Annotated in this window: 42 protein-coding genes (1 of these 42 running past the window's edge); 24 read left to right on the forward strand and 18 right to left on the reverse strand. The window is 40.2% G+C overall.

The annotated features are described in order from the left end of the window. Nucleotides 1–305: 305 nt before the first annotated feature. The 4 genes from M2470_RS15555 to M2470_RS15570 all read left to right on the forward strand — a co-directional run bounded on the left by M2470_RS15555 (nucleotide 306) and on the right by M2470_RS15570 (nucleotide 4,385). Complete coding sequence (locus M2470_RS15555; RefSeq protein WP_280745924.1) at nucleotides 306–941, forward strand: flavodoxin family protein; 636 nt, start codon at nucleotides 306–308, stop codon at nucleotides 939–941. Nucleotide 942: 1 nt separating this feature from the next. Then, nucleotides 943–2,115, forward strand: a complete 1,173-nt coding sequence (locus M2470_RS15560; RefSeq protein ID WP_280745925.1) for a glycerate kinase — start codon at nucleotides 943–945, stop codon at nucleotides 2,113–2,115. Nucleotides 2,116–2,402: 287 nt separating this feature from the next. Then, nucleotides 2,403–2,912 carry an RNA polymerase sigma factor gene (locus tag M2470_RS15565; RefSeq protein ID WP_280745926.1) on the forward strand — a complete coding sequence of 170 codons (510 nt, stop codon included), beginning with the start codon at nucleotides 2,403–2,405 and terminating at the stop codon, nucleotides 2,910–2,912. Between the two features lie 186 nt (nucleotides 2,913–3,098). Continuing rightward, nucleotides 3,099–4,385 carry a Gfo/Idh/MocA family oxidoreductase gene (locus M2470_RS15570; protein WP_280745927.1) on the forward strand — a complete coding sequence of 429 codons (1,287 nt, stop codon included), beginning with the start codon at nucleotides 3,099–3,101 and terminating at the stop codon, nucleotides 4,383–4,385. 60 nt (nucleotides 4,386–4,445) lie between these two features. Here M2470_RS15570 and M2470_RS15575 read toward each other — a convergent pair whose 3' ends face one another. Both M2470_RS15575 and M2470_RS15580 read right to left on the reverse strand, forming a co-directional pair. After that, nucleotides 4,446–4,901 carry a polymer-forming cytoskeletal protein gene (locus M2470_RS15575; RefSeq protein ID WP_280745928.1) on the reverse strand — a complete coding sequence of 152 codons (456 nt, stop codon included), beginning with the start codon at nucleotides 4,899–4,901 and terminating at the stop codon, nucleotides 4,446–4,448. 242 nt (nucleotides 4,902–5,143) lie between these two features. Further along, nucleotides 5,144–6,256 (reverse strand): DUF1887 family CARF protein, encoded by a 1,113-nt coding sequence (locus M2470_RS15580; protein WP_280745929.1) that lies wholly within the window; start codon nucleotides 6,254–6,256, stop codon nucleotides 5,144–5,146. A 245-nt stretch (nucleotides 6,257–6,501) separates the two neighbouring features. Between M2470_RS15580 and M2470_RS15585 the strand changes: the two genes are divergently transcribed. After that, the gene (locus M2470_RS15585) at nucleotides 6,502–7,149 is read left to right on the forward strand and encodes an HU family DNA-binding protein (RefSeq protein ID WP_280745930.1); all 648 of its coding nucleotides are present in this window, start codon (nucleotides 6,502–6,504) and stop codon (nucleotides 7,147–7,149) included. Between the two features lie 48 nt (nucleotides 7,150–7,197). Here M2470_RS15585 and M2470_RS15590 read toward each other — a convergent pair whose 3' ends face one another. The 7 genes from M2470_RS15590 to M2470_RS15620 all read right to left on the reverse strand — a co-directional run bounded on the left by M2470_RS15590 (nucleotide 7,198) and on the right by M2470_RS15620 (nucleotide 16,049). After that, nucleotides 7,198–9,441: a glycoside hydrolase family 2 TIM barrel-domain containing protein gene (locus tag M2470_RS15590; protein WP_280745931.1), complete on the reverse strand. Its 2,244-nt coding sequence runs from the start codon at nucleotides 9,439–9,441 to the stop codon at nucleotides 7,198–7,200. Between the two features lie 108 nt (nucleotides 9,442–9,549). Next, a complete protein-coding gene (locus M2470_RS15595; RefSeq protein WP_280745932.1) occupies nucleotides 9,550–10,983 on the reverse strand; it encodes a sugar porter family MFS transporter in 1,434 nt (477 codons plus the stop codon). Between the two features lie 16 nt (nucleotides 10,984–10,999). Then, nucleotides 11,000–11,791 (reverse strand): glucose-6-phosphate isomerase family protein, encoded by a 792-nt coding sequence (locus tag M2470_RS15600; protein ID WP_280745933.1) that lies wholly within the window; start codon nucleotides 11,789–11,791, stop codon nucleotides 11,000–11,002. Further along, nucleotides 11,781–13,541 carry a class I mannose-6-phosphate isomerase gene (locus tag M2470_RS15605; RefSeq protein WP_280745934.1) on the reverse strand — a complete coding sequence of 587 codons (1,761 nt, stop codon included), beginning with the start codon at nucleotides 13,539–13,541 and terminating at the stop codon, nucleotides 11,781–11,783. The genes M2470_RS15600 and M2470_RS15605 overlap by 11 nt, the downstream gene beginning before the upstream one ends. 15 nt (nucleotides 13,542–13,556) lie before the next feature. Continuing rightward, nucleotides 13,557–14,495, reverse strand: coding sequence for an ROK family protein (locus tag M2470_RS15610; RefSeq protein WP_280745935.1), 939 nt, complete (start codon nucleotides 14,493–14,495; stop codon nucleotides 13,557–13,559). A gap of 4 nt (nucleotides 14,496–14,499) precedes the next feature. Next, a complete protein-coding gene (locus M2470_RS15615) occupies nucleotides 14,500–15,057 on the reverse strand; it encodes a glucose-6-phosphate isomerase family protein (protein WP_280745936.1) in 558 nt (185 codons plus the stop codon). Between the two features lie 107 nt (nucleotides 15,058–15,164). Further along, nucleotides 15,165–16,049: an AraC family transcriptional regulator gene (locus tag M2470_RS15620; RefSeq protein WP_280745937.1), complete on the reverse strand. Its 885-nt coding sequence runs from the start codon at nucleotides 16,047–16,049 to the stop codon at nucleotides 15,165–15,167. 381 nt (nucleotides 16,050–16,430) lie between these two features. Here M2470_RS15620 and M2470_RS15625 point away from each other — a divergent pair, with 381 nt between their 5' ends. The 14 genes from M2470_RS15625 (at nucleotide 16,431) to M2470_RS15690 (ending at nucleotide 41,059) form a co-directional block, all read left to right on the forward strand. Continuing rightward, the gene (locus tag M2470_RS15625; RefSeq protein ID WP_280745938.1) at nucleotides 16,431–17,231 is read left to right on the forward strand and encodes a DUF3575 domain-containing protein; all 801 of its coding nucleotides are present in this window, start codon (nucleotides 16,431–16,433) and stop codon (nucleotides 17,229–17,231) included. A gap of 2 nt (nucleotides 17,232–17,233) precedes the next feature. Further along, nucleotides 17,234–18,109, forward strand: coding sequence for a DUF5119 domain-containing protein (locus M2470_RS15630; protein WP_280745939.1), 876 nt, complete (start codon nucleotides 17,234–17,236; stop codon nucleotides 18,107–18,109). Between the two features lie 56 nt (nucleotides 18,110–18,165). Next, entirely contained in the window at nucleotides 18,166–19,092 is a 927-nt protein-coding gene (locus tag M2470_RS15635) for a fimbrillin family protein (RefSeq protein ID WP_280745940.1), read from the forward strand. An 85-nt stretch (nucleotides 19,093–19,177) separates the two neighbouring features. After that, a complete protein-coding gene (locus M2470_RS15640; protein WP_280745941.1) occupies nucleotides 19,178–20,659 on the forward strand; it encodes a fimbrillin family protein in 1,482 nt (493 codons plus the stop codon). An 11-nt stretch (nucleotides 20,660–20,670) separates the two neighbouring features. Next, nucleotides 20,671–21,483, forward strand: coding sequence for a fimbrillin family protein (locus tag M2470_RS15645; protein WP_280745942.1), 813 nt, complete (start codon nucleotides 20,671–20,673; stop codon nucleotides 21,481–21,483). An 850-nt stretch (nucleotides 21,484–22,333) separates the two neighbouring features. Continuing rightward, nucleotides 22,334–29,131: a type I polyketide synthase gene (locus M2470_RS15650; protein ID WP_280745943.1), complete on the forward strand. Its 6,798-nt coding sequence runs from the start codon at nucleotides 22,334–22,336 to the stop codon at nucleotides 29,129–29,131. Nucleotides 29,132–29,134: 3 nt separating this feature from the next. Next, nucleotides 29,135–33,556 (forward strand): beta-ketoacyl synthase N-terminal-like domain-containing protein, encoded by a 4,422-nt coding sequence (locus tag M2470_RS15655; protein ID WP_280745944.1) that lies wholly within the window; start codon nucleotides 29,135–29,137, stop codon nucleotides 33,554–33,556. Next, on the forward strand, nucleotides 33,538–33,846 hold the full coding sequence (locus M2470_RS15660) for an acyl carrier protein (RefSeq protein ID WP_280745945.1): 309 nt from the start codon (nucleotides 33,538–33,540) through the stop codon (nucleotides 33,844–33,846). Before M2470_RS15655 ends, M2470_RS15660 begins: the two co-directional genes overlap by 19 nt. A 25-nt stretch (nucleotides 33,847–33,871) precedes the next feature. Then, on the forward strand, nucleotides 33,872–34,582 hold the full coding sequence (locus M2470_RS15665) for an alpha/beta hydrolase (protein WP_280764397.1): 711 nt from the start codon (nucleotides 33,872–33,874) through the stop codon (nucleotides 34,580–34,582). 24 nt (nucleotides 34,583–34,606) lie between these two features. Then, the gene (locus M2470_RS15670; protein ID WP_280745947.1) at nucleotides 34,607–35,860 is read left to right on the forward strand and encodes an ABC transporter permease; all 1,254 of its coding nucleotides are present in this window, start codon (nucleotides 34,607–34,609) and stop codon (nucleotides 35,858–35,860) included. A gap of 1 nt (nucleotide 35,861) precedes the next feature. Continuing rightward, a complete protein-coding gene (locus M2470_RS15675) occupies nucleotides 35,862–37,115 on the forward strand; it encodes an ABC transporter permease (RefSeq protein WP_280745948.1) in 1,254 nt (417 codons plus the stop codon). A gap of 76 nt (nucleotides 37,116–37,191) precedes the next feature. Then, entirely contained in the window at nucleotides 37,192–38,232 is a 1,041-nt protein-coding gene (locus tag M2470_RS15680) for an efflux RND transporter periplasmic adaptor subunit (RefSeq protein ID WP_280745949.1), read from the forward strand. Between the two features lie 4 nt (nucleotides 38,233–38,236). Next, nucleotides 38,237–39,712 (forward strand): TolC family protein, encoded by a 1,476-nt coding sequence (locus M2470_RS15685; protein ID WP_280745950.1) that lies wholly within the window; start codon nucleotides 38,237–38,239, stop codon nucleotides 39,710–39,712. A gap of 3 nt (nucleotides 39,713–39,715) precedes the next feature. Beyond that, nucleotides 39,716–41,059: an MATE family efflux transporter gene (locus M2470_RS15690; RefSeq protein WP_280745951.1), complete on the forward strand. Its 1,344-nt coding sequence runs from the start codon at nucleotides 39,716–39,718 to the stop codon at nucleotides 41,057–41,059. Here M2470_RS15690 and M2470_RS15695 read toward each other — a convergent pair. Continuing rightward, nucleotides 41,033–42,169, reverse strand: coding sequence for an acyltransferase (locus tag M2470_RS15695; protein ID WP_280745952.1), 1,137 nt, complete (start codon nucleotides 42,167–42,169; stop codon nucleotides 41,033–41,035). The genes M2470_RS15690 and M2470_RS15695 overlap by 27 nt on opposite strands. A gap of 282 nt (nucleotides 42,170–42,451) precedes the next feature. Between M2470_RS15695 and M2470_RS15700 the strand changes: the two genes are divergently transcribed. The 4 genes from M2470_RS15700 (at nucleotide 42,452) to M2470_RS15715 (ending at nucleotide 48,414) form a co-directional block, all read left to right on the forward strand. Beyond that, the gene (locus tag M2470_RS15700; RefSeq protein ID WP_280745953.1) at nucleotides 42,452–44,398 is read left to right on the forward strand and encodes an ABC-F family ATP-binding cassette domain-containing protein; all 1,947 of its coding nucleotides are present in this window, start codon (nucleotides 42,452–42,454) and stop codon (nucleotides 44,396–44,398) included. Nucleotides 44,399–44,471: 73 nt separating this feature from the next. Beyond that, nucleotides 44,472–46,460 carry a glucosamine-6-phosphate deaminase gene (locus M2470_RS15705; RefSeq protein ID WP_280745954.1) on the forward strand — a complete coding sequence of 663 codons (1,989 nt, stop codon included), beginning with the start codon at nucleotides 44,472–44,474 and terminating at the stop codon, nucleotides 46,458–46,460. Nucleotides 46,461–46,617: 157 nt separating this feature from the next. After that, a complete protein-coding gene (locus M2470_RS15710; RefSeq protein WP_280745982.1) occupies nucleotides 46,618–47,202 on the forward strand; it encodes a sugar O-acetyltransferase in 585 nt (194 codons plus the stop codon). A 30-nt stretch (nucleotides 47,203–47,232) separates the two neighbouring features. Further along, nucleotides 47,233–48,414 (forward strand): DUF5009 domain-containing protein, encoded by a 1,182-nt coding sequence (locus M2470_RS15715; RefSeq protein WP_280745955.1) that lies wholly within the window; start codon nucleotides 47,233–47,235, stop codon nucleotides 48,412–48,414. Nucleotides 48,415–48,522: 108 nt separating this feature from the next. Here M2470_RS15715 and M2470_RS15720 read toward each other — a convergent pair whose 3' ends face one another. The 5 genes from M2470_RS15720 to M2470_RS15740 all read right to left on the reverse strand — a co-directional run bounded on the left by M2470_RS15720 (nucleotide 48,523) and on the right by M2470_RS15740 (nucleotide 51,238). Then, nucleotides 48,523–48,930: a DUF5024 domain-containing protein gene (locus tag M2470_RS15720; RefSeq protein ID WP_280745956.1), complete on the reverse strand. Its 408-nt coding sequence runs from the start codon at nucleotides 48,928–48,930 to the stop codon at nucleotides 48,523–48,525. Nucleotides 48,931–48,950: 20 nt separating this feature from the next. Further along, nucleotides 48,951–49,535, reverse strand: coding sequence for a hypothetical protein (locus M2470_RS15725; RefSeq protein WP_280745957.1), 585 nt, complete (start codon nucleotides 49,533–49,535; stop codon nucleotides 48,951–48,953). Next, nucleotides 49,535–50,032: a sigma-70 family RNA polymerase sigma factor gene (locus M2470_RS15730; protein ID WP_280745958.1), complete on the reverse strand. Its 498-nt coding sequence runs from the start codon at nucleotides 50,030–50,032 to the stop codon at nucleotides 49,535–49,537. The genes M2470_RS15725 and M2470_RS15730 overlap by 1 nt, the downstream gene beginning before the upstream one ends. A gap of 133 nt (nucleotides 50,033–50,165) precedes the next feature. After that, nucleotides 50,166–50,744, reverse strand: a complete 579-nt coding sequence (locus M2470_RS15735; protein WP_280745959.1) for a hypothetical protein — start codon at nucleotides 50,742–50,744, stop codon at nucleotides 50,166–50,168. Nucleotides 50,745–50,752: 8 nt separating this feature from the next. Next, nucleotides 50,753–51,238, reverse strand: a complete 486-nt coding sequence (locus tag M2470_RS15740; protein ID WP_280745960.1) for a sigma-70 family RNA polymerase sigma factor — start codon at nucleotides 51,236–51,238, stop codon at nucleotides 50,753–50,755. A gap of 409 nt (nucleotides 51,239–51,647) precedes the next feature. On the opposite strand from M2470_RS15740, the gene M2470_RS15745 reads away from it, so the two are divergent. Further along, entirely contained in the window at nucleotides 51,648–52,967 is a 1,320-nt protein-coding gene (locus M2470_RS15745) for an MATE family efflux transporter (protein WP_280745961.1), read from the forward strand. On the opposite strand, the gene M2470_RS15750 is transcribed toward M2470_RS15745, so the two are convergent. The 3 genes in view from M2470_RS15750 to M2470_RS15760 are tightly spaced (at most 20 nt apart) and all read right to left on the reverse strand, a layout consistent with a single transcriptional unit that may run on beyond the window. Beyond that, nucleotides 52,954–55,329 (reverse strand): FtsX-like permease family protein, encoded by a 2,376-nt coding sequence (locus M2470_RS15750; protein ID WP_280745962.1) that lies wholly within the window; start codon nucleotides 55,327–55,329, stop codon nucleotides 52,954–52,956. The genes M2470_RS15745 and M2470_RS15750 overlap by 14 nt on opposite strands. A gap of 7 nt (nucleotides 55,330–55,336) precedes the next feature. Continuing rightward, nucleotides 55,337–56,587: an HlyD family efflux transporter periplasmic adaptor subunit gene (locus M2470_RS15755; RefSeq protein ID WP_280745963.1), complete on the reverse strand. Its 1,251-nt coding sequence runs from the start codon at nucleotides 56,585–56,587 to the stop codon at nucleotides 55,337–55,339. 20 nt (nucleotides 56,588–56,607) lie between these two features. Then, nucleotides 56,608–57,671 carry the 3' portion of a TolC family protein gene (locus M2470_RS15760; RefSeq protein ID WP_280745964.1) on the reverse strand. It continues 271 nt past the right edge of the window, so only the last 1,064 of its 1,335 coding nucleotides appear in the window; its start codon lies off the right edge, out of view; the stop codon is at nucleotides 56,608–56,610.

Consider the following 57,671-nt stretch of genomic DNA (forward strand, 5'->3'; position numbering starts at 1 on the left):
AAAGATACTAATTCTTGCAGATATAAACAAGAAATAATCAAACTAATATATTGTCAATCAAATAAATGAAATGCTTTTAAGGATAGACTAAATAGCCTGATAATGTCAACTTTTGCGGATAGGTTTGTATATAAAAACTATCTACCTGCGCAGAGAGGGTACAGGTAGATAAAAAGAGCAGGGATAGTGCTATAATTGTCTTGACATTCGCAATCATAGGCTACAAAGATAAAACATATATTTTGCAAGTAATGAAAAATAATTACTTTTACTTATTATTCTATATTTCAGAAAAACAATAAATTATGAAAGTAATAGCGATAAATGGTAGTCCGCATGCAAAAGGCAATACGTATCTGGCCTTGGCGGAAGTGGGAGTTTCATTGAAAGAAGAGGGTATTGATTATGAAATAATCCATGTGGGACATAAGCAAATACATGGTTGTATAGGTTGTGGTAAATGTCAGGAAAAGCGAAATGGTACTTGTGTAGCATTCAATGATGTGGTGAATGAGGTACTTCCTAAGTTAAAAGAGGCCGATGCTATTGTGCTTGGCTCACCGGTTTATTATGCAGGGATAGCCGGAACTATGAAATGCTTCCTCGACAGGGCCTTTTATGTAGCAGGTGCTAATGGTGGTTGGTTTCGTCATAAAGTAGGAGCTGCCGTTGTAGCGGTTCGTCGTTCGGGAGGGACCATGACATTCAATAGTTTGAATCATTATTTCGGTTTGTCGGATATGCTGGTACCTACGTCTGTCTACTGGAATATTATTCACGGACTTATCCCTGGCGAAGCTTCACAAGACCAGGAAGGGATAGAAGTAATGAACACAATAGGCAAGAATATAGCCTGGATGCTGAAAATGAAAGAAGAAACAAAAGATAAACTTACAGAGCCTGCTTCATTCGCAAAAACATTTACCAATTTTATCCGGTAATATGAAAAAAATAGTTGTAGCATCTGACTCATTTAAGGGTTCTGTCTCCTCGTTAGAGGTAGCAGACAGTGTAGAAAAGGCTATTCATAAGGTATTTCCTGAATGTGAAGTTCTGAAGATTCCTGTAGCAGATGGGGGAGAGGGGACAACAGAATCCTTGGTTTATGCTATGAATGGGAAGATGATTTCCTGCGAAGTCCATGATCCATTGATGAATAAAATACAGGTACAATATGGCATTTTAGGAGATATGCAAACGGCTGTTATAGAAATGGCATCGGCTAGCGGATTACCTTTAGTGCCGAAGGAAAAGCGGAATCCAATGAAGACTACAACGTATGGCATCGGAGAATTAATAAAAGATGCATTAACTCGCGGTTGTCGCCATTTCCTGATTGGTATTGGAGGAAGTGCAACGAATGATGCAGGTACAGGTATGTTGCAGGCACTAGGCTTTCGTTTTCTGGATAAAGAAGGAAGAGAGTTGGGGCAAGGAGGTGAAATCCTTCAGGCAATTCATACAATAGATTGTTCGCAAGCAATGCCTCAATTGAAAGATGCTTCTTTTACGATAGCCTGTGACGTAAACAATCCTTTTTCAGGAGAAAATGGAGCAGCTTATATTTATGCACGTCAAAAAGGTGCTGACGATGAAATGATCCGTATACTGGATGAGGGATTAAGTCATTTTGCTGATGTTATAAAGAAGGAAATGCAGCAAGACATTAACGCTATCCCGGGAGCCGGAGCGGCTGGCGGATTGGGAGGAGGTTTCCTGGCTTTCCTTCCTGCAATACTGAAACCGGGTATTCAAATGGTATTGGAAGCTTTACATTTTGCCGAACGAATCAAAGGAGCAGACCTGGTTATTACCGGAGAAGGAAAGCTTGATGCACAAACGGCGATGGGAAAAACTCCATCCGGAGTGCTTCAGGTTGCTCAGGCGCAAGGTATACCGGTGATAGCTATCGGTGGATCGGTAGAAGAAGCTGAATCATTGAATAAGCAAGGTTTTTTGGCTGTTTTTTCCATACTTTCCGGAATAGCAACTCTTCAGCAAGCCATGGATAAGGCATTTTCCATGCGCAATATTGAACGTATTATAGAACAGTTTTTACGCATTATCCTTTATTATAATGAAAGCGACATTAAAAAAGATAGGGGAGGGTACTGATAATATATTTGAAGTACTAATGGAAAACACCACAAATTTCTATCCATGTATTTTTTTAGTTGTGAAAAGTGATAAACCGCTTGTGAAACTCTTATTTTAACAAGTTGTATAACTTGTGAAAACTGTTCAAAACATACCAAATTTAAGGGTAATTATTAAAGATAGTGTTTTTCGCATTAACTATAATTAAATAGTTTTTAAGGATTGTATTTAAGGGCTACCTTTGTTTTGTCATCAGTAAGGAAGATGAATGTAGAAATAAAATAAACCCTATAAATAACAATATTATGAATGCGTTGCAATTTCAAAAACAATTATTGAGTTTACAAGACAACATGATGAATTTTGCTCTGATGTTAACAGCTAACAGAGAAGATGCTCAGGATTTACTCCAAGACACAACTCTTAAAGTATTAGGTAATCAGGATAAGTTTGTCGATAATGTTAACTTCAAAGGCTGGGTCTTAACAGTTATGCGTAACATCTTTATCAATGATTACCATAAGGCTGTACGGGCGCAAACTGTAATAGACCAGAATACTGATGTTTATAATGTAGATGTCTATAATGAATCAGGCTTTAGTAATCCGGAAGGTTCTTATGAAATACAAGAGATTACAAATGCCATAGGTCATCTGAATGAAGACTTGAAAGTACCGTTTTCTATGTATCTGAGTGGATATAAATACAATGAGATTGCGGATAAGTTAAACATTCCTTTGGGAACAGTAAAAAGTCGTATTTTCTTTGCCCGCCAAGAGCTTCAGAAAGAATTAAAAGATTTTTACCAGAACTAAGATTGTGTTCATATATATATAATGAAAGCTGCTTTCAAAAGCAGCTTTTTTTATGCCGTATTCTTTGCTTTTTACAAATAAAACACACATATATTTAATATTTTACTTTGTGAAGTTGTTTTTTTTAATAGCTTTGTGCTTTATCCTTCTGTTGTATTGTCTATAAATTATTATAATACTAATACTATGAATCGACGGAATTTTTTGAAGAATGGCACGTTAGCAACTGCCGCGTTTACTATCTTACCTCGCACTGTTTTGGGAGGAGTGGGGCATTTGGCTCCAAGTGATCAAATTTCTTTAGGTATTATTGGGTGTGGAGCACAAGGGCGTTGGACTTTGGCGCCCGAATTTGCACGCCGGGCAAACTTAGTTGCGGCAGCTGATTGTGACTCCATTCGTCTGCAAGCCATGCAGGAAATTGTGGAAGGGGAAACTACTAAAGCAAAAGGGCAGGCTTATAAAGGGTTTAAGCAATATGCTGATTACAAAGAACTGTTGGCTCGTAAAGACATAGACGGTGTGATCATTGCTACCCCCGATCATTGGCATGCAGTACAAACAATTGAAGCTTGTCGTGCAGGTAAGGATGTGTATGTTGAGAAGCCAATGTCGCATAGTATTGCCGAAGGGCGGGCCATGGCAGATGCCGTCGCCAAATATAACCGGGTTTTACAGGTAGGAAATATGCAGCGTTCCTGGCGGAATTTCCGGCATGCCTGTGAGTTAGTCCGGAATGGATATATCGGAAAGATAAAAGAAATACAAGTTTCTGTTGGGCCTCCTCCCATACCGTATGATTTATCAGCTCAGCCGGTACCCAAGCATGTTAATTGGGAAAAATGGATTGGACCGGGACCAATGAAACCTTATAATGAGGAATTACTTCCTCCGATAGAGAAAAAAGTATTCCCAAACTGGCGTAATTATAAAGAGTTTGGAGGTGGAATGATAACAGACTGGGGGGCTCATATGTTTGATATTGCTCAATGGGCGATGGGAATGGATGACTCGGGACCGGTAGAATTTATACCTGCCGACGGAAAAGATTATAAAGCACTTACTATGTATTATGCCGATGGTACGGTAATGACCCATGAGCAATTCAGAAAAGACGAAGGCAATGGAGTTCGTTTCATTGGGGATAATGGCGTGATAGACATCAGCAGGAGCTTTTTAGATACAATTCCTGCTAAGTTGCAAAACCATGAAATAAAGGACAATGAGATTAAGCTTTATAGGAGTAATGATCATTATAACGACTTCCTTAATTCCATGAAAACACGCAAACAACCTCTAAGCACAGTAGAAGTAGGACATCGTACGACTTCCTTGTGCATGATTGTAAATCTATGTTACGAGTTGAAGCGGAAACTGACTTGGAATCCTGAAAAAGAAGAGTTTGCAAATGACAATGAAGCAAACAAATTACGTAGTAACCCAATAAGGGCTCCTTACAATTTGAATGTTTAATGTAGGATAGTGAAAATAAGTAAGGGAAAAGTTGATTAATCTTCTTTTCCCTTATTTATTTTATTCTTCGTCGTTTAATTCGTTCCCGATAGTATAGCTTTCAATTACGGGAGCTTTGTTTTCAACAGGAAGGTCCAAATGCTGCATGGTATTTGTTTCACTATCTTCCAATGTCATGTTACAAGTACCAGAGAATTTAGCGCTTGGTTCAACAACTAATGCCTGAGTAGTAATTATACCTTTTATAACAGCAGTTGGTTTCAGAACCAAAACTTCGCTGGTAGTAATGCTGCCAACAACTGTTCCCAGTATTTCAGCATTTACTGAAATGATGTCTCCTTCTACCTGAGCAGTCGGGCCAATCACAATTTTACCACCACAACTAATAGTTCCTTCAATTCTACCGTCTAAACGGAAGTCACCATCAGTTGTTACATCTCCTTTTACTGTTGTGCCAAAAGCCAACGCATTGTGTAGAACACCACTTGGAGCCTCATCATTATATTTTGTTCCCATACAAAAAGATTAATTATAGGTTATTAGATATTCGACAAATATAAGAATATTTTCAAATAATATAGAGTTTTCTCACTTTTTACTTTCAAAAAGACTAACTAATTTAATCTTTTTTGAGGAAAACCCTTGTCAGTAATACAGATAAAACGATCTTTTAATAATCGAATTTAAATTGTTTTTAATCGTTCAGGATAAACTCATTTTAATAATACTTTAAATCATATGATCGATTACAATTGTACTTATATATGTATCCTGCCAGCCAATTTATCCAACCATTCGGGGAGAGTATCTATATAGTGTATTCGCTCGGAAGAATGGGATGGAGCAAATAATTCTATTTGCAAATCTCTACATTTTTCATGCAAAGAAGCATCCACCGGATAATAACTGGCCAGTATAGCCTGCGAAATATCCCCTCCATAGGTTTCTCTTACGGCATCAACTTTATATACATCATTTTGAGTAACCTGCCCGGATTTACATTCTATGAAAATTAGTTTTTGTTCATTGTTTAATAAAACATCCACCTCGTTTTTCGTTTGCGGGCGTTCACTATCGGAATGAAAGACAACACTTTGCCATACTTCCGGTATAATTGTTTGCCGTTTACTCCATTCACGTGCTTTGGCTGCTACCAAGGTTTCCCACCAACGCCCTTCAAAATATAGCATACAGCCATTTGGAAAAGGTATGTCAAGTAGTATTTTATCTTTCAATGTGATGAGTAACTCCCCATTGTCTTGTGCGAAACTCAACTGATCTGAAAACGTATGTTTTTCCGGCAATCTGTTCAATAGGCGATGACAATGTGAATCAAAATATTTCTGTATACGGCTATGTTCCTGTTTGTGTTCTTCAATAAAACGTTTAATATCTTTAGCCGATTTAATTTCTACATCACTAAGATGATCGTCATAAGCGGAAATTTTACTACCGTTTAATAGTAAAATTTCTTCATTTTCCAGGATACTATGAACCGGAAATCTTTCAAAAGTATCCAGATTTACTACTTCTCCTCTTTGCGTAATATAAAAGGGAAATGCATTATGCTTTTTGGCAACAGAAAAGGCTGAAAACGCCATTATTTTTGTTCCCTCAGATAAATTATAAGCAAATTCGCCACTAAAATTCTGATGTATTTTATGACAAACATTCTTTATCCTTTCCGCATCATACGCTCCGATTAAATAAAACTTATGACGAATGGAAGCGGGCAGCAATGAAAACATAGGCTGTGCCAAATTCCGGGTTTCATTTGTATAAAGAAGATGTATAAAATCAGGTCCAAACTCCTTTACTCCATGGTAAGCAGAAGTTACATCCTTTCCTATTAATATAATATGATGTTTCATAATGAGGCTAAAGATACAATTTTATCTTTCAGTTAAATATTTACTATAGCATAAAATATTGTTGTCCCTTTTGTAAAAAAATCGTACTTTTGTACCGATTTATTAGTCAGTTCACTAAGGTGGACGATGCGGCTCACGGAGGTGAGCCAGGTAGGTCACAAGGGTGAACCGGGTGGTTCATATGGGTGATCTGCTGAAAAATAGGGGGTAAAATTGATAAATAGTTATAAACCAACCAATACACTATGGGATTATATTATGATTTTTATGAGAGTCCTTCAGCGAAGGATACTTCCGAACGTACGCGGCTGCACGCACGTGTGGTTACATCAGGTACAACAACTACCGACGAGCTTGTAGAGACGATACACAGCAATTCTACGCTTACTACTGCCGATGCCAAAGCGGCGCTTATATCCTTTGTCGAAGTGATGGGTAAGGAGTTATCGAGAGGGCGGCGCGTCCATCTCGAGGGGCTTGGTTATTTTCAGCTTACGCTTTCTTCGCCACCTGTTCAGTCTGCCAAAGAGGTACGTGCAGAGTCTGTTCGTGTAAAGTCGGTAGCTTTCCGCGCGGAGACTAGTTTTAAGAAGCGTTTTACAGCGGTTGAACTGGAACGTGCGAAAACAAAGCGCCACTCCAACCGCTATTCGGAAACAGAAATAGACGGCCTATTGACCGCCTATTTTCATGATCACCATCACATTACCCGGCGAGAGTTTGCCCGTCTTTGCGGCTTTACCGAATCAACGGCCAAACGCCGTCTGCAAGCGCTATTAGCTGCCGGCAAATTACGAAACGCCGGCTACAGGAATTTCTCCCTGTATGAGCCGGTGGAAGGTTCAGTTTTTGATCCAGACATAAGTAGCAGTGGAGCGTCCCGGCAAGACTGAACGGATCGCTTCTTCTTTATCTTGTATCTCGAAGTCTACAAATTGTGCTTATGGTAGGGTGTCCGGATTTATTTCATAATAATCAAAAGGTTTCCTTTCTTTTGCTACATTAATATATCTTCGGCTGATGACTGGAGTATTCTTGCCTTCCGGGGAGTACTCGGCAATTAATAGATATCCTCCTTCTTGTTGAGGTAATTCAATCAGACAGGGATGCAGTTTCTTGTTGTAAGCTTCTATTGTAAATGCTATATCGGACTGAACTACTGCTTTTCCATTTTTATCCAGCAGTTTTAAAGCCAACTTTCCCTTCGATTGTTCTTTGTTGTCATTTATTCCTATTAGATTGAATGCCAATGTGCTGCCTGGAGTGTAGGGTGAGAGGTGTTTGGTGTAGCGTTGATCTACTACATCGACAAATACAGCTTCCGGAGCAAAACAATGTTTGAACCATTTGAAAGCGGGAGAAACCTCCAGATCTTTGATGTCGTTAATGAACCAGTCACCGGTAAAGCCATAATTGTTGGTCAGATGGCAGAAGGCGAGTACACCGGCAATACCCCTTTCTGCACGTAGCCACTCTGTTTCTAATTGCAACCAATAAGCCTGTAATTCACGGCAGGCATCCGGTGATGAAGCTTTCTCGCCCAAGTAGTAATTGTAATTATTTACAGTTAGTTTGGATGGTTTGCCGTTCCTCCACAGCCATATCCAGCCGTATTCATTAACCAACTGAGGGACACCTGCATCCTGGATTGGGCGGAAACCACCTTCCCATGCATTCAGATCACCTAGATTGTAAGGATTGTTTTTGAAATAATCATTCAACTCATCCGAGTGCATCAGTGTTAAAGCGCGATACGGATGTGGTTCATCCATTTCATCATTGCCCATGTCATCAGAGGTCATATAACCGGTATCCCAGATACGGGTGGGATCTAATTGCTTGAGTTCCGGTATCAGTGTATTTCCGATAAAGCTATCCCAGTTCTCATTAATAGCATCCCATATCACGATACTTGGGTGGTTACCGTCGCTCCACACCCATTCGGTATATTCTTTTCGCACCTGATCGTCCCAACCATGATTTTGCCAATAAAACCATTCATTCTGCAATACGATACCATACTCGTCGCACAGGTCATACCAGAAGTCGGGAACGATACCTACACAAATGCGCATCGCGTTCCAGTCTATTGATTTAGGTAAGTCAACCATCAACTTCTTTACCCATTCTCTGTCCCATACCAAATTACGGCAATCCGGGTCTTCAAAGAAACGCTGTAAGGTAATGTTAGATCCCCGCAGATAATATTTATCACCATTAAGCGTAAAGAACTTTCCTCTTTTTGAGAAATCCCTCATACCAAATCTGGCGGAATATGTATCTATTAACCTGTCTTTTTCGTATACTTCTACTTCCCCTTCGTAAAGGAAAGGAGATTCGGGGGTCCAGGGTATAGGTTCGTTTAGTTCGATATCCGTTTCAAAATACGTCCGGTTATCTCTTTTAGCTTCACCCTGTATTGTTTTTGTTGCTACAATCCGACCACTTGTTTTTTCTTTAATGGTATATTTTATCCGACAGGGATCATACATTACATCAGCATATAACATCTGTGGAGGGTAAGCGCTTAACAAACGGATTTTTACCGTTACCTTCTTTTCTGCCAATGAAGGAAGGAACAGTACCTTGTCAACCTTTAGTTTTCCGGTAGCAGTTATAAATACATCATCCCATATCCCCGGCAGATAATGTATTTTTTCTTTGTCAGTACTTCCGGCGGCTTCACTTGGTAGCCAGGCGCGATCGCCTACCTGAATCAGTATTTCGTTATCTTCACCCCAACGGACCGCATCGGTAATATTTAGCTCTATTGGTGTGTAACATTCCATATGTCTTCCAATTAGCATACCATTAACGTAAACAACAGTTACGTATTGGCTTTTCTTTATTGTCAGATATAGCTGCTGCCCTTCCAGTGCTTTGTCAAAACGTACTTTCTTTTTATACCAGCTGTACATTGGAGTATAGTCGCGGTTGAGGAAGTTGAATTGTTCAACCAGCTCTGTATCTTCCGGCCGTTGAAAGAACTTGTTGTATTGCTCAATACGCGGTGTTGCCAGATGAACTAATCCGGGGACAGGTATCTTACGTGTATACTTTTTCGGAGGGAAAGCGGTTTTCGTCTGTTCAAATTCCCATTCACCGTTCAAAGAGATGGTTTTCCTGCCTTCTGCAAAGAGGGTAAGCGGCAAGACACATAGAAACAATAATATTATCTTTTTCATGATAGAAGATTTCTTTTTAGAATGATTCGATTTTATCCTATGCAATATTACATTAATATATAGCTTATCCTTTACAGGATTTCAACTAAGAGTTATGTTATTTTATTATTAATCTTTTAATTCTTTGGGCTTTCCGCCATTTTTCCAGTGTTTTTCGATCTTTTCAAGCGAAACACCTTTTGTTTCCGGCACAAAATAATATCCCCAAACCAAACCAACTAAGGCAATCAGGCCGTAAAAGAAGAAGGCTCCTGCTGGGTTTCCAGTTGTTTCGCCCGCAACCGTTAATTCGGTTCCTGGTATGGCTAAAACTTTTACAATCTTGAAAAAAGTAAAAGAGACAATTGTATTGAAAAACCAGACAGATAGTGATCCTAACGATGATCCTATCCCCCTTACATATTGCGGGAAAACTTCTGAAATGATCAGCCAACCTAACGGACCAATACTTATAGCATAAAAAGCAACATAGATGAATACCAAACCAATAGCCAGCCATTTGCCTGTTTCACCTAATTGGTTGACGAAGATAAAAGAAGTACTTAGTGCCGCTAATGAAAGGACGATGCCTGTCATACCTGTAAAGAATAGCTTTCTTCTTCCCAAGCGGTCAACAAAATAAACGGATATAATAGTGGCTAACACATTAACCATTCCGACACCAACCGAAGCCCATATTGCTGAAACGGCACCATTGAATCCGGCCATCAGGAAAATTTTTGGGCTGTAATAAATTACGGTATTAATACCGACAAACTGCTGAAAGAACATAATGCCGATAGCTATAATCAAGGGTGTTCGTAGCCAGGGTTTAAACAACTCTTTCCAGCTGGAGGTGTTTTTTTTGTCTTTTTTCAACTCCTCTTCCATTTGTTCTGTGATGATTTCGACAGACTCCTGAGGTTCGATACGCATCAGGATTTTCCGACTTTCTTCAGTTTTACCCTTACTCATCAGCCAACGTGGGCTTTCAGGCATGAAGCTCATGCCTATAAGTAATATTAACGCAGGAATAACCCCTATATAAAACATCGGACGCCAACACGTAATATCCTGTTCATTTGCAAAGAGTAAGTCGGAAAAGTACGAAACCAATATACCGATGGTGATCATCAGCTGGAACATAGACACTAACCTTCCCCGTATTTGTGTCGGAGATATTTCAGCTATATAAAGCGGAACGGCAAAAGAAGAAATACCGATAGCTATACCCAAGAACAGGCGCGAAAGGATGAGGTGATATACATCAGGAGCAAATCCAGACCACAAAGCGCCGACAGCAAAGATGACCGCTGAGGCCAGTATAACGATTTTCCTACCTAAGAGGTCTGTTACTTTACCACAGAATAAGGCGCCTAGTATCGCCCCTATCAAACCGGAAGAAGTAACTATTTCTACCATATTATTGTCTATCCCAAAATCTTGCTGAAAGAAAGGGATAGCTCCTGATATGACACCGGTATCAAAGCCGAAAAGCAATCCACCTGTCGCTGCAATAACGGCAATGACATAGACTAAATTTTTATTGTATGTGTTATTCATGGATATTGATGGTTTATTATGGTTCAAAATGTTTCCAAACGTTTTCCTTTAGCTGCGGACGAGCCACATAAAGGAATCGTTCGGGATTCTCTTCAAAGGCCTTATAAATAGGCTGTCCTTTTGTTATTCCCAATGCCGAATAATCGCCAGGGCGTTTGCGAATTAACGTTGAAGGTTTATAAGCCGGGTTGGCTTTCCAGATCAGCTCTTTTGTTTCATCATATATCGGGAACCAAGCAATGCCGTTGTGCTGGCGTACTCCGTCGTAAATAAAACCATAATCCCTGTCGCACCAAGCGCCGAAGGTTAACGGATTTTCCAGGTCTGCACTGATTGTTGCGTGTACCCAATAAGGAGGAACAATAACTATATCGCCCGGCTTTGCCAGAACAGCATAACATTTTCCCGGATAGTCTTCGGCTGTTTCCTGCATATATATGATCGCCTTTCCCGTCCATATCTCGTAAATTTCAGGGGTTGACCATCCGCTATATGCCGATATTTTGTGTATATGCCCTTGGCTGCGTACCGGTTCTTGCCCTAGTGTTCCTGCGGCATACGTAACAACTCCGAATAGTAGATGCAGGGATTCGAGCAACTCTTTATCTTTCTTTTTTCCAACATCCATGGCGATTGAATAAACTACTTCAGGTCCTGTACAGGAAGGGTTCATAAGGCTTTTTCTGATATCGTCGAGACGGCGGTTTTCCGGTTCAGGACCAAATACATCTTCCCCATAGATGAAACCGATACCCGAAGAATGTGGCCTAATGTCGATTCCATTATCAAATATTTTTTCAGGCTTCATGGCGGACATAGGCTTTTATGGTTGCACATGTTTTTCCTTCTGATTCACCATATGGACGAATCGTATATTGCTCTACTGCTGCAGGTATAATGAATGTTTCTGCATAGTGGACAATAAAGGGCTCGAAAGCTTCCGTCGGACTTTCTATGATTACCTCTCTTCCTTCTACCAGATTGAGAACATTGACACTATTGTTTGTATGATGAAGTACCGGACGCGAGAACCAATGACGCCGTGTTTCGATAAATTCCTGCTCATGCAATCCGGTTTTCTCTTCCAATATGCCTTCTCCTTCCCGGATTAAGGTAAAGTTATTCACTAACTCCTGCTTCACCCATGATTCTGTACGGCTCCATTGGATTACGTTTTCTCCATGCGCTATATTGATAGGACGGGGTTTTCCATCTAGGCCAAGTCGTCCCCAGTCCCAAAGTTTGAACGTGAAAATGAAAGGAGTTGCGCTGATTTCCAATACCAAACTGTTTTTTCCCGAACAATGTATCGTACCTCCCGGGATTAGCAGATGATCATGTTTTTTTACAGGATACACTCCAACATGCTTTTCCGCATCAAAGAATCCGCTATCCTGAGCTTCTTTTAATTCTGTAATCATCTTTTCCGGACAAACATCTTCTTTTAAACCGAGATAGACCACAGCATCTTCGCCTGCATCAATCAGATAGTAACTTTCATCTTGCGTATAATGCATGCCAAACTTTTCTTGTATGTATTCGGTTAACGGATGTACTTGCAGGCTAAGATTTCCTCCCCCCATTGTATCAAGAAGGTCAAAACGGATCGGAAACTCATCGCCAAACCGCCCATACACAGGCGTTCCTAGCAGTTGTTTTGGATAGGCGAAGACCAGATTGATAGAAGGTATTTCAATCGTCGTTTTGCCGAATCCAAGTAATAAGCTATTTTCTTCCGGTACGCAATCAAAACACCAGGCATAATTGTCAGCAGAGTGATCGAGATTACATACTTCTTTCATCCATTGTCCTCCCCAAGGTCCCGGATCAAAGAATGGAACAACGCGAAACGGTTGTTTCGAGACTTTTTGTAAACCTTTCCATATGTTTGTAGCCGAGAGCATTTTGGGAGAACCGGGAATATTGGTATCCAGGACATAATCCCATCGCTTCATCAGTTTTTTCTTGAGGCGGTCGCATACACGCCAGTCAACAAAAAACGCACGTTTATATTGCAAAGACGGACGTTCCTGCTTGTTCTCTACTCCTATATTGCTTATTTCGTTCCTACGAAAACGTTGTTGTATTTCCCAGCGAGCCATATCTGCATAGATCAGAACGTCTGCATCTTGGTATACATAACTAGCTCCTGTTCCGTAAACAATAGTTGTTCCATCTTGTGAAGCAATTTGCTGGCGGATATCTGCTGTTTTTCCTTCATGAAAGAAGCGCTCTATCGTGTGGCGGGTCATATAACCGAATATCTCATCGTCGGTAATGTCTTCATGAAAAAAGGCATTAATCTCCTGTTCAGACAGCATGGCGCCGGAAGAAAGAATAATTCTTTCCTTTCCAAAGGCATGTTGTAAAGCTGCTATTATTTCATGATCAAGTACACCCTGATAACATTCAATCACTACCTTTTTGGCGGATTTATCTATCCGGCTTAACAGTGATTTGATTTCATCCGTGATGGAGTGCCAGCCAGACCAGCATCCTGCTTCATTATCCGATACCTGTATAATCGGAGTTTTGTCGTAATTAGACAATTGTATCATAAACTAATTCTTCTTTTATTGATGTGTAAGACGATATTCCAGTCCTAGTAATGCGGCATTTTCCGAAAGCTCAGCCGGCACGATCGGGACTTTCTCTGAAGGACACCAAGCTAGCCGGTAGACCTTTTCCTTTATGTAAGGGATTATAACTTCGGCACTGTTCATAACACCTCCGCCTAAAATTAATACTTCAGGATCATAAGCATGGATATATGTTATGATAGCTGCACTCCAAACATCCATACATTCGTTCCTGAGCAACAATGCATCATCATCTCCGTCTGTAGCCATTTGAAAAATTTCTTTAAAAGTGATTTGTCCGGCCATTTCTTTGAATGAGTCTGACAGATCCGGATGTTGTCGGATAATTACAGGCAAGAAAAAGGAAGAGGCAAGTGCTTCCGCACAACCTTTGTTTCCACATGAGCAACTTCGTCCTTTATAATCAAGTACGAAATGCCCCCCCAAGGAGCCTGCCTGAAAATGTTGGCCGTAAAGTACTTTTCCGTCAATGACTACACCGGTACCTATTCCGGTCCCGATGGTCATCATTACTACATTATTCTTCCCTCTCGCTGCCCCCTGGTACCATTCTCCTATAACAGCCAAACGGGCATCATTGTCCATATGAAAGGGAATATCCCAGTTTTCCTTTGCCCATTTCTCCAAGTCAAACGAGCAAGCGTCATCGTATTTCTCATTTGTTGAGATAACTCTATTGTTTGTCGGGTCAACTAATCCGGGAAAAGCCAGTCCGATTCCACTTATTTGCTCCAATCCTATATTTTTCCTCGACAAGATTACCTCTACTGCTTTTTTAATGCGGGGAAGGTTAGATTTTAAACCCATTGAACGTTCTGATTCCAGACGAATACAGTCTATAATTCCCCCATTATATAACAGTCCGATTTTTACGACGGTTCCTCCCAAGTCTATTGCTATCGTATATTTCATAAGTTTACACCAATTGTGGGATACCTTCTACTTCCATTAGTCGTGCGGAAAAACCGTTTTGGGCAATTTCTTCGTAATTATGTCCGGCATCCGACGGCCAACAGGCTCCAAATGAAAGGACTGTGTTGCCTGTATTGGCTACTCTGTGTGCCACTCCTCCTGGAATGTAATGGAGGCTGCCGAGAAACATCTTTTCTCCCCACGTATTACGCTGGCGATCCATTAGAATCAAAACCCCTTCCCCTTCAATACCCCAGTAATACTCAGCCCGGTCGTCTTGTGCATGGAAATGCCCTTTTGTCATGAAGTATTCCAGTCCTATCTTTCCGGGATAAATGTGTGTGATACCAAAATTCAGGGCTCCCATTGTTCCTTCCTTCTCCGGGAGATAACAATAGACTTCGTAGAGTAATGTTTCCGGTGCTATTGTTTCGTACGATTGTTTATCCTGGAAAATATCTTTCAGGTCTGCTAATGTCCGATTGCTTTTTTCCACCTCATCCCCTATAAGGAGTTCACGGACAAACAGAAGAGGAGGATTTACAATTTCAAGTGTTTTCATATATGTTCTTTTTACAATACAAACGATACATTCTTTAGTATTGCAAAAATAACAGGATCGGTTATGCAAATAGTTTGTTATTTTTCCGAATAACTATGGTATTCTATCTATAAAGCTTGTTTCTTACTAACTCCATATTTCTTTTGGAACTCTGATGGTAACATATTGGTAGACTTTTTGAATTGGTTGATAAAGTTGGATAAATTGTTGAATCCGGATTCCATACTTATCGTTGAAATTTTCATTTTACCTTCAATCAGTAGTTTTTTTGCATGTCCAATCCTCATGTCATTCAGGTATTCAATAAAGGTTTTTTTTGTACGTTCTTTGAAGTAGCGACAGAATGCTGTAGGGGTAAGGCCAACAAGGCTTGCTACTTCTTCCAGTTTTATTGTTGTGGTAAAATTGGTTACCATGTATTTATATACTTTATTAAACCGTTCAAAGTCATCAGAGTTGATTGATTCGGTAAAGCCCACACTGCTTAGAATTTCATACTCGTTTGTTGTTGCCATCATTTCTAGTAATGTAATAAGTTCAATTACTTTTTGTGCCCCAGTGCTATTGGCAGATTGTTCAATGAATTGGGCTATTCTTTTTTTTGATTCGCCGATAAACTTTAATCCTCTGCGTGAACGTTCGATCAGTTCACGGATATTTGCCATCTCAGGCAAACGTATCAGGTTAGGCTCCAATATCTCCCGCTTGAAGAATAGACAAATACAAGTAGCGCGTAATCCGGATTCCTTATTAAAGTAAATGTCATCATTACGCCATTCGTGAGGAAGACGTGGCCCTATCATACAAACATCACCTTCAATATAGCCCTCCAGATGGTCGCCAACGAATCTTGTTCCGGCTCCACGCATGATATACATGATCTCAATGGCTGGATGGTAATGCCATGGCACAATGAAATGAGGCAAATCCTCTATATAGTAGTGGATGTGGCTATCTATAGGAAATGGTAATTCTTGAAATAGGGGTTTCATGGTTGATAGATCTATGTAATTATGTTATATTGATAAAAAAGACTTAATGAAGTCGATTTTTTGATACAAAAATATAAATTATATCCAAATATACTCTATGTTCTCTTAATAAACATTGCTAGGGATAAAAAGTCTGCGTGCATTTTTTTGACATATTAATATGTGCGAACATGCGAACAGAACTTATCAATAATAACTTTTTATTTGCTTTTTCTTTTGATAGAATTATATGGAAAAATTCTTGGAATAATAAAAAAAGGTTAAAAAATTATCTTATATTGCAGAAAATGGACAATTGATTTTGATATATGATGCGAAAAATTATATATTTGCACAGTTGCATATTTTTTATAATAAATAACCTTAAAACAGCATTGTTTGATGTTGGAAAGTAAACTTAGAATACTGATAATAGTATTTATAAGTTTTGGATCTATAAATATATATGCTTATTTTGATAATGAAGAAAACTCGAAAGAATCAAAGGTGTTGATTGTAAGTGATATACCGCGTGAGCATGAACGGAGTCGTGTTTGTGTAAATAATTATCTGAATAAATCAAAAAGATCCAAACAAGAAAAACTATTAAGTGGAATATATAATTCTGCCGAAGATACTAGTGCGGACTATTATTTTATCCCCAAGGTTTTGGTAAAAACGAATTTGGTCTATCTGGCCGGATTGTTACCGGATTTTTCTCATTATACACCTATACCTAATCTGGAGGCTGAATGGTTTATTACTTCCTGCTGGTCGGTGACGGGGACAGGTGCTTATGCTAAATGGGGAACCGGGAAAGGACGTGAGTTTGGAATCTCTTCCTGGTCGATAGAGCCGCGCTTTTGGTTTGAAGGCTTCGATTTTATTGATGGTTTCTATACCGGTATCTATGGTATGGCAGGCGATTTTGATAAAAAAGGCTATGGCAATGATCCGATATACAATAACAGAACCGGTGATTTCTGGGGAGGAGGTTTGTCACTTGGCGGACTAGTATTGTTTCACGAGAATTGGGGATTGGAAGTTGGTTTGAGAGTAGGAGTCCGTCGTACGGAAACGGACTTGTATTGCGATCAGGAGCCCAATTATTATAAAGATCAAAGGTATACGAAGACGAATTTAAACCTGCAAGGTCTGAAAGTAGCCTTGGTGTACCGTTTTGGAATCAAAATAAATAAGTAGCTATGAGGAATATATCTATAATATACATATTTATATTACTTATAGGTTGCCTCACTACCTCCTGTACGCGGCGAAGTCTGTTGGATGAACAACATTCGCATAGCGGTGATGCCTTATTAAAGATTAAGTTGAACTGGAAAGGCTCTTCCAAGCCACAATCTATGGACTTTTACTTTTATAATCAAAAAGGAGGTGATCCTATCTATCGTGAAGGAACAGTTAATGGCTACGAAGGCTATTTACCTGCAGCCACTTATGATGTGGTGATCTGTAATCCGGATGTGGTAGGAGTAGACATCAAAGACTATCAAGGCTATGAGGTAGATCTTGTAGAAGCAAATACAGATGCAGAGGATGAATCGTGCATAGAACATGTTGATAACATATACGGCGCCGGGCTGAAAGGAGTGGTGCTTCCAGCGGATTCGACAGTAGAAAAAACAGCCTATCCCGAGAATCTGGTTAAGAAGCTAACTGTCATATTAAGAGCAGAAACACGGAAAAAAGTAGAACACATGCAAGTGAATCTTTCAGGTGCCGTACTGCGCAAACGTATTGTAGACCTGGTAATGAGTGACGAAACATCGAACATAAAAAGCGATGCCATATATGATGACAGGGAAGATTCCTTCAAAACCGGAATCTCCACTTTAGGATTCAGAGGAAAATGTCCTTTTAATGTCCATCTGATGTATGATGATAACGAAACGGTAAGCTGCTTACCGTTAGACCTTACTGAAGTACTGGTATTATTCCCCGAAGAAGAAAAAACTCTGGAATACACCTTATTCTTACCAGACAGTGATGAAGAAATAAAGATGACCATTCGTGTACACCAATGGACTCCGGGAGGAGGTGGAGAGATCATTGTCCAATAATACTATAAAAAAATTCTATTTTAAGTATAACTAATACTAATTAAATTATTAAGAACATGAAAAAGTATTTATTAAGCCTTTCAACAGTAGCACTGTTAGCAGCCATGAGCAGCTGCTCAAACGAAGAAGTAATCGGTAAAGGAGAACCGAAAGTAATTGATGATGCGTTAATTTCATTTTCCAAACCAGTTGTGACTATTTCACAAAATGAAGAATCAAAGAGTGCAATTGAAGATGCAACTCTTCCGACAGGGGGGACATTGGGGATATATGCTTATAAAGGAACAGCACCTTATTTTACAGCTGTATATACACCGGGAGACTATACGGCTCTTATGGAGAGTGGTTATATGTGGCCAGGAAGTGAAACGGTTAATTTTTATGCGTATTTTTATAAAGGTACGGGGGTTTCAGTGACTAATTATGAAACGATACCTTATACATTGAATAGTACATGGAATGATCAGGTAGATTTGCTATATGCGCAAAAATCCCAAGCTAAAACGGAGTCAACACCGGGTACAGTAGACCCTGTGCCCTTGGTTTTCAATCATGCTATGGCTTGGATACGTTTTAATATCAAATCATCAACAAATGCAGGAGTTGAGTTGAATTCAGTTAGTTTTTTGACAAAAACAAAAGCTGCTTTTTCATTGCTGGCTGGTGCTTTTGGAACTGCTTCAGATGAGGCGACATTAACATTGAATGACGCAGTTCCTGTAACACCGGATGCCACAGGAGGTGTATCGACAGCATGTGTAAATTCATTACTGATACCGACTACGTGGACAGACAAAGACATAACTGTAACAATTAATGGTGCTGTATTTGCGCCAGTTAAGATAAGTGAAACGTTTGCACCAGGTCTTGTATATACATATACAATTGATTATAGCGGAAAAGAAATTCAATTCTCAGCTGATCCTGAGATTACGGAATGGAACAAAACAGCTGTAGGCGCAGTGGATGTTCCTGTAGAATAATAGTAAGAAGTAAATAATTTTATAAAGGATTGTATCAAAGGTCTAACAACAGATTTTTGATACAATCCACTTAAAATAGGAACTAATGAAGAAGTTTGTATTCATATTATTACTAATACCCTTATTGTTTGCTTGTGAGAAAGAAGAAATTCTGTATCCAAAGGATAAGGAAATGGAAACAACTCCGTTACTTCTGGGACCTGTAACTTATTCCAATCCGGAAATTTCCGAAATGCTAAGTTCTATAGGCCTTTATGCGTATGATGTGAATGCTTCTGATATAGTCTACGATCATACAGAGTTTACTTACTTAAATGAGTTGCTAAGACCTGCCAATCCCAATGATATAGAATATTGGAAATTTACAGAAACATTAGACGTATATGCTTATGCTCCTTATAATAGCTTAGTTATTCAGCAGACAACCAATTTTAATACAGCTGTTTTAGATATTTCTATTTTAGCCGAGCAAAGCTCAGGAACGAACTATAAAAACTGTGATTTGCTGTACGGTTCACAAGCCGGAGTTACTTATGCGAACTGGAATGGTGGAAGTAAGAATATTACTTTTTCTCATCGCCTGTCAAAGATAGATGTAAATCTGAAAGGAGATGGTATCCTATCCAATACCGAAATAAACAATGTTTCCGTAAAAATTGTAAACACATATACAAACGCCAATTGGGATCTTAAAACAGATGTTTTAGCTGTAAGCAATAATACAACAAAAGATATTACTCCCAATTTGACAACAACCAAGTCGGGATTTGTTAAAAGCATGCAGGCTATCATTTTGCCTCAAACAATGACAGCTTCTACAGCCATATTGAAGATAACCCGTAATAGTCAAGACTATTTCTACAAACTGGAAGATAATTTTACATTTGAAGAAGGCAAAGCCTATGCTTTTGATATTACACTAACAAGTGATAATGAGATTATTTTTAATGTCAGTGAAACAGCATGGGTAAATAATAACCGGGCAGATACGAACGAAAAAATAAAATATAAGGTAGGTGATTATTTCCCAATACCGGATGACCGAAGTTCTGCTGTAGGTGTTGTCTTTCAGGTTGCCAATGGAGGAACTACTGGTAAAGTTGTTTCATTGGATCACAATTATTGGTCAACGAAAGTGCGATGGTGGGAGCCTGGTAGTGATGCGTGGGGTGAAGCTTTTGATAATTCGACGAATGGCTTGGTTAATCAAAATGCAGCAAAAAGTTGGGCTGGAAATAAGTTTAAGGAAAAACTTCCAGCTATGTGGTGGTGCTACAAATATGGTGAGGACATTGGGGAGCCGGATATCTGGTACTTACCTGCTATCTATGAGTTAGAAACTCTACGAAATAATTATTATAATAATGTCAACAATATTAAGAATAGAGTTAGTATGTATACAGATGATTATTATTACTCGTCAACAAAAGAAAAATATCCTTTAAGAACAAAGGTATTTTATCTTAAATTTGATAATGTAAATGCAGTAGAATCAGTGACGTATATTGCGATTGATCGCACAGATTATTACTATATCCGTGCTATCCGCTCATTCGATAATAGATAACTTTTGAGTTTATGAATAAATATATATCACTCATTCTATTTTCTATCTTCTTCGTTGCTTGTAGCAATGAGAGTGATTTAGATATGAATATCTTGCCTGATGGAAAATATCCTATTACATTTTCGGCTGATAATTTAATCATGCCTGTTAGTAAGTCGTTTGATGAAAATGGTATTGCGGGAGTATATATGCATGATATTGATGGTGTCACAATTCCTTTATCGGAAAATAGCAACAGGCAATATGTTTATAGTAATAGCCAACTAAGGGCAGCTTTAGATGATTACAGGCGTTATTGGAGCAGAGCAGATCAGGAGGTACTTGTTACCGCATACTATCCATATAATTCAACCATGTCTGGTTCTACGTTTGAAATTAACGATCTCTCTAATCAAGATTCGCCTACTAATTATGATAACTTTGATATTTTGCATGTTAGTAGCTCTGTTCGTTTTTCTGAGCGAAAGACAACGGTTTTAGCGTTTGATCATTTGATGAGCCGTATTGTTATAAACCTTACAGGCAGTAATCTTGCGAATGTAAATTCAGTAAGAATCGCGAATACATTTACCAAAGGAACAGTGAATATCACTACCGGGACAGTTTCCGGTGGAGCGAATAAAAAAAATATTATAGCTAATAAATACCCTGATGATAGTAATACATACAGGGCTGTGGTAATTCCCGGTCAAACAATTACGGCTGGTATGGATTTGATCTATGTTACAACTGGCAAGAATCAAAAAACATACAAATGTACCCTTGCTTCTGATGTTACATTTGAACCCGGAAAACAGTATACCTTTACTCTTACAATTAACTAAAGGATATATCCGCCGGCTGTGTGCACAGGAACGAAAAAGAACGTATTTTCCTCTCCCCAAATTCTTTCTTTATTCATTTTGAGGTACAAAAAGGTACAAAATAAGCTCCCAAAAGAGGCTTTTTAGTGTCTTTGATGCCCGAAAATGCACATTTTTAGCTCATAGAGGTTCCTGTAGACGAAGTAGAATGCGTAAAAAGGTAGAAAATATGAAGGTGCTGGTAAAGCATCTGGATATCAAATAAATATTCTATTGTGTAAGCCCGTTTTCAGCGCCTCGAAAGGATAATGATGTGTACCCTTGTGTAGCCTTGTGTACCTTTTCCTATATGAGGTATAAAAACATGTTCCTCGTTCCTCTAATGTAATTTATATAGTTTTGAGGAACGAAGAACATATTTTCTATATTATATATGAAAAAGGTGTGCAAGGGTACACAAGGGTACACGTAAAAAGTGCTCAACTTGCTAGTAAACAGCTTCCTGTGAAATTCCACTAACGTGCTATTTCCTTTCGTTTACGACCTATTTATGCGCACATATGACTTATGTTGTACGCACACACTATCCGTTTTCGCAGTAGCTAATCGTATCTGGCATGTATCGGATTAAATTTGTTTGTCCTAGAATGTTAGTTCTTATATTTGCATATATGCAAAGAATAGATTAGCTTTGTGCATATTTTTCTGTGAAAACTGAATATGCAAAGCAAATTGATTTAAATTATTATATAATATGGTGTAGTATTTATAGATATGAGTATATGCGGATCATCTTGTAAGACTAACTACATGATAATGATCTTTGAAGACTAACTAAAGAAAAGATAAGAACTTAATCCTATATAAAAGTATGGAATCCTATACAAAAGATGTATTGGTTTTTTCACCTTTTTATATACCGGACGTAAAATTAGCCTTAAAAACCATTGAAGCAGGCGCGTTTCCGGTATTATACTTAAACCAATGTAAAGAGACATCCGAGAATGCCTTAAAAGAATTATCGGAAAAGACTGATGAGTCTTTCGGTGTTTATATTTCCCTTGGCTTAGAGGGTATAAAACTACCTAAAAATGTAACCAGAGTTATTTTACCTATCGGCAGCCGGATTTCGGTGGGTAAAGGTGTTGAAGTATTGTTCCAGGCATATTCGCCGGAAGATGTGTCGACATTAATTAGCCAAGGAGTATCTTCGATTATAATTAAAGGAAACGAAGCTGGCGGAAAAGTGGCGAATGAGTCTTCCTTCATTCTTTTCCAGAAAGTTGTCGATACATGCAAAAAGAAGAATGTAAAACTATATGTTCAGGGAGGGGTAGGAGTACATACATCTGCCGCTTTTTTAGCATTAGGGGCTCAGGGGGTTGTACTTGATTCGCAGGTTGCGACTTTCCCTGAATGTAGCGCTCCTATGGAGCTTAAGAATATTTGCAAGAAGCTGAATGGAAACGAAACAGTTGTAATTGACGGTTTCAGGGTGCTACACAGGACAAACTCGCCCAAACTTCCCGAAAATCCTAAAGCGGAAGATTTATATCCGTTCCTTGGCGGGTATGATTTATCTGAAAATTATCTTCCCATGGGGCAGGATATTACGTTATCTGTCGATTATCTGAATCAATATAAAAACCTAAAGAACCTGATATTTGCTATCCATGAGGCTGCTTACGGGCATCTTCGTCAGGCAAAATCATTGACTATTATTGGCGAGAACAGCGAATTTGCGAAAGATTTGGGTGTGAAATATCCTATTACCCAAGGACCGATGGCACGTATCAGCGATACGCCGGAATTTATCAGTAATGTTGCCGATGAAGGTGCTATGCCTTTTCTTGCCTTAAGCCTTATGACCGGAGAACCTTGCCGGAATCTACTGAAAGAAACGTCTGAACGGTTAAAAGACAGACCCTGGGGCGTTGGGATTTTAGGCTTTATTTCGCCTCAAATGTTGGAAGAGCAAACCGGATATATAATAGAAAGCAAACCCAAAGTTGTGCTCATTGCCGGAGGACGTCCGTCTTTAGCTGCTCCTTTTGAAAAAGAAGGAATTAAGGTGCTTTTGCATGTGCCTTCGGTAAGCCTGTTGGATATGTTCTTGAAAGAAGGTGCCAAGCATTTTATATTCGAAGGCCGTGAAAGTGGGGGGCATGTAGGGCCCATCATGAGTTTGGTGCTTTGGGAGAAACAGATAAACCGTTTGTTGAAAGAAGACAATCAATCTCTTATCAGTGTGTTATTCGCCGGAGGAATCCATGATAGCCTGTCGTCTGCGTTTGTAGGCATTATGGCAGCAACATTAGCGGCTAAAGGAGTAAAAGTAGGCGTTCAGATGGGTACCTCTTATCTCTATACAAAAGAAGCAGTTAAATCCGGCGCTATCCAAAGCGAATACCAGAAGCAAATCATCGAAAAAAATGAAACCATTCTGTTGGAAGCAGCTTTAGGGCAAGAAACCCGTGCTGTGGAAACACCCTTTACTGAGTTTTTCCAAAAAGAAAAACAAAAGATGCTTGATGGAGGTATGGACGCCAAGGAAGCCTGGATGAAGCTGGAAGAGCTGAATCTGGGACGTTCACGCATTGCTGCCAAAGGAATGGAACGGAAGAACGGAAAACTGGTAAAACTATCCAATGAGGAGCAAATAGAAAAAGGACTATATATGACCGGAGCAGTCACAAGCCTGCTTCACAAGCCGCTCACAATGAAAACGCTTCATAAACGTGTGGCGGTTGACAACAACGAATTGATCCGTCAACTGAAAGATATTGAAATCCCTGATTATGCAGCAGACCCTATGGATATTGCCATCGTAGGTATGGAATGTATATTCCCGGATGCGAAAAATAAAGACGAATACTGGAAGAATCTTTTCATTGGTAAAGATACAATAACGGAAGTTCCCGATACTCGTTGGAATAAAGAGGTATTCTATAAACCGGATGTCAGGGATACCGACTATTCTACTTCCAAGTGGGGAGGCTTTATTCCTACCATTGATTTTGACCCGGTAGAGTTTGGTATTACTCCGCAATCGTTATCTTCGATAGAACCCGTTCAGTTATTGAGTCTTTATGTAGCCAAACGCGCATTAGAAGACGCCGGGTATTCCGATTTATCAGCCGTTGATTTAGATAATACTTCTGTTTTCTTCGGAGCAGAGGGCGCTACAGACCTGGCCTATACCTATATGATACGCTCGGGGCTTATGCAACTGTTTGGAAAGCTACCCGACGAAGTAGACGAAGCCATGCCTAAACTGACGGAAGATTCCTTCCCCGGGGTATTATCTAATGTCATTGCCGGGCGTATAGCTAACAGACTGAATCTGGGAGGACGTAACTATACAGTCGATGCAGCTTGTGCTTCATCATTGGCAGCAATGGATGTCGCCTGTCAAGAACTTGTATCTAATCGTTCCGATATGGTGATAGCCGGAGGTGCTGACTTCCATAATGGAATCAACGATTACCTGATGTTCTCCTCTACATATGCTTTATCGAAAAAAGGAAAACCCGCTTCTTTCTCAAATGAAGCCGATGGCATTGTATTAGGTGAAGGTATCGGAGTAGTTGTATTAAAAAGACTCAAGGATGCCAAACGAGACGGTAATAAAATATATGCTGTAATCAAAGCGATTGAAGGTAGCAGCGACGGAAGAAGCCTTGGACTGACGGCTCCGAACCGTAAAGGACAAATCAATGCCTTGGCAAGAACGTACCGTCGTGCCGGTATATTACCCTCTCAGGTTGGCTTTGTAGAAGCTCATGGTACCGGAACTGTAGTGGGAGATAAAACGGAACTCTCTGCTCTTACCGATATATTTGTAGATACCGGAGCTCTTACTAAACAAACGTATCTGGGTTCAGTAAAGACGCAAATAGGACATACGAAATGTGCAGCTGGTATTGCCGGATTAATCAAAGCTACTTTAGCTGTACAGCAAGGGATTATTCCTCCTATTTCGCACATGAACCACCCGAATGGCTATTATAATGAAAACAGCAATCCATTTGTGTTTAATACAAACCCGGCCTTATGGAAAAGTGAAAAACGAATAGCCGGAGTTAGTGCTTTTGGTTTCGGAGGTACTAACTTTCATATCGTACTTGAAAACTATCCGGAAAACAAAGCCAATGAAAAACCGCCATTGGAAGTATGGCCTTCAGAGCTATTCGTCTTCTGGGGAGCAACAATGGATGATGCTAAAGGGCAAATGCAAAAGATAAAGGATTTGCTGACCCTGAACGATAATATAGCTCTGAAAGATATTGCTTATATGCTGGCAGTTTACAGCAAAGAGAATATTCAGATTTCGATAGTAGCCGGCAGTGTTGAAGAGCTCTTAAAGAAAATAGATATTGCAAAAGAGAATAAGCGAGACCTTGCTATATTTTATCGAGAAGCAAAGGATGGTAAAGTTGCTTTCTTATTCTCCGGACAGGGAAGCCAGCGCATTAATATGGGGTTAGACCTGTTTGCTGCTATTCCGTCCATGCGTCGGTTGCTGAAAGAAAACCCACAGTATGAAGAGATTCTTTTCCCGCATACGGCCTTTAACGAAGAAGCGAAGAAAAGGCAACAAACAACTATTACCGATACCCGTAATGCGCAACCTTTATTAGGTATTATTGATTTTGCTATTGCCGAATACTTACAATCGTTGGGTATAAAACCCGATATGGTAGCCGGACATAGTTATGGAGAGGTGGCAGCTTTGTGCTTTGCCGGTGCTTTTGCCCCCGAAAACTTAGTTTCGCTGAGTCGCGAAAGAGCACAGGCTATATTGGATGCCATAGAAGAAGACAAAGGAAAGATGGCGGCTATCAGCAATGTACCCGAGGCAGAGCTAAAAGAATTGCTTGCCGGTGAAACAGAGGTATGGGCTGTTAATTACAATTCTCCCAAACAGATTGTGTTGGCAGGTACTTCCAACGGTATAACTGAATTTGTTAAAAAAGTAACGGAAAAAGGAATTGCATGCAAAGAAATAAATGTAGCATGCGCTTTCCATAGTCCGTTATTAGCCAAGTCTAAAGAATTATACGCCGATGTATTAAAGAAGATTACCTTTAAAAAGCCCAAAATACAGGTATGGTCTAATACTACAGCCGAGATATATCCAACGAAAGGTGCCGAGATAAAAGCACGCCTGTCCGAACATCTGGTACAGCCTGTATTATTCTCGAAACAACTGGAGAATATGTACAACGCGGGAGCCCGTATCTTTATTGAAACAGGCCCCGGAAGAGTATTGACAGGATTGGCCCAGAATACGCTGGCTGATGATATAGTTGCCATACAGACCGAAAATAAAGGCAGCGAAGGTATTACCTATCTGCTCAAAGCATTAGGACAGTATCTGGCGACTGGAAAAGAATTTAATCTTGAAAAGCTGTTTGAAAACCGTAACGTTTCGACGATTGATATCGACAATATCGAACAGTACAAAAAGAAATCTACTATATGGTTTATTAATGGGCAGAACGCCATTCCTTCCGACAAGAAAATGCTGTCGGGAGACATTTATCCGATAACAAAAATATTCAGTAATAACATGGGAAAAGATATATTCAGCGGTAACGCAAACCCCGACAAAGTAATGTTGGAATACTTAGATAGCCTTAAAAAGATGATCGAAAATCAACGCGAAATGATACAAAATCAGCGCGATGTTATGTTGGGCTATTTTGGTCAGTACGAACCAGTTCAGCGCACAGCTATGCCGCGTTATCAAAATCCTATCATCCTGGAAGATGCTCCTCAGGCGGCAATTGAAGAAGGCGAAGCCGTACAACTGTCCGAGAGTACAGTTACTACCTTGAATATAGCGTCGTTAACCACCGATCAACTGAAAGAAATTGTATTGGAAGTTGTCAGTGATAAAACAGGCTATCCACCGGAAATGCTGGATATGGACATGGATATGGAAGCTGATTTAAGTATCGACTCAATCAAACGTATGGAAATCATCGGAGGTTTAAGAGAGAAACTTACCTTCCCCGAACGACTTGCTGAAATAGAAGGCATTGTAGAGAAGATGGCTGCTATTAAGACGTTGAGAAATATGATTGCGTGGATTGAAGAACTCGGACAAATGAGTTTCGATTCAGTTCCAGCCAAAGCAGAACAAACAACAGACGAAGATAAAACCAAAGAAGTAGAAATAACAGATAGCAACATAATTCCGGTAGATGAAACCGAGTTGGCAAGGCTATGCTTTGAATTGAAAGAATCTCCTATATCTAAAGAAGATGTTCTTTCTATTGAAGGGAATTATTTTGCCCTGACGGATGACGGAGGAGAGAATCCGTATGCTGTCACAGTAAAAGAACTGCTAGAAAAACAGGGGGCTAAAGTTGATTTGATCACAAAAGAAACAACAGATTTATCAGCCTACGACGGATTAATCGTTATGAATATTTCTTCGTCTCCAGAGCGTTACACTGTAGAACATTTATTCAAATTCTTAAAGGCTGGCGATATGAATCGACTGAGAAGCATATTCTCTTTCAGTGATTTAATGTCAAAAGTGTTAAATGGTAAAAAGATAAAAGACCTATCGGATATTCAGGGATTCCCTGGACTTATCAAGAGTTTGATGCATGAGTATCCCGATATTAATTTCAGAGTAGTAGGTTCTCATACTCCTTTCGATATAACAACATTGCCACAGATTATTCTTGATGAGTTATCTGTAAAGGAAAAGTTTCCTGAAGTTATCTACAAAAACCAGGAACGTTTTCAATTCGATATAAAAGCCGAGGAAGTAAAGATAAACGGAGAGCCTATCTTGGATATAGATGAAAACTCTGTTGTACTTGTCTTAGGAGGAGCACAAGGTATAACTCCCGAATTAGTATCTCAACTATCGCTTGATTATCCCTGCACATATATCTTGGCAGGACGTTCATCCCAACTTGAAGACTCGGAAAAGTATTCATCGTTACAAACGCGAGATGAGATAAGAAAATATCTCATCTCAGAAGAAAACATGAAAGTACCGGCAGATATTGAAAAAAGGCTGCAGGTAATATATAAGTCTAACCAGATTGGCCAGGCCATAGAGAAAATAAAAGCAGCAGGAGGAAAAGCTGTTTATAAAACGGTAGATGCAAAAAACAGTAAAGAGTTTAAAGCATTTATAAATGCCCTTAAGAAAGAATATGGTAAAATAGACGGAGTAATCCATGCGGCAGGTATATTAGATGATAAATTATTTGCCGACAAAACATGGGAGTCTTTCGAAAATGTATACCAGACAAAGGTTAATCCGCTGGAAGTGATTGTAAACGCATTATTGCCCAATCTTAAATTTTTGGTAATGTTCAGTAGCGTATCTTCTGCTTTTGGTAACAGAGGACAGTGTGACTATGCAGCAGGTAATAGCGTATTTGATTTACTGTCTATCATTTTACTTGAAAAAAAGATTCCTACGCGTGTATTATCTTTTAACTGGGGCCCATGGAAAGGAGCCGGTATGGTTTCTGATTTGCTTGAAAACGAATTCAGAAAAAGAGGTGTAGGCATGATTCCTCTTAAAGAAGGAGGGGAGTTTTTTGTAAAAGAATTAAAATATGGTAAAGAACCTGCTGTTTTGGCAATGGGAGGTAATGCATCGGTTATTGAAAATTTCTTGAAAGGACAGGCATAGTTAATGACACCAAACAATATAGATATAGACAAAGATATTGCCATCGTTGGTATGTCGTGCCTTTTTCCCGGCGCACATAATGTAGACCAATACTGGCATAACTTAGTAAACGGAGTCGATTCCATCATTGAAGCTCCTGCTGAGCGTATCGATCCGATGTATTTCCAGAAAGGCGAAGCTGCCTATGACCGTTTTTATTGTAATAGAGGAGGCTTTCTGGATATCCCGATGATAGACCCCATGAAGTACGGATTTCTCCCCATCGCAGCCAAAGGTATGGAGCCTGAACAGTTGTTCATGATGAAATTAGCCTTTGAAGCATTGGAAGATGCGGGAGTATTCCAGAAAAATATCTCATTGGAGAACGGCTGCGTAATCATTGGAAAGGGAAATTTCGGGAACCTGTCTTCCATGCGGAATATGGATATTATCAATACAAGCGTGCAAGTAGCTGAAGTAGTAAAAGCATGTATCCCTACTATTTCCGACGAAGACCTGGAAAGAATTCGAAAAGCTTATCAGGCACAAAAAGGAGAAATAAAACCGGATACTGCTATTGCACTAATGCCTAACCTGATTGCAGCTTTGGTAACGAATAAGTTGAACATGCACGGACCGGCATATACTGTAGACGGAGCATGTGCCAGTTCGGCTATCGCTATTAATCATGCCAGCGAGCTGCTTCTTAGCGGACAATGTGATATTGCACTTGCAGCCGGTATACATACCGCTCAAAGTGCGATGTTTCAAGCCTCGTTCAATATGTTGGGAGCTATATCTTATAAAGGGGTTATTTCGCCTTTTAGTGAAGATGCTGACGGACTATTGCCTAGTGAAGGGGGAGGAGCTCTTGTTCTTAAAACTTTAAAAAAGGCGATTGAAGATGATGACAGAGTATATGCCGTAATCAAAGCTTCAGCTGTTTTTAGTGATGGTTCAGGGGTAAGTGTGATGGCCCCGAATACAGTGGGGCAACAGCTAACGATAGCTAAAGCATGGGAAAAAGTAAACCTGAATCCTCAAGATATCGGATTGATTGAAGCCCACGGCACGGCTACTATTGCCGGTGATAAGGTGGAAATTAATACATTGAATGAATTTTTCGGGAAAGATCCATCATTGCCTAAAATATGGCTGGGTTCTGTTAAATCAAACATAGGACATACAATGCCTGCTGCCGGGATGGCGGGAGTTATGAAAGTAGCACTTGCTTTGTATCATCGCCAGATACCACCAACCTTGCATGCCGAAAGGCCTGCAAAAGCGTTGGTTGATTCGCGTTTTGAACTTCCTCAAACAGCAGTTGATTGGGATGGAGATAAGTATCCTTTGGTAGCAGGTGTTAATGCTTTCGGTTTTGGGGGGATAAACTCCCATGTTATCATGACTGCTTATGACAATAAACCAGAGAATCTTATTCCGGATAATAAGATAGTCATCAAACGTTCATTCAAATACGCATATCTTGTAGCTGCCAATACAAAAGAAGAAATGCTGGCTAAGATTGATAAAAGGTATTGGATGGGAGCTAAAGGTAAATATAAACTTGTCATATTTGATCCTACTGATGAACGAATTGCAAGAGCTCGCTCTATTGTAGAAAAAGATAAGCCTTGGAAAGGTCGGATGGATATATGGTTCTCCAACGAACCTTTGCTTGAAAAGGATGGCAAATTAGCCTTTCTCTTTTCAGGATTCAACATGGAAATGGATGTGGAAGTCAATACCGTTGCCGACTATTTCGAGTTGGAACGTCCACGTGATATGGCTGAACAGGGTTTATTGAACCATTCGTTAAAGCTTTACCATATAAACAACTTACTGGATACTTCCCTTAAAAAACTGGGAGTTACTCCTAATATGAATGCAGGTCATAGTATCGGGGAATGGCATGCAGGAAAGGCATCAGGATTGGTAACAGATGAGAATGTGAAATCCATGATGGAAGCTTGGGTAAAAGACCTAAACCAGGAGATTGATGAAAACACCCAAGCTCCGAACGACGATTACGACTCTAAGCTTGAAGATGTTTACTTCGTAGCTGTAGGTTGTGGCTATAAAGAATTGGAACCCATAATAAAAGATATCCCCGAGTTATATCTGTCAAACGATAATTGCAATACACAAGTGTTGATGTGTGGGAAGCGTGAGGCTGTAGACGAGATGTGCGAACGTTTGAAAAAGCATCAAATCTTTAATCAGGAACTGCCTTACAAATCGGGTTACCATACCCCGTTTATCGCTAAACATATCGGTATATTAGATTACTGCCTGAATCAAATAGAAGAACTGAAAGAACCAACTATTCCTATTTGGTCGGCAACGTCTTTGGAGCAATATCCTACTGATATGGGTGAATACAGGAAACTTACATTTGAGCATCTTACGTCACACGTTCGTTTCAGGGAGTTGATTGACAAATTATACACCCAGGAAAAAGCGCGTGTTTTTATTCAAATAGGAGCGGGTTCCTTAACAGGTTTTGTAGATGATATTCTGCGTGATGAAAATTATAGTACCATTTCAACCTATAATCCGGGCAAATCGGGTATAGAACAATTACGACGAGTACTTGCTCTTTTGTATATTGAAGGAAAAGAGGTCGATACACTATTTATCAGAAATGGGGAAATGTCTAAAGTTGTAGGACAGGAGTTGGAAATTGAAGGTTTTTCTCCTTTCGTGACAGAATTCCCATTAATAAAGGAGGTATTGAAGAAACAAAGCAGATTCGATTTTTCTTCTTATGAAGAAAACACTAATAGCAATCAACCTCTGGCGCAAAAAGTAAATGAGAATATCCGTGAGATGTCTTTAGCTCAGAAAGAGATGCTTGATATTATGGATGAAGTAAAATCGTTGGAGCAAAAATTCAATATAACAAATGGTATTTCTCAAATTCAAACCAAAGAAAAGGTAATTCAGCCAGCTATACAGAAAAAAACTATTGCTAACGTAAAAAAAGCGTTCAAAGAGGAAACCAGCATTACTACTAGGGATTATCCTTATATAACAGACCATACAGTTGTGAAACAACCTGATTACTGGACGGTTGTCGAAGATTTCGATGTGGTAATCCCTATGACGATGAGTATTGAGCTGATGATGGAAATTGCGGAAAAACATGTTTCTGCCCAAAAGGTTTTAGGATTATCCTCCTTTAGTATTTTCCAATGGATGAACATTTTTCATGAATTCAGGTTGCAAATCGAAGGTCGTTGGATATCAGACGACCTGATGAAATTGGAAATGAAAAACTTCATCACTACAGAGATTATGCTAGGAGACAAATATCCGGATCCGCCACAGAAATATGCAGGCGAGATAGACTTGGGTAAAAAGACGCATGAACCACCTACCCGTCAGTTTATATATAAAGAATTGATGTTTCACGGACCTAATTACCAGGGAGTCGTAGAAGTTACAGAAGTGTGCGAAAACGGGATGAAGGCTGTAGTAAAAGATAGTGGAGGAAAAGCCTCTTTACTTGATACGTTGGGGCAGTTGATTGGTGTATATCTGCGAACAGTGGTTGAAGAAAATAATATTTGTTTTCCGGTAAGTGTAGGCAAGATTACCTTCTATCAGGATTTCCATGACCAGGGCGGTATCTTTGATTTTACATTGGTAGTTACTGAAATAAACGATGATTTCATCAATGGTGATATGATTCTCAAACGTGGTGGTAAAGTATGGTGCATTGCTGAAAACTGGCTGAATAAACGTTTTGAAATGGACAATGCCTTATGGGATATCATCAATACACCACTTGAAAATAAGCTGGCGAAACAATTAGAGGGGACTCCCCTTATGTATTTCGATCTTGCTTATCCTAAAACAGGTAGTTGGCCGTTTATTGAGAAAAGGTATTTAAACCGAGAAGAAAAGGTTCACTTGAAAGGATTGTTGCTTAACAAGCGCAGACCCTATATCATTAGTCGTATTGCTATTAAAGATGCCATCCGTACTTACATTAATGAGAAATACGGAAAAAAATCATATCCTATTGAAATAGCAATAGAGCACGACGAAAGAGGTAAACCATTAGCCAAAGGATTGGATGAACTGGAAGGATTGGAAATCTCTCTCTCTCACAAAGGAAATGAATCTGTTGCACTCGTATCGGAAAAGCCGGTTGGCGTTGATATAGAACAGATAGAAGAGAGAAGTCTGGACTTCATGGATATGTCTTTCACGGAAAAAGAACTGACTTTGCTAAAGGATAGAGAACAATCGGAATGGTCTACCCGGTTTTGGACAGCCAAAGAAGCCTATGGAAAAATGTTAGGAGTAGGATTGGAAGGCAATCCTAAAAAATATGAGATTGAAAGAATTGAAGGCGATTCTTTATTTATTGCTCAACAAGAGATTTACACGTTTAAACATAAAGAAAAATACATTGTAGCATGGACACAGCAATTATAGCCAAAAAGCAACAAAGTGAAATCGTATTCGAACAACTAAAAGAGTTTGTTGCTGATATCATTGGAAGTGATGTCATTGAAGAAATAGGGATAACCAAGGAAAGTGTTTTTACAAAAAACCTGGAGATGGATAGTATAGAAATTGTTGCCTTTGCGGAAAAAGTAAAGAAGAAATACGGACATGAAATAGATTTTATTTCATGGATATCTCAAATGAAATTTCAGGATTTGTATAACTTGTCTGTTGGGCAGGTGGTAGATTACATAGTAAGTGGGCATGATTCGAATTAATAACAACGATTTTTATATACTGGAAATGAATGAAGGTGCAGCAGAAACTGTTGTAATGATTCATGGTATATTTACAAATCTGTCTGTTTATTATTTCTCTATTGCACAAGAATTAGCTAAGAAATATCATGTTGTTCTTTATGATTTAAAAGGGCATGGACTCAGTGAAACAGCCGATTCAGGTTATGATTTGCAGTCGATGTCGAAAGACTTGCTGGGTATTTTATATGAACTTAATTTATCCAAAGTACATATAGCAGGGTATAGTTATGGAGGGCTAATTGCTTTGTATATGGCTATACATCATCCTCAAGTGGTTGATAAATTGATTATTATTGAAACCCCGGACTTAAGTGATGGACAATCAAGGCCTTTACTGGAAGGATATGATAAATCTTTTTTAGACCAATATCTAAAAAGTTTATCTCTATCAACCAGTATAACACCCAGCCAAAGGAAGATTAGTAAAACACACCGGCAGGTTCAATACTTGTTTGAACATACAACGTTAAAAGAAGATTTAAGACAGGACTTGGATATGTTTGATAAAATAGCAGCGAATCCACCTGCAAACGAAACTCTTTTATTGTATGCCAAACAAACGGAATGTGCTAATGCCGCTACGTTTTTGCACCGGCATATAGATAAATCTTCTTTGTATTATGGAGAAGGTGACCATAGCATACCTGTACAGAATCCTGAATGGATTGTTGATAAAATAACAAGATTCCTGTAGTCTGACATAATATAATTTGCTTGTATGTTTGATTTTGATAACTGGACAGAAATATTTGCTTCGATAAAAAAGAATAAGTTAAGAACCTTTCTTACCGGATTCTCTATATCGTGGAGTATTTTTATGTTCATTATTCTGTTGGCTTCAAGCAATGGTGCGATGAATGGAGTAATGACAACCTTTGGTAGCAGGGATGTCAATAGTATTTCTATTTTCGGACGTACCACCTCTATCCCGTTCAAAGGACTTCCCGATAATAGGAAAATAGAGTTGGACGAAAAAGACTTTGAGCTGATAAATAATCAAATACTACAAAAGGAATTTATCTCTCCTTGTATAAATACGATTGCTACAGCCAGTTATAAAAAAGATTATGCAGCATCTGTTACATTAGTAGGTGTATATCCTGAATATACACATATCAATGGAATAAAAATAAAGGATAAGCAAGGGCGGTTTATCAGTGATTTTGATATAGATAAGCAGCGAAAGGTTGCAGTTATCAATCAACGTCTGAAGGATGTATTATATCAGGATAAAAACCCTGTCGGGGAAGATATAAATATAAACAATCTTCGATTTACGGTCATAGGTGTTTTCGACGAAACTTCCTCTACCAATATTGAAAAGGCTTATATTCCCTTCTCTACCTCTCAACTGTTATTTTATGGAGGGTGGGGCTTTACCAGTCTGGCTTTTACTGTAAAGAACCTGGATACGAAGAAAAGTAATGAGCAATTTATTAAAGACCTGAGAACCCGTTTGGGGGCTTTGCATCAATTTGATCCTGAGGATGAGCAAGCGGTTACCTTTACGGATCGGTTGGATACGTATTTACAAACATTGGGGATATTTAATGCTGTAAATGTTTTTATCTGGGTTATCGGGATTGGAACGCTATTTGCCGGAATTGTAGGTATTAGTAATATCATGCTTATTACGGTGAGGGAGCGTACCCGGGAATTCGGAATCAGAAAAGCTTTGGGAGCTAAACCTTACTCTATACTTATAAATATTGTAGTAGAATCGGTTGTTATAACCTCTATGTTTGGCTATCTGGGCTTATTTGTGGGTATGGGGCTCAGCAAACTATTTGATTGGTTTCTTGATAATAATACACAATTATCATCATTGGCCATATTTGAAAATCCGTCGGTTAATGTTACTACAGCAATAGGAGCAATGATTGTTTTAGTAATAGCTGGCGTATTAGCCGGTTATTTTCCGGCACGATTAGCTGTGAAAGTACCTGCAGTAGAAGCAATGAGGGCAGAATAATATGTTCGATTTAGATAAAATACAGGAAATATGGATCACAATTACCCGAAACCGGGTAAGAAGTTTTCTTACTGCATTCGGGGTATTTTGGGGTATTTTTACGTTGGTTGTAATGATTGGTTCGGGAGATGGATTGGAACGGGGCGTTATGAAAGGAGTTAAAGGATTTGCGACCAATTCCTGCTTTATAGGTTCTGCGCCTACGGCCATAGCCTATAAGGGATTTCAGAAAGGGAGAGCCTGGGATATACGGAATAAAGATATTGGTATTCTTATGGATTCGATACCTGAAATAAAGTTTCTGTCTCCTGTATTATGGGGACAAATGATGAATAACAATGTTGTATACGAAGAGCAGAGCGGGACTTTCCATGTGAAAGGTTTGTATCCGAACTATGCACAGGTAGAAAGCCAACACCTGTCATACGGACGCTTTATCAATGATATAGATATGGAGAAGAAGAGAAAAGTATGTGTCATTGGTAAAAAAGTATTTGAAAGGATGTTCACGCGAAAGGAAAACCCCGTCGGGAAGGATATCCGGGTAAATGGTGTTTATTACCAGATCGTAGGAGTAACAAACGGACTATCTGATATTAGTATCGGAGATAAGTTGGAGAGTTCGATACTTCTACCTTTCACTACTTTGCAACAGATAAACAATCAAGGAGATATCATTCATTTTATAGCAGCTATATCAAAAGATAATGTCCGGGCAAACTATATAGAAAATAGAGTAATACAGGTACTGAAAAGCACCCATTCCATACATCCGGATGACTATAAGGCCATCTGGAGTTTTAATATGGAGAAAGAATATACGATGTATATGAACCTTTTTAGTGGTGTATCTATTTTAATATGGATTGTAGGGCTGGGAACGCTTGTGGCCGGTATTGTAGGCGTATGCAATATTATGCTGATAACTGTAAAGGAAAGGACAAGAGAAATCGGTGTACGGCGGGCTATCGGGGCCAAGCCTCGTAAGATCATCAGCCAGATAATGTGGGAAAGTGTTGTTCTTACGTTACTTGCCGGGATTTGCGGACTATGTGCGGGTGTTTATGCCTTGCATATAGCCGATTTGGTTTGGGTACAAAAACAAGAAAACATGTTCATCTTGCATCCTATGATTACATTCAAGATAGGGGTTTCCTCTCTTCTGATATTGTTAATTAGCGGAGTGCTGGCCGGTATCATACCGGCTATGCGTGCTTTGAACATAAAAGCGATTGATGCAATCAGGGAAGAATAAAAATTAAACAGACTTATCGTTTATGAAGAAAGTAGGTCGGATTATAATATTTTCTATTTTAATACTTGTAGTTCTTATGACTTTCAAGTTTTTGTGGGACGAATCCCGGGAGCAAGTTGCACGCTACGAGATTGTAACACCCAGGATAGGTACTGTGGAAAATACGGTAGTAGCTACCGGCAATATCGAACCCCGGAATAAAATATTAATAAAACCCCAGATATCCGGGATTATTAATAATGTAAGAAAGGAAGCCGGAGAAAGTATCCAAAAAGGAGAAATTATTGCCAACGTGAAGGTTACAACAGAAATGGGAGAGCTAAATGCGGCAGAATCCAGGTTAAGGGTTGCGGAAATAAACCTGAATCAGATACAAATGGATTTCAGACGTCAGCAGATGTTGTACAACCGGGAAGTAATATCCAGGAATGAATTTGAAATATCTGAAGCTGCTTACAGGAAAGCAGTTGAAGAACAGCAGAATGCCAAAGATGCATTGGATATTGTTAAGTATGGTGTAGCCAAAAGGTTTTCCCGGATAAGTAATACGCAAATCCGGTCTACAACTTCAGGTACAGTGTTGAACCTTCCTATTAAAGAAGGGGATTATGTTATTCAGTCTAATGTGTTTAACGAAGGGACAACCATAGCTGCCGTAGCCGACATGACTGATCTGATATTCAGAGGAAGTGTTGATGAAACAGAAGTTCATCTGCTCAAAAACAAAATGCCTGTGAGAATAAAAATAGGAGCTATCAGCGATAAGGTGTTCAGGGCTTATATTGAATACATTGCACCGGAGGGAAAGAGGGAGAACGGAACCGTCTTATACGAAATCAAGGCCACCTTGCATGTACCCGACTCTGTTCTGATCCGGGCAGATTATAGCGCGAATGGTGAAATCCTTATCAGGCGGGCCAGAAATACTATTCTGATTCCTGAAGCATCTGTTGAGTTCAGCGAGGGGCTGACTTATGTTTATGTTTTGACATCTGAGGGGAAAGAACAGGTTTTTGAAAGAAGACAAGTTAGAGTAGGCTTGTCGGACGGAGTTAATATTCAGATAAGAAAAGGGATATCGTTAGATGATAAAGTAAGAGGCCTTCAATTAGATTAATCGTATGAAAACAAAACTATCCATCTATTTTATAATAGCCCTTTTCCTTACATATCCGATGGAAAAAGCGCTTGCACAAAGAGTGAATAATGATATGTATACTCCTCACAAACAGCAAGTAGCCAGGCGAACAACCGAAAGGGAAACAAGAAGCACCAATACCAGGAATCGCAATGTTAAAAGATGGACACTGGAGGAATGTATCCAATATGCTATTGATCATAATATTAGTATACAGCGTTTGAAGCTTCAGCGAGAGGTAGCGGGAGTTCAGCAGAATACAGCGGAAAACAGCCGTTTGCCGGATCTTAATGCAGGTATTACTCAGGATTGGAGTTTCGGGCGTTCGCAAACGTATCCGGATATGGATGAACCTTTGTCCAGGACAGCATTGGGAGGAAGTACTTCTATTCCTATTTTTACAGGCTTTCGTATTCCGAACGAAATAGCACGGACTAAATTAGAGTTTGAAGCAGCTACGCAGAACCTGGAAAAAGCAAAGGATAATCTATCCATTAATATTACGTCTTTGTTCTTGCAGGTATTATTTAATAAAGAACTTGTAAAGATAAACGAAGAGCAATTGGCGCTGACTCAAACCCAGCTGAGGAAAACAGAATACCTCATTGAAGCCGGAAGTGTACCCTCCGTCAACCTATATGATATGGAGGCACAGTTTGCCAAGGACAAGGTATCGGTCATTGAAGCACAGAATAATCTGGAACTGGCTTTGCTTGATTTGGCGCAGGCACTCGAGTTGGAACAGGAAACTCAGTTTGATGTAAGGGTTCCTCTGTTCAATGAAAAATTGCTGGGAGATATGTTTCGCAGGATTCAACCGGCACAGTCTATCTTCGAACATGCAGTCAGCTATAAGCCTGTAATAAAAGAACAAGAGTTCAGAATAGAGAGTGCCGAAAAGGCATTGAAAGTAGCCCAAGCCGATTACATGCCCAACTTGAGCCTTGTATTTGAATGGGGAACCGGATATCTTTACAAATACAATGCCAAAGATGTAATAAACCCGTCAACCAATCAGCTGATTAGGGCAAATGAAACTTTTTCTAATCAATTGAAGAATAATGACTATATGTTGATTGGATTGAAGCTAAGTATCCCAATCTTTAATCGTTATCAAACACGCAATAAAGTTCGTACAGCCAAACTGGATATACAAGACCGGAAGCTGCTGCTGGAAGATGTAAAGAAAACCCTCTATAAAGAAATCCAGACAGCGCATAAGAATGCTATCGCCGCACATGAAAAATATATGGCATCGAATGATGCTGTAAAGTTTACTTCGGAATCTTTTGAACATGCACAAATCCGCTATGAACTGGCTAAGCTGACTCCATTTGAGTATAATGAGGTGAAAACAAGATTTTTGCAAAGCCAGTCTGAACAGATACAGGCGAAATATGATTATATCCTGCGGGCAAAAATTCTGGACTTTTATAATGGGATTCCCATTAAATTTTAATGAATGGAACAAATACTGGAACTACGGGATAAAAAGATCTCCCGGCTTTTTTGGCAATATACGCTGCCGTCTATAGCCGGAACACTTGCTTTGGCTGTCTATTATATTATAGATAGTATTTTTATAGGATATGGCCCGAACTTAGGAGAGCATGCCCTTGGGGCTCTCGGAGTACTCTTGCCCATTATGAACCTGTTGGCTTCGTTGGGCACATTGGTGGGAGTTGGAACTTCGAGTCGTATTTCCATATATTTCGGACTGGGTGATAAAGAAACAGCCATGCAAGTAATGGGAACTTCGCTTCTTTTTACTTTCATTATCTCTGTTATCCCGATTGTTGCTATTTACATATGGATGGAACCGATCCTTTACTGGATGGGGGCAACGGAAGAGACCTATTTCTTTGCGAAAGACTTTCTTAGTTATTATCTTCCGGCCAGCCTTTTCCTGAACATGGGAGCTACACTGACTAATATAATGAAAGCTACCGGATTTCCTAAAAAGTCAATGTATGTTGTAGGTGTCAGTGTTATATTCAATCTCATATTGGCTCCTGTTTTTATCTTTGTTTTTAAATGGGGAATGAAAGGAGCCGGAGGGGCAACTCTTTTATCTACCTTTGTGTCTGCCTGTATAATCATCCCTCATTTTCTGGGGAAAAAGAGTTTTTTCCCTATTAAGCTGTCTTATTTGAGGCTACGGCTGAATATACTCTTAAAGATATTGAGTATAGGATTTGCTCCATTCCTGATTACAGCTATGACCTCTTTGATTGTTTTCTTCACAAACAAGCAGCTTATTGCCTATAGTAGCCCTGTTTCTTTAGAAGGCTATGTAATTGCAAGCCGTTTCCATTATGTTTTCATCATGATATTTGCGGGAATCTCTCAAGGGATACAGCCTATTGTCGGATATAATTTCGGAGCAAAAAACTATACGCGGATGTTCCAAACGCTGTATTATGCATTCAGGGTGGCTTTTGGGATTGGTGTTGTAGCTTTATTATTGGGTATTTTTGCTTCTAAAGAGCTGGTGCAGATGTTTAACCCCGGCCCGGAGCTGATAACAGAAGCTTCTAAAGCGCTTTTCGTTTTAACCGTAACATTGCCTTTAGCCGGTTGCCAGATGTTGATAAGCGGCTTTTTCCAACATATTGGAAACGCCGTTAAATCGGCAGCTTTAAGTGTAATCAGGCAGGCTTTCTTCATTCCGCTGGTTTATTTATTGCCGCTATATTGGGGTGTAAACGGTGTTTGGGCCAGCCTTCCTGTGTCGGAAATACTGGTGTGTTTGCTGACGTTTCTTATCTTTTACCTTCAATCAAAACATTTCCCTAAGCAAAGGTAGTTTCTTTAGTATATATTTACTGATCAGCCAGGATAGGAAACAAGTTACGAATATACCCGAAAGCCATTTTATAAAGATCGGAACGTTCAACTCATTTATCAGTTGCAAATATAAAATAGTAAGTGGCATATGTATCCAGTATATGCCATACGAATAAGGGGATATATTAACCAGCCATCCGGATACACGGCTTGCCTGGAATTTCATACCTATTAGTAATAAATATAGCAATGTTGTATAAGAACAAACAGCATCAAAAACAGGTATGAGTTTATCTAATCCCGGAAAATCATAATTGGGCAGGATAAGCAGTCTCAATACTAAATAGCAAGTTACTGTACCTATAGCTAATATGCGCCACAGGCTTATAGAGGGCATCCATCCGTCTCTTACAAACCACTTCGTTTGCCAGGCATATACTCCCAGAATAAACAGGGATAAATAAGTAATTATTTTTGCCGGTTTCAGATTGAAAACATAAGCAAAATAATACCAGTTATCAAAAGAAGTAATAAATGTAGTAGAAAGAGATGCGCAAATGACGGAAAGAACAATACATGCAAGTAAAAATAAACTGTTTCTCTGATTTGATATAGTGGTACGCGTACTGCTTGGAGGTATAAAGCGGGCATACAAAGTATAGGCAAGAAGAAAAAGAAAGAGAATGCCTAAATACCATAAATAACCTTGGGAATTGAACAGATAAAAAGGATTTTCCTTCAATAATCCCATCATATCATTTGTTGATTTCCCTAGAAAGAAAGGATATAAAGGAATAATAACCAGGATACCTAATATCCAGGGTAGGAGGATATGTTTCATCTTATCTTTCAAAAACCCATTTGTCCCTTTCTTTATATAGGAGGCCGGTGTAAAATAACCGGAAATAAAAAACAAAACAGGCATCATAAATATATCCAAAAGGTTTACGATGAAGATAAATACCGGACTTGTTTTATTACTGATAACATACCACCAAGGAGGACAATCAAGCATATATGTCATACTAACATGTAATACTATGACAAAGAAAATCATCAATGACCTCAGGAAGTCAAAAACATCGATTCTTCCTTGTAAGGGTATGGGTGCTAAAATCTGTTTATTCATTGGACATAAAATCAAGCTCAAATTTATAGAATAATATTGTATTTTTCTTCATTTATAAATCAATCTTGCATAAGCTTTGTAAATTATTGTAAATCATCCGCTTGGGATGTGTTAGAAATCGCACGTGTGCGTTCCCGAAATTGCACACATGCGTTTTTGAAATTGCATGCATGCGATCTGAAAAAGGCATGCGTGCGATTTTTACTTCGTGTAACATATTGTTGGATTTGGTAGAAAACGCTAATTTAATCGTATCTTTGCAGCTTACTAAAGATTTGGATTATGATTTCGGTTGAAGGACTGACAGTTGAATTTGGTGGGTTTACGCTGTTTGATGATATTTCATTTGTCGTTAATAAAAAAGACCGTATAGCGCTGGTAGGTAAGAATGGTGCCGGGAAGAGTACCATGCTGAAGATATTTGCCGGTCTGCAACCTCCCTCGTCGGGTATAGTAGTGGTTCCTAAGGATGTAACGGTGGGATATCTGCCTCAACAGATGAAACTTGCCGACGGACGTACCGTGAAAGAAGAGGCAGAGCGTGCGTTTGAACACATCCATGAACTGGAGCGCGAAATAGAAAAGCTAAATCTGGAACTGGCCGAACGTACCGATTACGAGTCGGAATCGTATCATAACCTGATTGATAAAGTTACCCATAAAACGGAATTGTTTCAGATGCTGGGAGGGAATAACTACCTGTCGGAACTGGAACGTACGCTACTTGGTTTGGGATTCTCACGCGAAGACTTTAGCCGGCCTACATCCGAGTTCAGCGGGGGCTGGCGTATGCGTATCGAATTGGCTAAATTGTTGTTGAGCCGTCCGGACGTTCTGTTGCTTGATGAGCCTACCAACCACCTGGATATCGAATCTATCCAATGGCTTGAAAACTTTATCGCTACGAGGGCGAATGCCGTTATACTGGTATCGCACGACCGGGCCTTTATTGATAATACCACTTTTCGCACCATTGAAATTGAACTGGGGAAAATATACGACTACAAGGCGAAGTATTCCGACTATGTAGTACTACGTAAAGAACGGCGCGAACAACAGCAACGGGCTTACGAAAACCAACAGAAAAAGATAGCCGATACGGAAGCCTTCATCGAGCGTTTCCGCTATAAAGCAACGAAAGCCGTACAGGTACAATCACGCATCAAGCAACTGGAAAAAGTAGAACGCATAGAGGTAGACGATGTGGATAACTCGTCGCTTAACCTGAAGTTTCCGCCTGCTCCCCGCTCCGGTTCCTATCCGGTTATTATAGAAGATGCAGCGAAGCGATATGGCGATCATCAGGTATTTGAGCATGTTACGTTTACCATCAACCGGGGCGATAAAGTGGCTTTCGTAGGAAAGAACGGCGAAGGGAAGTCTACACTGGTGAAGTGTATCATGGATGAGATAGACTTTGAAGGCAAGCTGCAATTGGGACATAACGTGAAGATCGGTTATTTTGCCCAGAATCAGGCACAATTGCTGGATGAGAAGCTGACGGTTTTCGATACCATCGACTATGTTGCACAAGGAGATATTCGTACCCGCATCCGTGATATATTAGGTGCTTTTATGTTTGGAGGAGAAGCTTCGGACAAGAAAGTGGGTGTTCTTTCGGGAGGGGAGAGAAGTCGTTTGGCAATGATCCGCCTGTTGCTCGACCCGGTAAATCTATTGATTCTCGATGAGCCTACCAACCACCTGGATATGCGTTCAAAAGATGTATTGAAAGCCGCTTTAAGAGAGTTTGACGGAACGGTGATTGTGGTATCACACGACCGCGAATTTCTGGACGGCTTGGTAGACAAGGTATATGAATTCGGCAACAAGCGGGTGATTGAACATCTGGGAGGAATCTATGCCTTTCTTGAACGGAAGAAGATGGATAGTTTGCGTGAGTTGGAGCGTTCCATCCAACAAAAAGCACTTTCTGCAGAAGAAGGAGAAGAACAACCTTCGCAAAATAAGCTTTCATACGAAGCCAGGAAAGAACACAGCAAGCTAGTTCGCAAAGCAGAACGGGCAATCGCCGATGCAGAGAATACAATTGCCCAGCTAGAAGATGCGATTAAGCAACTGGAGGACAAACTAGCAACACCGGAGGGTGCTTCCGATGCTTCGTTATACAACGAATATTCGGAACAGAAAAACCGTTTGTCTGCAACCATGGATAAGTGGACAGAGCTGACAATAGAACTGGAAAATTTAAACAGTAAGGATAGTTAATTTGTTATATAATAAATTACTATTTTTGCAATTCGCTCTTTATATATTAAAGTACTAAATCGAAAAAATAAACATGAAGACAAATTTGAGCTCTCAAATTACTCTTACGCGTATACCAACCAGGTATTACCGCCCGGAGAATGCTTATGAACAATCTGTATTAACACGTTTTGAAAAGATTCCAACTGTTATTTATGAGTCGGCAGATGAAGGCTCATTGGCCATTGCTGCAGAAATTGCTGCAGAAATTCGAAAAAAACAAGAAACTGGACAGTCATTTGTTCTGGCGCTACCCGGTGGACGATCTCCTCAAAGTATATTTAAAGAATTAATCCGCATACACGAAGAAGAGAAGCTGAGCTTCCATAATGTAATTGTATTTAATCTGTATGAGTTTTATCCTCTGACATCTCCTGCCTATAGTAATCTTTCTTACCTGAAAGATTATTTCCTGGAGCATGTGGATATAAAACCTGAAAACATTTATTCGCCTGATGGATTCCTTCCCAAGGAAGAAATTTATGATTTCTGTCTTCGTTATGATCAAAAGATTGAAGAAGTAGGTGGGATTGATTATATGTTACTGGGTATCGGACAGGCTGGAAACATCAGTTTCAACAGTCCCGGTTCTTCCATCAATTCCAGAACCCGTTTGGTATTGTTAGACAATGATTCGCGCAAAGAAGCAGCTAAGATATTCAAATCAATAGACAGTGTACCGGCAGGTGTTGTTACGATGGGGATGTCTACGATCATGAAAGCGAAAGAGATTGTCATGATGGCTTGGGGGGATGGAAAGGCTCATATTGTAAAAGAAACGGTTGAGGAAAAAATGAGTGAAAGTATCCCGGCAACCTACTTACAGACGTTGAATACCGTAAGGGTAATAACCGACTTGTCGGCTGCTTATCAGCTTACAAGGATCAGTCATCCTTGGTTGGTTACCAGTTGCGAATGGGATAATAAACTGATCCGGCGTGCGATTGTATGGCTGTGTCAGTTGACCGGAAAGCCTATCCTGAAATTAACCAACAAAGACTACAGCGAAAATGGCCTGGGCGAGTTGTTGACTAAATTCGGATCGGCTTATGAGGTAAATATCAAGATATTTAATGATATCCAACATACGATTACCGGATGGCCGGGTGGTAAGTACGGAGCCGATGATTCCAATCGTCCCGAACGGGCTAACCCGCAACACAAACGAGTGATTATCTTCAGTCCGCATCCTGATGATGATGTGATTTCTATGGGAGGTACGTTCCGCCGTTTGTGTGATCAGGGACATGATGTATACGTGGCTTATCAAACGTCTGGAAATATAGCAGTTGGCGACGAAGAAGTAATCCGTTACTGTGAATACCTGAAAGATGTTTCTTCAAAGTATTCTCCCAATAATGATGCTATAAAGAAAAAAGCCGAAGAAATCATTCATTTCCTGAAATACGAAAAGGTAGCAGGGGAAGCAGAAAAAGAAGACGTTTTGTTCATGAAAGGAACGATCCGCAGAGAAGAAGCCCGTGCCGGAGCCCAATATAGTGGCATTAAGCAGGAAGATCATATCCGTTTCCTTGACTTACCATTCTATGAAACAGGCCTGGTAAAGAAGAATGAATTAAGCGAAGCTGATATCCGTATCATCCGTGATTTCCTGGAAGAAGTAAAACCGCATCAGATATTTGTTGCCGGAGACTTAGCCGACCCTCATGGAACACATAAAGTATGTCTGGATGCCGCTTTGGCAGCCATAGACGAAGTGAAAGATACGCAATGGATGAAAGAATGCCGTATCTGGATGTATCGTGGAGCCTGGGCTGAATGGGAAATGGACCATATCGAAATGGCGGTACCTATGAGTCCGGAACAGCTACGTCAGAAACGGAATGCCATTTTGAAACATCAGTCTCAAATGGAAAGCGCTCCCTTCCTGGGAGACGACGAACGCCTTTTCTGGCAACGGGCAGAAGATCGTAACCGCGCAACAGCTGATTTGTATAAAGACTTAGGATTAGCATCTTACGAAGCCATCGAAGCATTTGTACAATACATTCCGCTTCGATAATTCTAACTCATCATATAAAGCCGGACAAAGGAGGAATGCTTAAACCCTCCTTTGTCTGGCTTTTTTTATGAAATATCCTTACGTATCAAAACATATTCGTTATTTTTGTATTTAGAAGCAATATGTGCTTGATGAGTAAAAACAGATTAGCGGCATGATACGTACTGAAAGAGAAAAAATGCTTGCCGGAGAGCCTTATGATTGTGGCGATCCGGACTTGCTTGACAGATGGCATAAAGCAAAAGAACTTCAAAAACAATATTTTCTGGCTGATACGAGAGACCGGATACTTATTGATCGTATTTTGGATGAGTTGATCGGTTCACGTGGTGAGCATTGCTGGATTGCTCCGCCTTTTTATGTTGATTATGGCGAGAATATTCACCTGGGAAATAGTGTTGAAATCAATATGAATTGTGTATTTCTCGATTGTAATACGATTACCATTGGCGATCATTCCGGTATCGGCCCGGGTACACATATTTATGCAGTTACGCATCCTACTGTTCCGGACGAACGACTATCGGTACCTAATGATCCGGATGAATTTCCGTTCTGGAAATCTCATACAGCTCCTGTAACGATAGGTAGAAATGTGTGGATAGCGGGCGGGTGTATTATTTTGCCTGGTGTTACTATTGGTGATAATACGACAGTAGGAGCCGGGAGTGTTGTAACGAAATCTTTACCATCTAATTGCCTTGCCGCCGGAAACCCTTGTAAGATTATTCGTAACTTTTAAACCCTAAAAACATACTAAACTCAATTTACCATGGAGACCAAGAAAACAATTCGCATCGAAGCTTTGGATATCTTTCGCGCGCTTACGATGTTTTTTATGCTTTTTGTGAATGATATTTCCGGAATGAAAGAAATCCCTCACTGGCTGTTGCATGCTACCCGGGAGGAGGATATGCTCGGCTTTTCGGACACTATTTTCCCCGCTTTCCTGTTTGCTATGGGGATGGCTATTCCTTATGCAATCCAAAACAGAATAAAGAAAGGTGATACTATGTGGAATATTTGTAAACACATCTTCTGGCGGACACTTGCTTTAGTGCTTATGGGCGTTTTTACGGTAAACCGGGATTCACTGGATGCCGAAGCAACAGGCATGCTGTATCCTATCTTTTCTATCTTAATGGTGATAGGCTTTTTCCTGATATGGAGTGTTTATCCAAAGGCAGACGACTGGAAGAAGTACCTCTTTATCGGGATGAAAGTAGTAGGTATTATCCTGTTGGCTTATCTGTTTTATATCTTTGAAGGAAGGGGAGGTTCCTCTTTTGCTGCCAGATGGTGGGGTATTTTAGGACTCATTGGTTGGACGTATCTGCTAAGTTCTGTAATCTATCTCTTTACCCGTGAGAATCTGCTCTATAATGGTCTTGTATTTGGTGTTTTAATGCTTTTCTCCATTCTTTCCGCTGCCGGAGTCTTTGCCGGATGGAGCATTCTTGGTTATATTCCTGCTTCGGCTACATTATATGCCTTTGCAATGGCCGGCTTATGTGGCGGTCTTATCTTACAGCAATATGCCAGTATTACCGAGCCGAAACGATTCTACCTGATAATGTGTTCTATCGGTGTTGTTATGCTGATAGCTGCCATTGTATCTCATCAGTTTTGGATTATTTCTAAACTTCAGTCTACACCTACCTGGTTGTTCTATTGCTGCGCTATATTCTTCCCTCTGTTTGCTTTAGTTTACTGGCTGACGGATATAAAGAAAAAGAGTCATTGGTTTGATGTTATCAAACCGGCAGGGACTGTAACACTAACCTGCTACATTATCCCGTACGCCTTGTACAGTATATTAACGCTGTTACCTATTGACTATCCCCAATGGATGTTTACAGGTGCTACCGGATTAATAAAAGCAATCGTCTTTTCTTTCTTGGTGATAGGCATTGCCTGGGGCTTGATGAAGGCCAAGATTCGGTTGAAAGTATAAAAATATCCGACCTTCACAGGCCGGATATTCTAATGTCTAAACTTAAATATAATAATCTTTGATATGTGTCTCTGAAAAGTTATTTGCTAAACTTTAAACTTATTTCAATTATTCTACATCCTTTTTGTTGTCGCTTCTTTCAATAATGGATATGGAGCCACTTCCTTCTTCTCCTTGTGTGAAGGAATAAGAGGTATTGCCGAAGCGGTAAAAGATATTGTTTACCTTGCCGTTGGAGCGGTTTTCAATCTCTTGGTCGGTCATCTCTTTATCTTTATTGAAAGCAGCGATGAACTCATTGACTAATGCTTCGTTGTTACTGAAGCTGATACTGGTGATCGTACGTTCCACTTTCCGGGTTTCCTTATTCCTGTTGCGAACGATATTTACATTCACATTTTCCATATTTTCGCATTTCTGAACCAAAGCCTTTATGGCATCCTGCGCAAATAGTTCAGTTGATAAACTTCCGGCAATCAATAGGATTGCTACTACAATTAAACGTTTTGTTTTCATACTCTTTCTGTTATTAATGATTATTCCATTTTTAATATTCTTTTTACTTCTTCTCTTAATCCTTTGTCTGAAAAGCTATTCAGTATTTCTTCTTGTTGTTGTTCAATTTGTTGTTCAATCAGGTCATATTGTTGTTCCTGTTCAGACAAGCATGTGAATAGCCGGCTGGCTTCTTTTTCTTCCTGTAAAGCCTGCCTTACGGTTGCTTCCAGTTCGGATCGTATGACTTCCGGGTTGGTAATGCGTTTGCCATTCCTTACAATATAGCTGCCTTCGTAGGGATTGAAACTTGTTTCTTTCATGAACAGCGGGCTTAGCATCAGTAGTATCAATAAAGAAGCAGCGACTCCTATAGCCAATGCCAGCCAATGTTTTTTAGGTTTCTGTTCTGTCCGGAAATCTGTTTGAGGAGCTTCTGTTACCTGTCTAAGTTCTTCTTCCAGCTCGCTCTCGAAATAGTGGAATACTTGTTTGTAAGGTAGCAGATGCTCGGGAATATCCTCCCGGCTAAAGAAGCGGTATAGCTCCTTTTCTTCCTCGTTTGATGTTTCTCCGTCAAAGAAACGCTCCAGCAAATCTTCTATGTATTTGTAATCCTTTGTCATTACGCCTCTATTTTGAAAAACATTTCTTTTACTTTCTTTCTGGCACGGGAGAGATTCATGCGCACGGCTTCGGGCTTACTACCTGTCAGTTCTGCTATCTCTTCTACTTCAAAACCGTCTACATGTCTCATCCGTAGGATGGTTTGCTGTAGTCCCGGTAGTTGGTCGATAATCTGCATCACCTGTGCTACCTGATCTTTCTGTTCCAGTTGTACTTCGGGAGTAAGCGTTTGGCTTGTCAAAACTACTGTATCCAAGCCTTCCCGGCTACGCTGCCGAACCTTTATCCGGTTTAAGCAGAGGTGTTTTGTAATCTGTACCGAAAGAGCAGGGATGCTGTTATAACTGCCCAGGTCGTCACGCATATACCATAGCTTTAAAAAGACCTCCTGAATTACATCTTCGGCATCTTCCAAGTCTTCCAGCAATCGTTGCGCGTAGTAAAATAACTGCTCACGCAACGGCAACACCTCTTGTTTAAACTGCTCTTGTCCCATAATCTGCAATAATGACAATTAAGATTGAAAAACGTAACATGAGAAATCATTTTTTTTAAAAAAAAGATGAAGGATGCATCCTTCGACACATCCTTCACCCGGCCAGACAATAACTATTTATTGATTAGCTGGTCTAATTTTCCTCTATTTCTTCAAGGGCTTGTTCTACTTTTTTTATGTTTCCCCAATAATACCGGCGGTAAATATAGGCACCTATCCCTATACTAAAAAGCATTAATAAAGGGAAACATATAATAGCCATAAGACCTCCCTCTACAAAAAAATCGTATCTGGTATAGACAAAAGTCGCAATAATTAAAAAGACAAAAAACGCTTTTGCCACCCATTCCCATTTCTCCCATGAACGAAACCTAAGGAAGTAGCGGGAAAAGGTTGTAATATCCATTCTCCCTAAATCTATTTTCTGCAAGTAGCGATAACAATAATAGCTCCAAAGACCACCAATAATGAGAATGAGTTGACACATGACTATAAATGGCAGAAAGCCGGGTATATCTTCTGCTAAAAGGTAAAAAATCATAAGGAATAAACTGTATACCAAACAGATAATAACTCCTCTTAATATGTAACGCTTCATCTTTATGAATGCGCTTTGTCCATCTTTGTTCATAATATGTTCTATTTTATCTTTGTTTATAGAAGGTTGGAAAGAATTATTCATCCATGCCTTTTTTGCTTTATCCAGATCCATATCCCTAATTATAAATTATTAGTATTCATTTGTTTTAGCTTTTCTTTTATCCGCGAAAGCTTGGTTGCTACGTTCGTAACCGATAGCCCTGTGATATCCGAAATTTCCTTATACGATTTATCCTCCAGGTAAAGGAGAACTAACGCACGTTCTACCCTTTGCAGGCGGTTGATCAATACATACAGTTCATTAATTATCTCATTATCTTCATCCGGTATAGGAATGTCCCAGTTCATTTCAACAAAAGAAAGCTTTCGTTTTTTCCTACGATAAATAGCCAGACAAGTATTGAGCGCAACCCTGTATATCCAGGTTGATAGTTTACATTCGTTCCGGAAAGACGGATACCCTTTCCAAAGATTGATAATGATATCCTGATAAAGGTCTCCCACCGGATTGTCCTCATCCGTATAAAATGTTGCTACTCGATAAATAACACCATTGTTTTGCTCAATAAGTGCTATAAATTCATTTTCTAAATCGTTGTTCTCCATCTCCACTTATTATGTAAGCATTACCGCTTAATCCATTCTTTATAAGTATTAGATGCAAGTTAACATTAAAAATCACAGCATAAATAAATTTTTTTAAACTCTTGCTTTCGCCCTTTAATGCCGATATATTAATCGGTTCACAAGGGTGAACGATGCAGCTCACCTTGGTGAGCCAACCAGTTCACCAAGGTGAGCCGCTCCGATCATATAGGTGAGCTGCTGAAAAATAAGCAAGGTTTTTCAATAATATACTTATCTTTGCAGATGTAATTCAATTGATTGTCTAATTTATGAAGTGGCAACTCTGTATATAGCTATTCAGCTTCAGGTTTGTCGGGGAGTTTCTCTCCGGCATTAACTTGCTATGCTTGTATTTCCCACAGAGTTTAATTAATTTCATAAAAGACAAATGAATTATACATATAAACAGATATGGTTCATCAACCTGCCCATTATGGTGAGCCTACTCATGGAACAGTTGATTAATTTGACGGATTCCATTTTCCTGGGGCGTGTCAGCCAAATAGATTTAGGAGCGTCTGCATTGGCAGCTATGTATTACTCCGCCATTTATATGCTCGGATTTGGGTTCAGTCTTGGAGCACAAGTTGTTATTGCCAGACGGAACGGGGAGGAGAGGTATGCGGAAGTCGGCAGGGTATTCTATCAGGCTTTAATCTTTTTATCCCTATTTTCTATTGTTGTTTTCGCATTATCAAAGCTGTTTTCTCCCGCTTTGCTTCGTTTGCTGATTACTTCTGACAATGTATATCAGGCAACTGTGCGCTATATCGAGTGGCGGGATTACAGCTTCCTGTTTGCTTTCCCTTTGTTGGCAATCCGCGCCTTTTTTATCGGGACTACCTACACCAAAATTCTTACAGCCAACTCCATCGTGATGGTAGTGTGCAACATTGTGTTCAACTATCTGCTGATTTTCGGCAAGGCAGGGTTTCCCCGATTGGAAATCAGCGGAGCTGCTATCGCTTCTTCCCTTGCAGGATTGATTGGCTTAGTATTCCTCCTTATTTATATGTGGAAATACGTAGATAAAAAGCGATACGGAATACGTGCGGTGTTCGACTTGAAGCTATCCTTGCATCTGCTTAGTATATCCGTTTGGACGATGATCAGGCAATTCTTCTGTATCGCTCCCTGGTTCCTGTTCTTTGTAGCAATTGAGCATTTAGGGGAATGCGAACTGGCCTCTGCAAATGTAGTCAGAAGTATTTCCATGCTTTTCTTTGTGATTGTTAGTTCGTTTGCAACCACTACTATCTCATTGGTAAGTAATCTTATCGGAGCAAAGAAATCGGAACAAGTTATGCAGACCTGTCGGCGTGTCATCAATCTGGATTATGCGATAGGGATTCCGCTTCTATTACTGGCTTTTATCTTTTCGGATAGCCTGTTGGGGCTATTTACGAATGACATAGCAGTAATTCAGACAGCGTTTTATCCATTCTGCGTAATGCTATCCACGTTTATTATTTCCGTTCCTGCCTACACCTATTGCAATACGATGATCGGCACGGGTAATACGAAGATAGCATTCCTGTTTCAGATGATAAATATAACGGTCTATCTGCTCTATCTGTTCATATTATCCCGCTCTCCCAATATTCCACTTGCGGTATATTGGACTGCCGAACAATTATATGTACTCGTACTGCTATTATTGTCATTAGCATATCTCAGACGGAACTCTTCATTCCTTATTCGCTTTTAACGCTCTCGGCCGGGTTTTCATTGGCTGCTTGGTAGCAGTTGATGATAACGGCAGCCAGGATGATGATGAATACAGCAATGGCACAGCCTACGAAGAGGAAGATTGTTAGCTCTGCCTTATCGGCAAAATTATCCAACCAGGTGTTTGCAATGAAGTAGGCAATCATACATCCCAGAGTGATAGCGGGGACGGCCATCCAGCTAATGTCTTTGATGAACAGTCGCAGGATATCAACTGTTGTAGCTCCATTTACTTTGCGGATGGCAGTTTCTTTCTTGCGGCGGTTCATCTCGTCGTTGGTATAGCCTATCAGTCCTATCAGGCAGATCAGTAAGGTAACGATGCCACCTATCAGTACAGAATCCCTGAATTTCTCCGAATCGCTGTATTTGCCTCTCATTTCTCCGGCATACGAATAGACTTGAATATCTTTGTCGGGGAGTAATGCTGTCAGCATATCAGACACTTTTTCAAGGGCTTCCGCTGTTTGTTCGTGAAATTTGATTATCAGATACGAAGAAGGCTTTTCATTGTAAAACATAACAGAAGCCCGAGTATCTTGGTGTCCGATGATCCCCATACACACCTCTTCGTACACACCACAGATGGTGTAGGTGTCGTTCAAGCCTCGGCTATGTTCGGAGATATAGATGTTCTTACCTACCACGCCATCCGGCCAGTCTACATGCTTTGAGATTTTATCAATAAAGCTACGGCTTACCATCACTTCTTTGGAAGAAGGGGTGTTCTCGATGAAGGAGCGGCCTTCGATAATGGGTACTTCCATCAGTTTGAGGTAGCCATTTCCTACCGCATACTGGTCGGCAATATTAAATAACTCCTGTTCACCATTGGGCAGGCGTATATTATTGCCCGAAGCAAAATCAAAGAATAGCTGGCTACAACTAGATACTTCCGCTACTTCCGACAGGCGGAGGGTTTCGTCCAAGGCTTTCTGCCTCAGTTCCGAATCTACGCCCGACAGGCTGCAATAGGCCAGGTTATTGTATGTGTATCCGGGATTTTTATTCAGCATGAAGTCGTACTGACGACCTATAATAACCAGCAAAGTAACAAACAGCCCCGCCGCTATAAACTGAATAAACAACAAACCCAGCTTCCAATACCGCTTGCTTTCCGTAAAGTTGCGGAAGGCTACAGCTACCGGTATCCGGGCATACAGATGCCCCGGGATAAGTGCTGCCACGAAAAATACAAATACACAGACACCTATCAGTAGAAGGATGCTTTTGAGCGTAAATAAGTCGCTTACAGTCGTATTTAACAAAGACAATATCGTACCCCGGAAAACGAAGATAAGAAGAATCGCCACTGCTGACGAGACCACAATATCCAGCAATGTTTCGGACAGCATCCGGAGATAGATATTCTTCTCGGAAGCTCCGTAGCATTTGTTTACGGCCATCTCTTTCGAGCGGTTTACCAAGGATGAGATAACGATCAACACATAGTTCATCACGGCTGTAAACAATAGGGCGATAGCCAGAAGAGACAATATCAGCGTCATACGCTTGGTTTCTTCATCGCCAACATGAATTTCCAATAAAGGCTTAAAGTCCCAGCCTATATCGATTCCCGATTTCTCCAGTTCTTCCAGTGGCAGGTATTTCTCTTTCATCTTTTCAATCCCAGGTTCCAAGACTTCCGGTTTCACCCCCGGCAATAGCTTTACATAGGCCATATAGCGGTCGTTCCCCAGCCAGTTCATCGTACCGTCCCACATAAATTGGCTGATAGATGGCATGGATACAATTACGTCATAACTCAGATGGGAGTTGTTCGGCATATCTTCGAACACGCCCCCAACGGTTACAGGTTTTCCCGGCCTGCTGTCAAAAGTGAACGTTTGTCCTATCGCCTGGTTAATTCCTCCCATTTTCTCGGCTATCTTCCGGGATATCATTATATACATGGGGCGGGACAGTACCTCTTTTACGTCTCCGGCCAGTACCGGGCGCGGAAATACGTCAAACAAGCAGGAATCGCCTAATATAACATTGCCGGTATATTTCTTCTTGTCGGGTGTAACCATCACGGTTTCAAATGCCAACCAGGTATAACGTGTGGCTACTTCTATTTCCGGCAATTCCGTTTTCATACCTACGGCAACTGCTCCCGGTGTCTGAGGATACGCCTTGTTTCCTTCTGTTGTAGAATAGTTAGAAATAACCTGATAGATCCTGTCATTATCCGGAAAGAAATCGTTGTACGATTGTTCAAAATAAACCTTGGCAATGAGTACCAGCCCCAAAGCCAGCCCAATACTCAAGGATATGATTTTTATCAGATTGTTCTTCCCTCTCTTAAAGAAAGAACGGAATAATCGTTTTAAGTTCATCATAATTCAGTTATTCAAGAATCAATACTTGGTTATCTTTATAGCTTTCGTAGCTGGAAACAATTACTTTTTCTCCGGCTTCCAGGCCTTCCAATACTTCGTAGTACTGCGGGTTCTGGCGTCCGATGCGGATATTGCGGCGATAGGCCTTCTTTCCGTCGGCATCCAGTACGAAGATCCAGCTTCCACCTGTGCTCTGGAAGAATGTACCCTTCGGTATGAGGATACCCTCGGCAGGCTGTCCCAGTTCCAGATTGATGTAGTAGGTCTGTCCGCTACGGATGTTTTCCGGACGTTCGCCGGTAAATACAAATTCGGTACGGAACTTGCCTTCGCGCACTTCGGGGAATACCTTCCTGACGATAAGCCCATAGCTGGCTCCCTGACGTTCGAATGTGGCGCTTAGCCCCGTGCGTACCCGGTCGATGTAGTGCTCGTCTATCAGCGCTTCTATTTTATAATCGGAAAGGTCGTTTACTTGTCCTATCTTCTGTCCGGGAGAGATGTTCTGTCCCAGAACAACATCCAGCAGACCCAGCTCGCCGTTAATCTGTGAGCGGATATTCAGGTTCTCTTTCCGCTGACGTACCAATAGCACGTTTTTGCGCATATTGGCCAGGTTGTCTTCCATCTGGTCTATCTGCACGGTTCTCATAATAGAGTCCTGGAGCAGGCGCGCGCTGATTAATTCATATTTTTTGATGGCCAGGTCATAGTCTTCTTTTGCCTGAAGATATTCTTCTTTTGCGATGAGGTTTTCTTTGTAGAGCTGCTCCTGTTGCTGGAACGCGCGGCGCTTGCGGGTGGTTTCCAGCTCAAGCGATAGTTGCTCGTTCTGGTTGTTCAACTTATCTTGTTCCATAGCTACTTGCGTATTACGTAAGAAGTTCTGCTTTTCGGCCAGTTCGGCTTCTGCCGAGAGGATTTGCAAGTCTAATTGCGAATTACTCAGTCGTACAATTACATCGCCTTTGCTTACTTGCGAGCCTTCTTCTATCACCTTTTCCTCTACGATACCTCCCTCTTGGGGGCTTAGCTGTACAACGGTAATCGGTTGCACTTGCCCGTCTACACGTACAAAGTCATGAAATAAGTCCTGCTTAGCAGCACCAATACTGATTCCCCGTGCATCTATCTTCAGGGTAGACGAGTGGTCGCCAAAGATAATCCAGCCAAGCAGCAGCAGAAACAACGCGCCTCCCGCGATATAAGGAATATGTTTTTTACGAATCCCTTTCTTCTTTTCTAATTGTATGTCCATCTTATATTAATTTTTAACGATTAACGATTGATCAAAGGTTGGCCTTTGTAGTAGTCTACTTGTTTGCATTTGAGTAGGTACATCAGCCTTCTTTGCAGAAGGTTGGCCTTTGATTCTATCAAGGTGTTGGAGCTGGTTTGTAAGTCCAGCGGACTCATCAGGCCTTCTTCAAATTTGCGGACTGTTACCTGATAGGCTATTTCGTCCGATTTCAGTTTCTTTTCCATCTGGATGCTCTCTTTGGCAAAGCCTTCCCGGTCTGCTACCGATTGCTCGATGGCGGTTTGAAGCTGTCTTAATACTTCCGTCTGTTGTTCCTGGGCAATGCGCATATTGTTGCGGGCGCGGCGTACCTCTGTAAGCTTAGACAAGCCATTGAAGAGCGGGAGTCTCAGGTTGAAGGAGATATACTCCCCCCGGTTGTTCTTGAACTGGGAGCGGAAGGCTACCGGAGCTGTTTCCGACTTCAGATTCTCATAGTAACTAGTATAAATACCGGCTGAAACAGAGATCGTAGGAAATAGCTTTCCTTTCTGTATCAAGAGGTTTAGCTTGGAAGCCTTTAGCTGATACTCTGCCTGCAGAGCCGTAGGATTGCTTTCCTGGGCAGAGGTAAATATATCGTCTATAGATTCAAACTCAAACAGATAATCCGTTACAAGAGCTGTAGTATCTATCTTCAGTTCCTCGTCGTATGGATAGTTCATATATTCTTTCAGTTTGAGCAAGGCTGTGGTGTAGAGGTTCTGCTGACGAGTCAGGTTGTAGTCGTCTCCGGCAGTTTGTGCTTCTATCTGAGCTACATCGGCTTTTCCTTTCAGACCCAGCTCTTCTTCGCGTTTTGCTTTATAAAGTACCCGTTTGCTTTCTTCCAGTTTTTCGCTGGCATATTGCACGGTTCCCTGGTAGTACACTACATTTACGTAAGCTTCCAGAGTGTTTAAAGCCAGGTCGTCTTTGGCTTTTTGTATGTCGTTCATTCCCATCTGGCGGTTCGATTTGGCCAGGCGGAATTGGTTCACTAATTGTCCCCCGTTAAAGATAGGTAAGGAGGCATATCCTTCGTAGTAGTTATTAAAGGTAG

The sequence above is a fragment of the Parabacteroides sp. PH5-46 genome (assembly GCF_029892785.1).
Taxonomy (GTDB): Bacteria; Bacteroidota; Bacteroidia; order Bacteroidales; family Tannerellaceae; genus DFXE01.

Bases quoted from the DNA above. Each gene is read 5' to 3' on its own strand.
- M2470_RS15740 (WP_280745960.1), bottom strand. From the start codon at position 51,238: ATGGAGAACAACGATTTAGAAAATGAATTTATAGCACTTATTGAGCAA.
- M2470_RS15750 (WP_280745962.1), bottom strand. From the start codon at position 55,329: ATGATGAACTTAAAACGATTATTCCGTTCTTTCTTTAAGAGAGGGAAG.
- M2470_RS15690 (WP_280745951.1), top strand. From the start codon at position 39,716: ATGGAACAAATACTGGAACTACGGGATAAAAAGATCTCCCGGCTTTTT.
- M2470_RS15700 (WP_280745953.1), top strand. From the start codon at position 42,452: ATGATTTCGGTTGAAGGACTGACAGTTGAATTTGGTGGGTTTACGCTG.
- M2470_RS15660 (WP_280745945.1), top strand. From the start codon at position 33,538: ATGGACACAGCAATTATAGCCAAAAAGCAACAAAGTGAAATCGTATTC.
- M2470_RS15730 (WP_280745958.1), bottom strand. From the start codon at position 50,032: ATGGGACAAGAGCAGTTTAAACAAGAGGTGTTGCCGTTGCGTGAGCAG.
- M2470_RS15635 (WP_280745940.1), top strand. From the start codon at position 18,166: ATGAAAAAGTATTTATTAAGCCTTTCAACAGTAGCACTGTTAGCAGCC.
- M2470_RS15725 (WP_280745957.1), bottom strand. From the start codon at position 49,535: ATGACAAAGGATTACAAATACATAGAAGATTTGCTGGAGCGTTTCTTT.
- M2470_RS15645 (WP_280745942.1), top strand. From the start codon at position 20,671: ATGAATAAATATATATCACTCATTCTATTTTCTATCTTCTTCGTTGCT.
- M2470_RS15620 (WP_280745937.1), bottom strand. From the start codon at position 16,049: ATGAAACCCCTATTTCAAGAATTACCATTTCCTATAGATAGCCACATC.
- M2470_RS15565 (WP_280745926.1), top strand. From the start codon at position 2,403: ATGAATGCGTTGCAATTTCAAAAACAATTATTGAGTTTACAAGACAAC.
- M2470_RS15580 (WP_280745929.1), bottom strand. From the start codon at position 6,256: ATGAAACATCATATTATATTAATAGGAAAGGATGTAACTTCTGCTTAC.
- M2470_RS15590 (WP_280745931.1), bottom strand. From the start codon at position 9,441: ATGAAAAAGATAATATTATTGTTTCTATGTGTCTTGCCGCTTACCCTC.
- M2470_RS15735 (WP_280745959.1), bottom strand. From the start codon at position 50,744: ATGGATCTGGATAAAGCAAAAAAGGCATGGATGAATAATTCTTTCCAA.
- M2470_RS15665 (WP_280764397.1), top strand. From the start codon at position 33,872: ATGAATGAAGGTGCAGCAGAAACTGTTGTAATGATTCATGGTATATTT.
- M2470_RS15755 (WP_280745963.1), bottom strand. From the start codon at position 56,587: ATGGACATACAATTAGAAAAGAAGAAAGGGATTCGTAAAAAACATATT.
- M2470_RS15555 (WP_280745924.1), top strand. From the start codon at position 306: ATGAAAGTAATAGCGATAAATGGTAGTCCGCATGCAAAAGGCAATACG.
- M2470_RS15630 (WP_280745939.1), top strand. From the start codon at position 17,234: ATGAGGAATATATCTATAATATACATATTTATATTACTTATAGGTTGC.
- M2470_RS15570 (WP_280745927.1), top strand. From the start codon at position 3,099: ATGAATCGACGGAATTTTTTGAAGAATGGCACGTTAGCAACTGCCGCG.
- M2470_RS15560 (WP_280745925.1), top strand. From the start codon at position 943: ATGAAAAAAATAGTTGTAGCATCTGACTCATTTAAGGGTTCTGTCTCC.
- M2470_RS15695 (WP_280745952.1), bottom strand. From the start codon at position 42,169: ATGAATAAACAGATTTTAGCACCCATACCCTTACAAGGAAGAATCGAT.
- M2470_RS15720 (WP_280745956.1), bottom strand. From the start codon at position 48,930: ATGAAAACAAAACGTTTAATTGTAGTAGCAATCCTATTGATTGCCGGA.
- M2470_RS15715 (WP_280745955.1), top strand. From the start codon at position 47,233: ATGGAGACCAAGAAAACAATTCGCATCGAAGCTTTGGATATCTTTCGC.
- M2470_RS15675 (WP_280745948.1), top strand. From the start codon at position 35,862: ATGTTCGATTTAGATAAAATACAGGAAATATGGATCACAATTACCCGA.
- M2470_RS15640 (WP_280745941.1), top strand. From the start codon at position 19,178: ATGAAGAAGTTTGTATTCATATTATTACTAATACCCTTATTGTTTGCT.
- M2470_RS15745 (WP_280745961.1), top strand. From the start codon at position 51,648: ATGAATTATACATATAAACAGATATGGTTCATCAACCTGCCCATTATG.
- M2470_RS15655 (WP_280745944.1), top strand. From the start codon at position 29,135: ATGACACCAAACAATATAGATATAGACAAAGATATTGCCATCGTTGGT.
- M2470_RS15595 (WP_280745932.1), bottom strand. From the start codon at position 10,983: ATGAATAACACATACAATAAAAATTTAGTCTATGTCATTGCCGTTATT.
- M2470_RS15585 (WP_280745930.1), top strand. From the start codon at position 6,502: ATGGGATTATATTATGATTTTTATGAGAGTCCTTCAGCGAAGGATACT.
- M2470_RS15600 (WP_280745933.1), bottom strand. From the start codon at position 11,791: ATGAAGCCTGAAAAAATATTTGATAATGGAATCGACATTAGGCCACAT.
- M2470_RS15610 (WP_280745935.1), bottom strand. From the start codon at position 14,495: ATGAAATATACGATAGCAATAGACTTGGGAGGAACCGTCGTAAAAATC.
- M2470_RS15575 (WP_280745928.1), bottom strand. From the start codon at position 4,901: ATGGGAACAAAATATAATGATGAGGCTCCAAGTGGTGTTCTACACAAT.
- M2470_RS15615 (WP_280745936.1), bottom strand. From the start codon at position 15,057: ATGAAAACACTTGAAATTGTAAATCCTCCTCTTCTGTTTGTCCGTGAA.
- M2470_RS15605 (WP_280745934.1), bottom strand. From the start codon at position 13,541: ATGATACAATTGTCTAATTACGACAAAACTCCGATTATACAGGTATCG.
- M2470_RS15625 (WP_280745938.1), top strand. From the start codon at position 16,431: ATGTTGGAAAGTAAACTTAGAATACTGATAATAGTATTTATAAGTTTT.
- M2470_RS15705 (WP_280745954.1), top strand. From the start codon at position 44,472: ATGAAGACAAATTTGAGCTCTCAAATTACTCTTACGCGTATACCAACC.
- M2470_RS15670 (WP_280745947.1), top strand. From the start codon at position 34,607: ATGTTTGATTTTGATAACTGGACAGAAATATTTGCTTCGATAAAAAAG.
- M2470_RS15685 (WP_280745950.1), top strand. From the start codon at position 38,237: ATGAAAACAAAACTATCCATCTATTTTATAATAGCCCTTTTCCTTACA.
- M2470_RS15680 (WP_280745949.1), top strand. From the start codon at position 37,192: ATGACTTTCAAGTTTTTGTGGGACGAATCCCGGGAGCAAGTTGCACGC.
- M2470_RS15650 (WP_280745943.1), top strand. From the start codon at position 22,334: ATGGAATCCTATACAAAAGATGTATTGGTTTTTTCACCTTTTTATATA.